Origin of the sequence: Pseudarthrobacter sp. WHRI 8279 (assembly GCF_040224115.2) — a bacterium.
Taxonomy (GTDB): Bacteria; Actinomycetota; Actinomycetes; order Actinomycetales; family Micrococcaceae; genus Arthrobacter.
Window position 1 is genome coordinate 4,154,411 of record NZ_CP168162.1, and the last position, 57,121, is coordinate 4,211,531.

The 57,121-nt window shown below is 66.6% G+C and carries 45 protein-coding genes, 3 tRNA genes, 1 pseudogene and 1 riboswitch (2 of these 50 cut by a window edge); of the genes and pseudogenes, 16 read left to right on the forward strand and 33 right to left on the reverse strand.

The window, feature by feature from the left end; translation table 11 throughout:
• A protein-coding gene (locus ABRP28_RS19125; RefSeq protein WP_350001566.1) for a DNA glycosylase AlkZ-like family protein crosses the window boundary here: on the reverse strand, positions 1-4,275 show its 5' portion. 747 nt of this gene lie to the left of the window's left edge; only the first 4,275 of its 5,022 coding nucleotides appear in the window; its start codon is at positions 4,273-4,275; the stop codon falls past the left edge of the window.
• A 136-nt stretch (positions 4,276-4,411) separates the two neighbouring features.
• Entirely contained in the window at positions 4,412-5,932 is a 1,521-nt protein-coding gene (locus ABRP28_RS19130; protein WP_350000715.1) for an FAD-dependent oxidoreductase, read from the reverse strand.
• Between the two features lie 178 nt (positions 5,933-6,110).
• Here ABRP28_RS19130 and ABRP28_RS19135 point away from each other — a divergent pair, with 178 nt between their 5' ends.
• Positions 6,111-6,584: a DUF4383 domain-containing protein gene (locus tag ABRP28_RS19135; protein WP_231457079.1), complete on the forward strand. Its 474-nt coding sequence runs from the start codon at positions 6,111-6,113 to the stop codon at positions 6,582-6,584.
• 97 nt (positions 6,585-6,681) lie between these two features.
• On the opposite strand, the gene ABRP28_RS19140 is transcribed toward ABRP28_RS19135, so the two are convergent.
• The 3 genes from ABRP28_RS19140 to ABRP28_RS19150 form a co-directional block, all read right to left on the reverse strand.
• A complete protein-coding gene (locus tag ABRP28_RS19140) occupies positions 6,682-7,341 on the reverse strand; it encodes a DUF4232 domain-containing protein (RefSeq protein ID WP_350000712.1) in 660 nt (219 codons plus the stop codon).
• A 151-nt stretch (positions 7,342-7,492) separates the two neighbouring features.
• Entirely contained in the window at positions 7,493-8,233 is a 741-nt protein-coding gene (locus ABRP28_RS19145) for a YcnI family protein (RefSeq protein WP_350000711.1), read from the reverse strand.
• A gap of 78 nt (positions 8,234-8,311) precedes the next feature.
• Positions 8,312-8,938 carry a hypothetical protein gene (locus ABRP28_RS19150; protein WP_350000709.1) on the reverse strand — a complete coding sequence of 209 codons (627 nt, stop codon included), beginning with the start codon at positions 8,936-8,938 and terminating at the stop codon, positions 8,312-8,314.
• Positions 8,939-9,139: 201 nt separating this feature from the next.
• On the opposite strand from ABRP28_RS19150, the gene ABRP28_RS19155 reads away from it, so the two are divergent.
• The 3 genes from ABRP28_RS19155 to ABRP28_RS19165 all read left to right on the forward strand — a co-directional run bounded on the left by ABRP28_RS19155 (position 9,140) and on the right by ABRP28_RS19165 (position 11,681).
• Positions 9,140-9,487 (forward strand): hypothetical protein, encoded by a 348-nt coding sequence (locus ABRP28_RS19155; RefSeq protein ID WP_231457083.1) that lies wholly within the window; start codon positions 9,140-9,142, stop codon positions 9,485-9,487.
• A 194-nt stretch (positions 9,488-9,681) separates the two neighbouring features.
• Entirely contained in the window at positions 9,682-10,899 is a 1,218-nt protein-coding gene (locus ABRP28_RS19160; protein WP_350000705.1) for an NRAMP family divalent metal transporter, read from the forward strand.
• On the forward strand, positions 10,896-11,681 hold the full coding sequence (locus ABRP28_RS19165) for a putative hydro-lyase (RefSeq protein WP_350000703.1): 786 nt from the start codon (positions 10,896-10,898) through the stop codon (positions 11,679-11,681). The genes ABRP28_RS19160 and ABRP28_RS19165 overlap by 4 nt, the downstream gene beginning before the upstream one ends.
• Before the next feature lie 164 nt (positions 11,682-11,845).
• Here ABRP28_RS19165 and ABRP28_RS19170 read toward each other — a convergent pair whose 3' ends face one another.
• From ABRP28_RS19170 to ABRP28_RS19215, 10 genes and pseudogenes are all read right to left on the reverse strand, one after another.
• Positions 11,846-12,544, reverse strand: coding sequence for a GntR family transcriptional regulator (locus tag ABRP28_RS19170; protein WP_350000701.1), 699 nt, complete (start codon positions 12,542-12,544; stop codon positions 11,846-11,848).
• 32 nt (positions 12,545-12,576) lie between these two features.
• Positions 12,577-14,313 (reverse strand): biotin carboxylase N-terminal domain-containing protein, encoded by a 1,737-nt coding sequence (locus ABRP28_RS19175; protein WP_350000699.1) that lies wholly within the window; start codon positions 14,311-14,313, stop codon positions 12,577-12,579.
• Between the two features lie 2 nt (positions 14,314-14,315).
• The gene (locus tag ABRP28_RS19180; RefSeq protein ID WP_350000697.1) at positions 14,316-16,040 is read right to left on the reverse strand and encodes a 5-oxoprolinase/urea amidolyase family protein; all 1,725 of its coding nucleotides are present in this window, start codon (positions 16,038-16,040) and stop codon (positions 14,316-14,318) included.
• Positions 16,037-16,795, reverse strand: a complete 759-nt coding sequence (locus ABRP28_RS19185) for a 5-oxoprolinase subunit PxpA (protein WP_350000695.1) — start codon at positions 16,793-16,795, stop codon at positions 16,037-16,039. The genes ABRP28_RS19180 and ABRP28_RS19185 overlap by 4 nt, the downstream gene beginning before the upstream one ends.
• A gap of 182 nt (positions 16,796-16,977) precedes the next feature.
• Positions 16,978-18,723, reverse strand: coding sequence for a thiamine pyrophosphate-dependent enzyme (locus ABRP28_RS19190; RefSeq protein ID WP_350000693.1), 1,746 nt, complete (start codon positions 18,721-18,723; stop codon positions 16,978-16,980).
• Positions 18,724-18,766: 43 nt separating this feature from the next.
• Positions 18,767-20,308: pseudogene (locus tag ABRP28_RS19195) on the reverse strand (amino acid permease).
• An 86-nt stretch (positions 20,309-20,394) separates the two neighbouring features.
• Positions 20,395-21,327 carry a glutaminase gene (locus ABRP28_RS19200; protein ID WP_350000691.1) on the reverse strand — a complete coding sequence of 311 codons (933 nt, stop codon included), beginning with the start codon at positions 21,325-21,327 and terminating at the stop codon, positions 20,395-20,397.
• Positions 21,324-22,928: a helix-turn-helix domain-containing protein gene (locus tag ABRP28_RS19205; RefSeq protein ID WP_350000690.1), complete on the reverse strand. Its 1,605-nt coding sequence runs from the start codon at positions 22,926-22,928 to the stop codon at positions 21,324-21,326. Before ABRP28_RS19205 ends, ABRP28_RS19200 begins: the two co-directional genes overlap by 4 nt.
• Positions 22,929-23,368: 440 nt before the next feature.
• Positions 23,369-23,740, reverse strand: a complete 372-nt coding sequence (locus tag ABRP28_RS19210) for a hypothetical protein (protein WP_350000688.1) — start codon at positions 23,738-23,740, stop codon at positions 23,369-23,371.
• A gap of 169 nt (positions 23,741-23,909) precedes the next feature.
• Positions 23,910-23,999, reverse strand: a tRNA-Ser gene (locus ABRP28_RS19215).
• Positions 24,000-24,162: 163 nt separating this feature from the next.
• Here ABRP28_RS19215 and ABRP28_RS19220 point away from each other — a divergent pair.
• From ABRP28_RS19220 to ABRP28_RS19235, 4 genes are all read left to right on the forward strand, one after another.
• The gene (locus ABRP28_RS19220) at positions 24,163-26,004 is read left to right on the forward strand and encodes a DUF222 domain-containing protein (protein ID WP_350000687.1); all 1,842 of its coding nucleotides are present in this window, start codon (positions 24,163-24,165) and stop codon (positions 26,002-26,004) included.
• A 215-nt stretch (positions 26,005-26,219) separates the two neighbouring features.
• Positions 26,220-27,251 carry a dehydrogenase gene (locus ABRP28_RS19225; RefSeq protein WP_350000685.1) on the forward strand — a complete coding sequence of 344 codons (1,032 nt, stop codon included), beginning with the start codon at positions 26,220-26,222 and terminating at the stop codon, positions 27,249-27,251.
• Between the two features lie 3 nt (positions 27,252-27,254).
• Complete coding sequence (locus tag ABRP28_RS19230) at positions 27,255-27,653, forward strand: 6-carboxytetrahydropterin synthase (protein WP_350000683.1); 399 nt, start codon at positions 27,255-27,257, stop codon at positions 27,651-27,653.
• A gap of 4 nt (positions 27,654-27,657) precedes the next feature.
• The gene (locus tag ABRP28_RS19235) at positions 27,658-28,737 is read left to right on the forward strand and encodes a glycosyltransferase family 4 protein (RefSeq protein WP_350000682.1); all 1,080 of its coding nucleotides are present in this window, start codon (positions 27,658-27,660) and stop codon (positions 28,735-28,737) included.
• 33 nt (positions 28,738-28,770) lie between these two features.
• On the opposite strand, the gene ABRP28_RS19240 is transcribed toward ABRP28_RS19235, so the two are convergent.
• Positions 28,771-29,277 (reverse strand): nucleoside deaminase, encoded by a 507-nt coding sequence (locus tag ABRP28_RS19240; protein WP_350000680.1) that lies wholly within the window; start codon positions 29,275-29,277, stop codon positions 28,771-28,773.
• A 61-nt stretch (positions 29,278-29,338) separates the two neighbouring features.
• Between ABRP28_RS19240 and ABRP28_RS19245 the strand changes: the two genes are divergently transcribed.
• Genes ABRP28_RS19245 through ABRP28_RS19255 form a run of 3 tightly spaced genes read left to right on the forward strand, consistent with a single transcriptional unit; the run spans position 29,339 to position 31,309 of the window.
• A complete protein-coding gene (locus tag ABRP28_RS19245) occupies positions 29,339-30,211 on the forward strand; it encodes a phosphatase PAP2 family protein (protein WP_350000678.1) in 873 nt (290 codons plus the stop codon).
• 12 nt (positions 30,212-30,223) lie between these two features.
• Positions 30,224-30,859, forward strand: coding sequence for a uracil phosphoribosyltransferase (gene upp / locus ABRP28_RS19250; RefSeq protein WP_013599856.1), 636 nt, complete (start codon positions 30,224-30,226; stop codon positions 30,857-30,859).
• 45 nt (positions 30,860-30,904) lie between these two features.
• Complete coding sequence (locus ABRP28_RS19255) at positions 30,905-31,309, forward strand: glyoxalase superfamily protein (protein WP_350000677.1); 405 nt, start codon at positions 30,905-30,907, stop codon at positions 31,307-31,309.
• Here the strand turns inward: ABRP28_RS19255 and ABRP28_RS19260 are convergent.
• The 3 genes from ABRP28_RS19260 to ABRP28_RS19270 form a co-directional block, all read right to left on the reverse strand.
• On the reverse strand, positions 31,306-32,025 hold the full coding sequence (locus ABRP28_RS19260; protein ID WP_350000675.1) for a hypothetical protein: 720 nt from the start codon (positions 32,023-32,025) through the stop codon (positions 31,306-31,308). The two genes, ABRP28_RS19255 and ABRP28_RS19260, sit on opposite strands and share 4 nt — an antisense overlap.
• 5 nt (positions 32,026-32,030) lie before the next feature.
• A riboswitch (cyclic di-AMP (ydaO/yuaA leader) is annotated at positions 32,031-32,193 on the reverse strand.
• A 93-nt stretch (positions 32,194-32,286) separates the two neighbouring features.
• Positions 32,287-33,819 (reverse strand): HAMP domain-containing sensor histidine kinase, encoded by a 1,533-nt coding sequence (locus ABRP28_RS19265; RefSeq protein WP_350000674.1) that lies wholly within the window; start codon positions 33,817-33,819, stop codon positions 32,287-32,289.
• 7 nt (positions 33,820-33,826) lie between these two features.
• A complete protein-coding gene (locus ABRP28_RS19270; RefSeq protein ID WP_350000672.1) occupies positions 33,827-34,567 on the reverse strand; it encodes a response regulator transcription factor in 741 nt (246 codons plus the stop codon).
• 704 nt (positions 34,568-35,271) lie between these two features.
• Here ABRP28_RS19270 and ABRP28_RS19275 point away from each other — a divergent pair.
• Together ABRP28_RS19275 and ABRP28_RS19280 are read left to right on the forward strand one after the other, a co-directional pair.
• Positions 35,272-36,138, forward strand: coding sequence for a winged helix-turn-helix domain-containing protein (locus tag ABRP28_RS19275; RefSeq protein WP_350000670.1), 867 nt, complete (start codon positions 35,272-35,274; stop codon positions 36,136-36,138).
• A gap of 249 nt (positions 36,139-36,387) precedes the next feature.
• On the forward strand, positions 36,388-36,915 hold the full coding sequence (locus tag ABRP28_RS19280) for a histidine phosphatase family protein (RefSeq protein ID WP_066273784.1): 528 nt from the start codon (positions 36,388-36,390) through the stop codon (positions 36,913-36,915).
• A gap of 93 nt (positions 36,916-37,008) precedes the next feature.
• Here ABRP28_RS19280 and ABRP28_RS19285 read toward each other — a convergent pair whose 3' ends face one another.
• From ABRP28_RS19285 to ABRP28_RS19310, 6 genes are all read right to left on the reverse strand, one after another.
• Positions 37,009-37,755, reverse strand: coding sequence for a hypothetical protein (locus tag ABRP28_RS19285; protein ID WP_350000668.1), 747 nt, complete (start codon positions 37,753-37,755; stop codon positions 37,009-37,011).
• Positions 37,756-37,763: 8 nt separating this feature from the next.
• On the reverse strand, positions 37,764-38,453 hold the full coding sequence (locus tag ABRP28_RS19290; protein ID WP_350000666.1) for a TetR/AcrR family transcriptional regulator: 690 nt from the start codon (positions 38,451-38,453) through the stop codon (positions 37,764-37,766).
• On the reverse strand, positions 38,450-40,486 hold the full coding sequence (locus ABRP28_RS19295; protein ID WP_350000665.1) for a YhgE/Pip domain-containing protein: 2,037 nt from the start codon (positions 40,484-40,486) through the stop codon (positions 38,450-38,452). The genes ABRP28_RS19290 and ABRP28_RS19295 overlap by 4 nt, the downstream gene beginning before the upstream one ends.
• Positions 40,483-41,187: an ABC transporter ATP-binding protein gene (locus tag ABRP28_RS19300; protein WP_350000663.1), complete on the reverse strand. Its 705-nt coding sequence runs from the start codon at positions 41,185-41,187 to the stop codon at positions 40,483-40,485. The genes ABRP28_RS19295 and ABRP28_RS19300 overlap by 4 nt, the downstream gene beginning before the upstream one ends.
• A gap of 104 nt (positions 41,188-41,291) precedes the next feature.
• A complete protein-coding gene (locus ABRP28_RS19305; RefSeq protein WP_350000662.1) occupies positions 41,292-42,746 on the reverse strand; it encodes an NAD(P)/FAD-dependent oxidoreductase in 1,455 nt (484 codons plus the stop codon).
• Between the two features lie 136 nt (positions 42,747-42,882).
• A tRNA-Arg gene (locus tag ABRP28_RS19310) sits at positions 42,883-42,959 on the reverse strand.
• 278 nt (positions 42,960-43,237) lie between these two features.
• Between ABRP28_RS19310 and ABRP28_RS19315 the strand changes: the two genes are divergently transcribed.
• The gene (locus ABRP28_RS19315) at positions 43,238-45,073 is read left to right on the forward strand and encodes a phosphoenolpyruvate carboxykinase (GTP) (RefSeq protein WP_350000660.1); all 1,836 of its coding nucleotides are present in this window, start codon (positions 43,238-43,240) and stop codon (positions 45,071-45,073) included.
• Between the two features lie 155 nt (positions 45,074-45,228).
• Here ABRP28_RS19315 and ABRP28_RS19320 read toward each other — a convergent pair whose 3' ends face one another.
• The 4 genes from ABRP28_RS19320 to ABRP28_RS19335 all read right to left on the reverse strand — a co-directional run bounded on the left by ABRP28_RS19320 (position 45,229) and on the right by ABRP28_RS19335 (position 48,962).
• Complete coding sequence (locus tag ABRP28_RS19320) at positions 45,229-46,389, reverse strand: globin domain-containing protein (protein ID WP_350000658.1); 1,161 nt, start codon at positions 46,387-46,389, stop codon at positions 45,229-45,231.
• Between the two features lie 180 nt (positions 46,390-46,569).
• Positions 46,570-47,019, reverse strand: a complete 450-nt coding sequence (locus tag ABRP28_RS19325; protein ID WP_350000656.1) for an Rrf2 family transcriptional regulator — start codon at positions 47,017-47,019, stop codon at positions 46,570-46,572.
• A 14-nt stretch (positions 47,020-47,033) separates the two neighbouring features.
• A complete protein-coding gene (locus ABRP28_RS19330; protein ID WP_350000654.1) occupies positions 47,034-47,537 on the reverse strand; it encodes a hypothetical protein in 504 nt (167 codons plus the stop codon).
• 6 nt (positions 47,538-47,543) lie between these two features.
• The gene (locus tag ABRP28_RS19335; protein ID WP_350000651.1) at positions 47,544-48,962 is read right to left on the reverse strand and encodes a phosphomannomutase/phosphoglucomutase; all 1,419 of its coding nucleotides are present in this window, start codon (positions 48,960-48,962) and stop codon (positions 47,544-47,546) included.
• 164 nt (positions 48,963-49,126) lie between these two features.
• On the opposite strand from ABRP28_RS19335, the gene ABRP28_RS19340 reads away from it, so the two are divergent.
• Complete coding sequence (locus ABRP28_RS19340; RefSeq protein WP_350000648.1) at positions 49,127-51,364, forward strand: RecQ family ATP-dependent DNA helicase; 2,238 nt, start codon at positions 49,127-49,129, stop codon at positions 51,362-51,364.
• 187 nt (positions 51,365-51,551) lie between these two features.
• On the opposite strand, the gene ABRP28_RS19345 is transcribed toward ABRP28_RS19340, so the two are convergent.
• The 4 genes from ABRP28_RS19345 to ABRP28_RS19360 form a co-directional block, all read right to left on the reverse strand.
• Positions 51,552-52,985 (reverse strand): MFS transporter, encoded by a 1,434-nt coding sequence (locus ABRP28_RS19345; protein WP_350000646.1) that lies wholly within the window; start codon positions 52,983-52,985, stop codon positions 51,552-51,554.
• Positions 52,986-53,149: 164 nt separating this feature from the next.
• Positions 53,150-53,237, reverse strand: a tRNA-Ser gene (locus tag ABRP28_RS19350).
• Positions 53,238-53,340: 103 nt separating this feature from the next.
• The gene (locus ABRP28_RS19355) at positions 53,341-53,865 is read right to left on the reverse strand and encodes a GNAT family N-acetyltransferase (protein WP_350000645.1); all 525 of its coding nucleotides are present in this window, start codon (positions 53,863-53,865) and stop codon (positions 53,341-53,343) included.
• 2 nt (positions 53,866-53,867) lie between these two features.
• Positions 53,868-56,105: a prolyl oligopeptidase family serine peptidase gene (locus tag ABRP28_RS19360; RefSeq protein ID WP_350000644.1), complete on the reverse strand. Its 2,238-nt coding sequence runs from the start codon at positions 56,103-56,105 to the stop codon at positions 53,868-53,870.
• Between the two features lie 65 nt (positions 56,106-56,170).
• Between ABRP28_RS19360 and ABRP28_RS19365 the strand changes: the two genes are divergently transcribed.
• A protein-coding gene (locus ABRP28_RS19365) for an FAD/NAD(P)-binding protein (protein ID WP_350000643.1) crosses the window boundary here: on the forward strand, positions 56,171-57,121 show its 5' end (the start). It continues 990 nt past the right edge of the window; the window shows 951 of its 1,941 coding nt (coding positions 1-951); the start codon lies at positions 56,171-56,173; its stop codon lies off the right edge, out of view.

Genomic DNA, 57,121 nt, shown 5'->3' on the forward strand with positions numbered 1-57,121 from the left:
GCTCCCGTGGGACCGGCCCAGCCTGCTGAGCCGGGGCGCCCGGGCCCGGGGTGCGCGGGCCACCTGCCGGTGCGCGGTGTGGCCGCCGGCGATCAGCGCCCGGACCGGGGCGAAGGTATCCCCGGTGATCCGGCCCGCCCAGGCGAGGTCCCAGAGCGCGGTCACCACTTCCTGGTCGCTGAGGACGGAGTCCATGCCGCCGGCAACGTCCGTCAGTTGCCGGAAGAAGTAGCCGCCGCCGTTGGTGCGCAGGTGCTCCAGGAGGCGCTGCTGCGCGTCCCCGGGTTCGTATTCGATGGCAGGGTTCAGCGTCAGTTCGGCGGAGTCGGCGAGGTGGAGGCTGATCCAGCCGTCATTTCCCGGCAGGGCTCCGGCGCCGGACCACAGGACCTCCCCGGCCGCCATCAGCTCATCGAGCATGGCGGGCTGGTAGTTGGAGACCCTGCCGGCGAGGACCAGCGGCTCCCAGGCCGACGCCGGAATGGGGATCCCGGACAGCTGGTCGATGGCGGTGATGATGCCGTCCAGCCCCCGCAGCGACGGCTGGCCGCGTCCTCCGCCGGGCGTCCGGACGTGCTGCCAGGCGGGCAGGAAGCGCCCGTAGGCTGCCGCGTCCACCGGCTCCACTTCCGCGCGGAGGGCTGCCAGCGAACGACGGCGAAGCTTCCGCAGGACCTCAGCGTCGCACCATTCGCTGGTTACCGGGTGCTGGGAAAGGCTGGACGTGGGTGGATCACTTGCCGGCTGGCCCTCTTCCGGTCCATTGTCACGACCGGTGGCGTCACCCGGGGTTTCGCCCGTGGCTTCCGGGGCGTTTTCCGGCGGCCCCGCATGCGGCCGGAATTCGCCCTCCACGACGCGCCCGTCTGCCGCCAGGCGTTTCAGGGCGGTGCCTACCACTGCCACGCCCAGGCCGAGCCGCGCTGCTGCCTCGGCCGCGGTAAAGGGTCCGTGCGTACGGGCGTACCGCGAAACAAGATCACTGAGGGGATCGGCGACAGGCTCGATGAACGCGAGCGGGACACCCATGGGCAGCGGAACGCCGATCGCATCCCGAAGCCGCGCGGCATCCTCAACAGCGGCAAACCGTTCCACCCCGCCGATGTTCACCTTGATGGCCCGGTTGGCGCGCTGGAGCGCCACCAGGTGGGTGGTTGCCTCCGCCGGCGGGGCGTGGCCGGCGTCCACCGGGGTTTCAATGTGACCGGTGTCCTCAGAGCCACTGGCGTGCGCAGCGCCAACGGCGGGGATGCCGGCTGGTTGATCGAGTGCGGCGGGTTCCAGCCTGGCCGCTACTTCCTCGGGCGCCAGGGGGCCAAGAAGCCGCAGCAGGTCCGCCACCCCTTCCATGCCCCGCACACGCCGGTCCGGTGCCAGCCGCTGCAGTTCGCGTTCGGTGGCGTCGATAACCTTGGCGTCCAGCAGTTCCCGCAGCTCAACGCGCCCCAGCAGTTCGTTGAGGAGCGTGGAGTCCAGGGCCAGGGCGGCGGCACGGCGCTCTGCGAGCGGGGAGTCGCCCTCGTAGAGGAACTGGGCCACGTACCCGAACAGCAGGGACTTGGCGAACGGGGACGGCTGGGACGTGGTGGTCTGGACAATCCTCAGTTCACGGCGCTCCACGGAGGCCGCGATGTCCTTCAACGCCGGGAGGTCGTAGACGTCCTGCAGGCATTCCCGGACAGTTTCCAGCACGATGGGAAAGGTTGGATACTTCCGGGCGACATCAAGCAGCTGGGCGGACCGCTGCCGCTGCTGCCACAGCGGCTGCCGCTTGCCGGGGGTCTGGCGGGGCAGCAGCAGAGCCCGGGCGGCACACTCCCGGAACCGCGAGGCGAAGAGCGCGCTGCCGCCCACCTCGGCGGTGACGATCTGTTCCAGCTCCTCGGGATCGAAGAGGAACAGCTCCGCTCCGGGCGGCTCGTCCTCCATCATGGGAACGCGCAACACAATGCCGTCGTCCGCAGCCATCGCCGATCCGTCCAGGCCGTACCTCTGGTGCAGGCGCTGCCCGACGGCGAGTGCCCAGGGCGCGTGCACCGGCATCCCGAAGGGGCTGTGCAGGATCACGCGCCAGTCGCCCAGTTCGTCATGGAACCGCTCCACTACCAGCGTGGTGTCGCTGGGTACCACCTCGGTGGCCAGCTTTTGCTCGGTGAGGTACTGGATCAGGTTGTTCGCGGCGAACTCGTCCAGGCCGCTGGCTTTGCAGCGCTCGGTGGCCGGGCCGGCGTCGGACGCTGACAGTTCGCGCACGAACGCGCCCAGGGCCCGGCCCAGGTCCACGGGCCGGCCGAGCGAATCGCCCTTCCAGAAAGGCAGCTTGCCAGGCTGGCCGAAGGCGGGCGAGACCAGCACGCGGTCATGGGTGATGTCCTCGATCTTCCAGCTGGTGGCGCCCAGCGCAAAGACGTCCCCCACCCGGGATTCGTAGACCATCTCCTCGTCCAGCTCGCCGACCCGCCGGCCACCCTTGGGGGCAGGTGCTGGTTTGCCGTCTGTGGAGGGGGAGGCTGATCCTTCCACCTCCGTGCCGATGATGTACACGCCAAAAAGGCCGCGGTCCGGGATGGTTCCGCCGGAGGTCACCGCCAGGCGCTGCGCACCGGGCCGGCCTTCGATGGTGCCCGCGTTGCGGTCCCAGATGATCCGGGGGCGGAGTTCGGCGAATTCGTCGGACGGGTAGCGTCCGGCCAGCAGGTCAAGGGTTGCTTCGAATGCTGAGCGGGGGAGGGACGCGAAGGGCGCCGAGCGGCGCACGGTGGCGAACCATTCCTCGACGTCGATGCTGCCCAGCGCGGTGGCGGCCACGGTCTGCTGCGCCAGGATGTCCAGGGGGTTGGCCGGGATGCTGAGGCGTTCGATCTTTCCGCCGAGCATCCGTTCCACGGTGATGGCGGTGTGGACGAGGTCTGCGCGGTGCTTTGGGAAGAGGACACCCTGGGAGACTTCGCCCACCTGGTGCCCTGCCCGGCCCACCCGCTGCAGGCCGCTGGCCACGGAGGGCGGCGATTCCACCTGTACCACCAGGTCCACGGCGCCCATGTCGATGCCGAGCTCCAGGGAGGACGTGGCCACCACGCACCGCAGCCTGCCGGATTTAAGGTCGTCCTCGATGAGTGCCCGCTGGTCCTTGGAAACGGAGCCGTGGTGCGCGCGGGCCAATACAGGGTCCGCTCCCGCAGAGCTTCCGGCCTGCGCCATCATGTGCGCCGGCGTGGCCGTGGAGGCGGGAACGCCGGGCACCGCCGCCAGCTGGTCCGGGTCATCCCAGCCGCCGCCTGCCGCGACCAGCTGCCGCTCCGCGTAGATCTCGTTGAGCCTGGCGGTCAGCCGTTCGGAGAGCCGCCGGGAGTTGGCGAACACGATGGTTGACTGGTTGGCCAGCACCAGGTCCACGATCTTCTCTTCCACATGCGGCCAGATCGATGCCTGCGGCTGCAGCCCGGAAGCGGGGCCGGAGTCGAAAGCCCCTGCGGCGCCCTGGAGATCGGACATGTCCTCCACCGGGACGGAGACGGTGAGGTCCCAGTTCTTCTTGGCAGGAGGGGCGACGATCTCCACAGGCGCCGAACCGGCGAGGAACTGCGCCACCAGCTCCTTGGGTTCCACAGTGGCGGACAGTCCGATCCGCTGGGCAGGTTTGTGGAGCAGCGCATCCAGCCGCTCGAGTGAGACTGCCAGATGGGCGCCGCGTTTGGTCCCGGCCACGGCGTGGACCTCATCAATGATGATGGTGTCCACTTCGGTCAGCGTTTCCCGCGCCTTGGACGTGAGCATCAGGAAGAGTGATTCCGGGGTGGTGATGAGGATATCCGGCGGGGTGCTCAGCAGTGAGCGGCGGTCCGCCGTGGTGGTGTCCCCGGAGCGCACTCCCACGGTGGTCAGCGGTGCCGGCAGCCCAAGGCGCTTGGCGGTCTGGGTGATGCCGATCAGCGGGGAGCGGAGGTTCCGTTCAACGTCCACGCCCAAAGCTTTCAGGGGTGAAATGTACAGGACCCGGGTTTTGCGCTTGGGCGCGCGGGAGCGTTTGCCTCTCGCGGCGACCTTTCCCGCAACTCCGGCCTCAACCGGTGCTTCCGCTGCTTCCGTGGAGGAGGCCAGCAGCCGGTCCAGCGCCCAGAGGAAGGCGGCCAGGGTCTTTCCGGAGCCGGTTGGCGCCACCACAAGGGCGTGTGAGCCCGAGGAAATGGCACGCCAGGCACCCTCCTGCGCGGGCGTTGGTTCTGAAAAGGCACCGAGGAACCAGTCGCGCGTGGGCCTGCTGAACTGGGCCATGGGTGCAGCCCCGGTGTCCTTTCCGCCGGTGCCGCTTTCAGTTGCGGTGCCACTTTCAGTTGTAGAGGGCCGTTCCTCGATCATGCCTCCATCATGCCCCAAGGCACCGACACTGATGCCGGACGCCTGCCAGGGCTCACGCCTTGCCCGCGGACGGAAGGTCCTTGGTGGCGGGCCCCTCCAGGAGTTTGCCGTCGCTGCTGAAACGGGAGCCGTGCAGCGGGCAGTCCCAGGTCAGTTCACTGTCGTTCCAGTGGAGGATGCCGCCCAGATGCGTGCAGACGGCGGAGAGCCTGCAGGTGGTGCCGTCGACGGTGGAGACGGCCACCGGTTTGGGTCCTTCGCTGTACACCTTGCCCTCGCCTTCGGCCGGAACCGCAGGGGAGGGCGCATGCTCCTTCTTGTCCTTGCGCAGGCCTTCTGCGGCCACCTGCCCCCAGCCGGAAGCGAGCTTGGCTGCCACGCCGGCGTTAAGGGCGACGGCGGACAGGGCGCCGGAGGGCGAGGTGACCCTGTGGTGGATGGTGTCCGCCCAAGGCACGTTTCCGCCGAGGATGTCGGCAGAGATTCCGACGGCGGCCGCCACCGCGTTGGTCATCCCCCACTTGCTGTAGCCGGTGCCGAAGTGGATGTGGCCCCTGCCCCGCGGGAACCTGCCGAAAAAGGGCATGAGGTTGGTGGGCATGTAGTCCTGGGCTGACCACGTGTGGGTGGCAACGGCGCCGGGGTAGTGCTGTACCGCCCAGTCCAGGAGGCTGCCAAGGTGGTGTTTTTCGGACCTGGCCCGGCCCACGTGGTGCCCGTGGCCACCCACCAGGAGCAGGCGCCGGCCGTCCTCTTCATAGTCCCTCAGGGAATGGGTGGGCTGCTCCACGGAAATGTACATGCCCCTGGGAGGAGCCTGGTCCTCCTGCAACTGCAGGGCTGCCGCGTAGGAGCGGCTGGGCTTGAGCTTGGCGAAGTACAGCCCCCGGTCCAGCACGGGAATGCCGGTGGCGAGCACCACCTCGTTGGCTGTGACGGTGCCGTGGTCGGTGTGCACGGTCGCCGGCCCGCTGCCGGTGACGTCCTGCAGCCGCACGCCGCCCACCACGGATCCTCCCCGGCCCCGGATATCGGACACCAGCGTCTCCAGCACCCTCACAGGGTGGATCTGTGCCTGGTCCGCCAGACGTACGGCACCGTGGACGGGAAACGGCAGGCCGGCGTCGCGCACGTATTCCAGGTCCAGCCCGGCGGTGGTGCCGGCACTGACTTCCTCGCGGAGCTTTTCCGTCCCCTGGGCGGAGGCTGCATAGGTATAGGCGTCCCTGCGCTGGTACGGCACGCCGTGTTCGTCGAGGTAGCGCAGGAGCCAGGCCTGGCCCTCCCGGTTGGCATCCACGTATGCCTGCACCTGGCTCTGGGAATACTGGCGGGCGAGCTGTGACAGGAATATCCCCTGGAGCAGGCTGACCTTGGCGGTGGTGTTTCCGGTGGTTACGGCACCGGGGTACCTGGCCTCCAGGACAAGCACGTTCTGCCCGGAGCGTGCCAGCAAAAGTGCGGTCACCAGGCCGGTGAGTCCCGCACCGGCCACCACGGTGTCGTAGGTGCCTCCCGGCTCGAACGGATCAGTTGTGAACGGTTCCCTGCGATCCAGCCAAATAGACGTCATCCCTGCTCAGCCTGCCTTCGCTCCAGGGCCAACGGCCCAGTTTGTGATGGGTCTGTTATGAACCCCAGCCCAGGTACAGCGCATTTGCTAAGTATACTTACGATGTCGGGGATTAAGTCTATGGTCAGGTGGCAGCCCGGCAGCCAGTGAACATAAACGACAAACATCAGGAGAAGTCATGACAAGCATGAGTTCCGACGGCCGCACACTAGGCCGGACCACCATCCAAACAGCAGCCCTTGCAGTGGGAGCTGTCTTCCTTCTTGTGGGCGTCCTCGGGTTCATTCCCGGTATCACCACCAACTACGAGACCCTGGGTTTCGCCGGCCATGAGTCCGAGGCGCTCCTGCTGGGCATTTTCCAGGTGTCGATCCTCCACAACATCGTCCACCTGCTGTTCGGTGTCGCCGGTATCGCCATGGCGCGCAGCGCAGCCCAGTCCCGGAACTACCTCATTGGAGGCGGCGCCGTCTACCTTGTCCTGTGGATCTACGGCCTGCTGATCGGCAAGGACACCGCGGCAAACTTCGTGCCGGTAAACACGGCGGATGACTGGCTGCACTTTGTCCTTGGTGTCGCCATGATCGGGCTGGGCGTTGCCCTGTCCCGCGGCACTGCCCGTACCGGCCGGACCACCACGGCCACCAGGTAACCCAGGCCCCAAACGGGTCCCACAAAAGAAAACTGCAGGCGGTCCGGCATTTGCCGGGCCGCCTGCAGTGTCTATGGTCGAGTCCTCCGCGAGGGAACTAGGCCGGCTGGAACGGACTGATTGTCAGCAGCGTAATCGCGCCGTTGCTGCAGGCCCTGGTGGGCTGGGGCAGGAACAGGGAATCCGTGTCCTCCGGCGGATAGATGCGGTAGCCGGCCGCATCCACCATGGCGCAGTCGGAGTAGTTGCCGGCCTGGGTGTAGCGCAGCACGGCCGTGCCGGTTTGCCCGGGGGCAAGGAGGACGTCCGACACCGCCGTAGATTCGTCACGGACCGCGGGCGCGCCAATGGGAGCCCCGGCAGCATCAGCAGTCAGGGACACCCCGGCATACCCGCGGAGGATGCACGGCCCGGAGCCGGTGTTGGTGAGGTTGAGCTTCATGTAGACGCTGCCGGCTGCTCCGCCTCCTGAAGCGTCGGTGGCCGCCGTGAGCCCTGACGCCTTGCAGAGGGCCGGATCTCCCGGTACGGGAGCTGCGGAAGACGGGGACGTACCGGTGGACGACGGCGTGGCAGACGGTGTTGGCGCCGCGGACGGGGTGCCCGTGCCGGCTGGGCTGCTGGCCGAACCGGTGCCTGTGTTTGCCGCGGTGGGCTGCGCTTCTGGCTGGCCCGGCCCGCAAGCACTGAGCATCAGTGCCGCCGCCGCGGCCGCCGTGGACATGACCAACCCCTGGAAAATTCGCTGAGACCTCATGGCACCACCTTCGCGGCAGCGGGTGTCCGCGTCAACGCCGCAACGGGCCGCCACGGCATTTTGATGCCCGGATCGTGATGATCCGGGCATCAAAAGCGGCGGCGTCGGGTGTGCCGGGCCTCCTTTTGTGCGGCGTTGCGGGGCTGTGGCCCTACTTCGCCGCGGGTTCTGCCGTGCTGCGCCGTGCTTTGCTGCGGACCAGTGCCGTACCGCCCAGCACCAGCCCGCCGACGCCCGCTGCCAGGCCGGCCCAGCTGCGCGCTTCCGCCCCGCCATCGGTGACAGCCGAGGTCTGTTCGGTGGAGTGGGACGCGGCCGCAACTGCCCCGTGGCCGCCAGTGCTTGCCGCTTCCGTCACCGTGACTGACGGCGCGGGCGTCTTCAGGGAATGGGGGTCCTGGCCGTCCGCCGGAATTTCGGACCAGTCCGTCTGGCCTGTTTCGCAGGTCTGCAGGGTGGGGAAGTAGAGCGTCGTCCCGGCCGCGTCGGGCAGCTTCGCGGAGAGGACCAGGGTGTCCCGGAGCTGGTGTTCCAGGGGCGCCTTGGCGGTGTAGACGATCTGGCTGGTCCGCTTGGTGATCGAGGTGCCGTCCGCGAGCTTCTTCGGTTCAGCGAGCTGCTCGGTCACCTTCTCCACGGTCCAGTTCGGGTTGACCGTGGGCTGGGCATCGTTCAGCTCTGCGGGCAGCGTGATGGCCACCTTGGTGGTGCCGGATTCTTCGCAGCCGTGGGGAACCGCGAACGTGAGCAGGGCTGAGGAGTTGGCCGAGGTTTTGTCCGGCGTGATGCCGACGTGGGCGGCGGCGCCGCCCGCGGCTGCCAGCAGAAGCGCCGCGGCGCCTCCGGTTGCTGCTGCCGCTGCCAGGGAACGTCGAAGGAGGGAGGTATGCATGGGTTGCCTTTCTGGCGCACGCCCGGGTACGGGGGTGCTAAAAGTTTGTGGGCCCGGTGCCGCAGGACGCGGAGCGGGTTAGGAGGAAAGCACGACGGCGGAAGGCGGGCCGCGCCGGCTGTCCTGCCGCAGGTTGCGCCAGGGACGCAAAGGGACGGCGGCAGGTGGAAAAGCGACGAGAGGCGGGGTGCCGTCGTCGCACGTTACCGGCTGGGGGAGCGCAACCAGGGGCCGAAGCCACGCGGCAAGGGCCCACAGTGCAGCCTCGCCTTTGGCGAGCAGCAGTGCGGACGCCAGTGTCGCCAGGATATGCGCAGCGAGCATCAGGGGGCCGGCTGTTTCCGCGGCCCCGGCGAGATGATCCGCGGCCGGGGCGAGGATTCCGGCTCCGGCAAAGTGGCTTTCATGGGGCGCCGCGGTGGCGGAACCTTGATGCGTGCCGGGGGAACTGAAGGCCGAGAAGACCTCATGCAGGGCCAGTTGCCCGCCGCCCAGGAGCGCCGCCAGCGCGGGAAATCCCAGGCGCAGCCGCGTTGCGGTGGTGCTGCCTAGAGCGGTCAGGGACAGCACGGCCAGCATGATGGCGGGCGCCGGGAGCTCCCCGCCGGCAGCCAGGTGTGCCCCGGCGGCAAGCGTCAGGATGACGGTGGCCACGGCCGTGGCGCGGAGGAGGTGGAAGGGCGTACGGGGACGATGCGCCGGCACGGACGGTCCCCCTCCCCATGACGGAACGGGCAGCCGACAGCGGCGCCGTTGTGAATGATGGCCGTTCAGATTCTACCGGTGGGATTGGCTGGTGCGCGCTCTTGGGCAGGCCGGTGCGGCCCCGCCCGAGGGCTATGTACCGCCCATTCGGGTCCGCGTAGACTGCGAGCGTAACTGCCAGGCGATCTTGAGGAGAAGTTCATGGACTACACCGGAAGCCAGTCAGAAAAGTCCGTTCCCGCCGGTGAACTTGACCGCGGCCACGTGGGCCACACGGTCAGCTTCCAGCCGAACGAGTTCACCGTTGTGTTTGGCAAAATCGCGGGGATAGCCCGCACCGAGGCCATGGTTTACCTGTCCCTGGATGGCGTCTCCGGCGGCACGCATCTTAAGGATGAGTACGATCTCCCGGTGGGCCACCCCGTATACCTGCAGGTGGATGTCATCTCCAACGCGGAGTCCACCATCAAGGACCTGTTCGGCAAGGTGCAGGAGAACCTCCGGGGCTCGGGGCACAAGGGCGGCGAGGAACGGACCGACCGCCTGTAGCTGCCCGGCCTCCGGGCGCAGTTGGGAGGGAAAGGCTGGGATCTGAGGGTCCCGGCCTTCTTTCGTCCGGTGAGGAAGGTTGACGGCCAGGCCAACAATTGTTCAACAATACCTTGCGCTGATTGTTCAACAACCTGTATCGTCAATCGGGACGACCACTGTGACTCCAGTCACCCTTAATATTGGACGGACCCATGGCAGAAACCAGCACAAAACTGAACCTGAGCTCCTCGGCTCGGCGCACGGCCCTCCTGGGAGCCATGTTCCTGATGGCCACCAGCGCCATCGGGCCCGGCTTCATCACGCAGACCACGGTCTTCACCGCCCAGATCGGTGCGGCCTTCGCGTTCGCAATCCTGGCATCGATCCTCATCGACATCGCGGTCCAGATGAACGTCTGGCGCGTCATCGGTGTTTCGGGGCTGCGGGCGCAGGAACTCGGCAACAAGGTGATCCCCGGCGTCGGGTGGTTCCTGGCCGGCCTGGTCTTCCTTGGCGGCGTCGTCTTCAACATCGGCAACATTGCCGGAACCGGGCTGGGTGCCAATGCCATGCTCGGCGTTGATCCCAAGATCGGCGGTGCCGTGTCCGCGCTCGTTGCGATCCTGATCTTCCTGAGCAAGAAGGCCGGGATGGCCCTGGACCGGATTGTGGTGCTCCTGGGTGCCGTGATGATCCTGCTGATGATCTATGTGGCCATCGTTGCCGCTCCGCCGGTAGGCGAGGCCCTTAAGAACACCTTCCTGCCGGAGATGGTGGATTTCCTGATCATCACCACGCTCGTTGGTGGCACCGTGGGCGGCTACATCACCTACGCCGGCGCTCACCGCATGCTGGATTCCGGCGCCACCGGAATTGAGCATGTCAAGGAGATCACCCGCAGCTCGGTACTCGGCATCATCGTCACGGGCATCATGCGCGTTCTGTTGTTCCTGGCCATCCTCGGCGTCGTGGCCGGCGGCACGGTGCTCAGCAGCAACAACATGGCTGCGGAAGCCTTCGGTGCGGCTGCAGGCGAGATCGGTACCCGCATGTTCGGCATCGTGCTCTGGGCCGCCGCCGTCACATCGGTCATCGGCGCCGCCTTCACCTCCGTTTCCTTCATCACCTCGTCCCGGACTCCCGAGCGCAAGCGCAACCTCATCACCGTCGTTTTCATCGCAGGCTGCGCCACGGCCTACCTGTTCCTTGGCCAGGCACCTCAGCAGCTGCTGATCTTCGCCGGTGCCTTCAATGGCCTGATCCTCCCGGTGGGCTTCGGGATCCTCCTCTGGGTTGCCTGGCGGCGCCGCGACCTGATGCACGGCTACGCCTACCCCAAGTGGCTGCTGATTGTCGGCGTCCTGACCTGGCTGCTCACGCTGTTCCTTGGCTGGAACTCCGTGCTGGGCCTGGCGAAGCTGTGGTCATGACCAGCCGCGCGTCCCTCCTTCCCGCAGAAGCCCGCGAGGCATTCCGCGGCGGACTCGTCGAGCCGACGTCGGGCTGGTCCCGCGGCTACGCGCAGGCGAACGTCCTGTCGATTCCGCGTGAGCACGCCTTCGACCTGCTGCTGTTCGCCCAGCGCAACCCCAAGCCGTGCCCCATCCTGGGCATCCTCGAACCGGGCCAAACCACCGGGCCGCTGCTGGCCGGCGGGGACATCCGCACGGACGTCCCCAAGTACACGGTGTATAGGGACGGCGAAAAAGTGGACGAGCCCACGGACATCAGCGGCTACTGGCAGGACGACCTGGTGACGTTCCTGATCGGCTGCTCCTTCACCTTCGAGTCGGCCCTGCAGGACGGAGGGGTCCGGATAGCGCACATCGACCAGGGAGTGAACGTGCCCATGTACCGGACCAACCGGCCCTGTGCCCCGGCCGGATCAATGTCCGGACCGATGGTGGTGTCCATGCGGCCCGTGCCGGCGTCACAGGTTGCGGACGCGGTCCGCATCACCTCGCGCTACCCTGCCGTCCACGGCGCCCCGGTCCACGTGGGCAACCCGGAAGAGCTGGGGATCGCCGACCTGGGGCGGCCCGACTTCGGCGACGCCGTGGAGATCCCGGCTGGCCAGATCCCGGTGTTTTGGGCCTGCGGGGTGACGCCGCAGGCGGCAGTGATGCAGTCGCGGCCTCCGCTGGCGATCGGCCATGCTCCCGGCCATATGCTGATCACGGACGCCCGGGACAGCGATTACGTCGTGCCGTAGGCGCCGCTCTGAAAGGCCCGTGCCGTAGGCGCCGCTGTGAAAAGCCCGTGCCGTAGGCCCCCTGGGAAAAGTCCGTGCCGTGGGCGCTTTATGGACAACTTAAAGAACAAGTGTGGGGCAGGAGGTTTCCTCCTGCCCCACACTTGTACGTTTCGGCCGTGTGCTTATCCGGCGCGCTGGCGCATTTCGGACCGGCGGTCCTGCTCCGCGCCCAGGTGCACCAGAAGCTCCGCCTCGGCCTCGTCCAGGTAGGCGCGCAGACCCTCTGCAGCCTCCTGGCGTTCGCCGGCGCGCAGTTGCTTCACAAGCGTCACATTGCGGTCCACGTAATGGCTGTGGAAGTCCGGGGCTGACGCCATGGAGTGGAAGACCAGCCGCATTTCGGCCAGCACCCGGTCCATGAGTTCCTGCAGTGAAGCGCTCCCGGTGAGGGCAACCACGGCCCCGTGCAGTGCCTGGTTGGCGTCGGCCATGGCAGGCACGGATCCGCTGTCCCGGGCCTGCTGCGCCCGCTCCACGATGGTTTCCAGCCCGTCCAGCACCTGGGGCGTCAGCTCGCCCCACAGGACGGCGGCAGGCTCGATCATCCGCCGGACACGGTAGATTTCGCGTACTTCCTCCACGCCGGGCGAGGCCACAAAGACGCCCCGGTTTGGAATGCGCGTCACGATGGATTCGCCCACGAGCGTGGTGAACGCCTGGCGCAGGGTGTTGCGGGAAACTCCCAGCGCTGCGCACAGCGGCTCCTCGGACAGCTTGGAGCCCGGGGTCAGTTCACCCGCGGCGATGCGGGTGCGCAGCACCGACGCGATCCAGGCTGTGGTGTGTGCGTGTTCGGCTGTACCGTCTGCCGGAGTGTTCATTGGTTTCCCCCATTCCCGTTCGACTAACGATGCTAGCCGACAGTACCCAGCACTTCGCCGCGGGCCACAGCGGCGCCCGGTTCCTGGCCGCCGCGCCGGAAGGTGCCGGTGGCAGAGGCAACCACCACGGTTTCCATCTTCATGGCCTCCAGAACGGCAACAGGTTCTCCGGCGCCAACCCCGGCGCCGTCACCGGCCACCCACTTGACCAGGTTCCCGCCCATGGGAGCGGTGACCTCGCCGTCCGCGTCGGCGGCCTCCGGGCCGGAGGAAGGTTCGACGGCGGCGCCTCCGCCATGGAGCAGGGCGTGGAAGACCTTGGCGGGCAGCCCGAGCTGGACGGCCTTCCCGTCGATTTCGACGGTCAGGGTTTCCCTCCGGGCCACGGGGCCCTGGGCGCCGCTCTGCAGGGAGGCAGCCAGGCGGCCGGCGAACTCGGTCTCAATCCAGGTGGTGAACACACCAAGCCGGTCCGCAGCGGTGAAGTCGGGATCCCGCACCACTGCGCGGTGGAATGGAAGGACGGTGGGGACGCCCTCGATCCGCAGTTCGTCCAGGGCGGCACGGGCACGGCGCAGGGCCTGCTGGCGGTCCTCGCCGTGGACAATCAGCTTGGCCATCAGGGAGTCGTACTCCGCAGGAATGACGGAGCCGGACCGGACTCCGGAATCGACACGGATCCCGGCTCCGGTGGGCGCCTCGAAAATGTCCACCGGACCGGGGGCCGGGAGGAAGCCCCTGCCGGCGTCCTCGGCGTTGAGCCGGAACTCGAACGCGTGGCCCGTGGGCGTGGGGTCCTCGGTGACGGACACCGGCAAGCCGTCGGCAATGCGGAACTGCTCCCGTACCAGGTCCAGCCCGGACGTCACTTCGGTGACGGGGTGCTCCACCTGCAGGCGGGTGTTCACTTCAAGGAAGGAGATCACGCCGTCGGGGGCCACCAGGTACTCCACCGTGCCGGCGCCGGTGTAGCCGGCCTCGCGGCAGATGGCGCGCGCGGACTCGTGGATCCGGCTACGCTGTTCCTGCGTCAGGAAGGGCGCCGGGGCCTCTTCCACGAGCTTCTGGTTGCGGCGCTGCAGGGAACAGTCGCGGGTTCCCACCACCACCACGTTGCCGTGGGTGTCGGCCAGGACCTGGGCCTCGACGTGCCGGGGCCGGTCCAGGAAACGCTCCACAAAGCACTCGCCGCGGCCGAACGCCACAGTTGCCTCACGGACCGCTGAGTCGAAGGCGTCGTCGATGTCCTCCATCCGGTGCGCGATCTTCAGGCCCCTGCCACCGCCGCCGAAGGCCGCCTTGATGGCTACTGGAACACCGTATTCCGTGGCAAAGGCGCGCACGGCGTCGGCGTCCGGCACCGGGCCGTCGGAACCGGGGACCAGGGGAGCGCCTGCACGGACCGCGATTTCCCGGGCGGTGACCTTGTTGCCCAGGCTGCGGATCGCGTCCGGCGAGGGGCCCACCCACGTCAGTCCGGCGTCGAGCACTGCCTGCGCAAAGTCCGCGTTCTCCGAAAGGAATCCGTATCCGGGGTGGACGGCGTCGGCGCCGGACCGGGCAGCGACGGCGAGGATTTTCGGGATATCCAGGTAGGTTTCCGAGCTGGCAGAACCGCCCAGCGCGTACGCCTCGTCGCTGAGGCGCACATGCAGGGCGTCCGCATCCGGGTCCGAGTACACGGCCACGGATGCCAGGCCTGCGTCGGTGCAGGCGCGGGCAATCCGGACGGCAATTTCACCGCGGTTGGCGATCAGGACTTTTTTCATCGTTACTTCTTTCGCGTGCTCGGGAGGGGGGCCAGGGGCTGCAGCGTTTCGGGGTCCACTTCCACGAAGCGGAGGGTGGCCCCCGGGGGAAGCTGCGCTGCGGCGGGAAGGTCTTCGGGAATAACGGCACCGATCACGGGATAGCCCCCGGTTACCGGATGGTCGGCCAGGAACAGGACGGGAAGGCCCGACGGCGGGACCTGCAGTGAGCCGGCCACCACGCCTTCGCTGGGGAGTTCTCCGTCCCGTGCCCGTTCCAGCGGTGTGCCGGCTTCCGCTCCGGGTGTGGCCGGCCCGGTGCCGAGCCGGACGCCGATGCGGTTCGATTCGGCGGTCACCGTCCAGACCTGGCCGGTGAGGGCCTCGAGGGAGCGGGGCGTGAACCAGTCGTGGCGGGGGCCCGTGGTGATGCGCAGGACCACGGGCTCGCCGCCGGCAGCTGAGAGCAAATCCTCGGGCAGGGCTGGCGGTTCGGCCTGGCCCACCGCCCGGGCGCTGTCCACGGCGCCGACGGGCAGCAATGTCCCGGCAGCCAGCGGGGCCGGGCCGATGCCCGACATCAGGTCCGTGGAGCGGCTCCCCAGCACGGGTGGAACATCGATTCCGCCGCGGACTGCGAGGTAGGTGCGCAGGCCTTTTTCCGGCACGCCGAGGTGGAGGGTCTCACCGTCGTGCAGCGGGAAGGGGGCGTACATCGGCGCCTGCCTGCTGGTGCCATCGCTTTTGGTGTCATTGCTGTTGGGGCCATCGCTGCTGCTGCCCTGGCCGCGGATGTCCGCCGTCGTGGCCGCACCGCTGAGGGCAACCGTCAGTTCGCCCACTGCCTGCACGGAGAGGCCGCCCATGACGTTTTCGATCACGGCGTCGGTGGGGAGGTTCCCCACCAGCCGGTTCGCCTGGCGCGCGCTCGCAGTATCTGCAGCGCCGGCGGGGGAGACCCCCAGGTCGCCCAGGCCAGGGCGCCCGAGGTCCTGGATGAGAGCCTGCGGCCCCGGTGAAATTACCTCCAGGGCAGGGCCTGCGGGAACAGGCTGCTGCGCAGTTGCAGCGTCAGCCTGGCTGCCCTCGGCCGGGTTCGTCTCCGCCCAGGCCAGTTCAATGAGTTCGCGCACCGCGACGTACCGCACGGTGGTGCCGGGGCGCACCAGGGCAGGCTGCTCGCGCTGGAGGTCCCACATCCGCGTGGCGGTATGCCCGATCAGCTGCCAGCCCCCGGGTGACCGCCGCGGATACACGGCGGAGAAGTTGCCGGCCAGGGCCACCGATCCGGCAGGTACGGCCGTGCGGGGGGTGCCGCGCCGGGGAACGTTCAGGGCGTCCGTTTCCCCCACAAGATAGGCGAACCCGGGCGCGAACCCGCCGAACGCAGCGGTCCACAGCTGGCCGGTATGGGCGGCGACGACGCCCTCGGCCCCCATGCCGGTAAGTTCGCCCACCTCGGCGAGGTCTTCGCCGTCGTACACAACCTCAATGTGCACCGGCTTGTCCGCCAGGGCCGCGGCGCCTGCCGGCATGCTCCCGAGCCGTGCCAGGGGCCCGCGGGCCCTGCGGGCGCTGGCGCGGGAGTCGAAGACAACCAGAACCGTTTGTGCCGCGGCAAGCACATCAACCTGGCCCGCCACCGGATCCTCCCTGAGGCGGGAGTGCAGGGACAGCACTGCGTCAAGGGACTCCAGTTCCAGGAGCAGCGCCCGCGGCCCGGCCCAGCGGATCTCCGGGGAACTCACACGAAACTCCTGATGTCCACGCCGGATGCTTCCAGTTCGCGTCGGACCGCGGCTGCCATGGAAACGGCGCCGGCGGTATCGCCGTGCAGGCAAATGCTTTCGGCGGAGGTCTTGATGGTGGATCCGTCCCTGGCAACGATGGTGCCCTCGGTGGCAAGCCGCACCATGTTGGCCGCAACAGCGTCCTCGTCATGGAGGACGGCGCCAGGTTCGCGGCGGGACACCAGTGTTCCGTCCGGGTTGTAGGCGCGGTCCGCGAAGGCCTCGGCCACTCCGCGCAAACCGGCGGCCTCGGCAGCGGCCAGCGCCACCGAACCCGGCAGCAGCAGCATCGGCAGGTCCCCGCCGAAGGCCTTGACCGCATCCACCACTGCCTGCGCCTGCTCCTGGTGGGTCACGATGGTGTTGTACAGCGCGCCGTGGGGTTTGACGTAGCTGATCCGGCCGCCGGCTGCCCGGGCAATCCCTTCCAGGGCGCCCAGCTGGTACAGCACGTCATCTGCGAGTTCTGTGGGGGAACAGTCCAGGAAGCGGCGGCCGAAGCCTGCCAGGTCGCGGTATCCCACGTGCGCGCCGATGCTGATGCCGGCGGCGACGGCGTCGCGGCAGGTCCGGGCGATCGTGGACGGATCACCGGCATGGAAGCCGCACGCAATGTTCGCGCTGGAGACGGAGCGGAAGATGGCGGCGTCGTCGCCCATGGTCCAGTTGCCGAAGGATTCCCCGACGTCGCTGTTGAGGTCAATGAAGGCCATAGTGATTCTCGTCTCGTTGAAGTGGTCTCTTTAGGATGCACGAGAATCACAGATTGTTCAACAATATTGGCCAAATTGGTGCGCAGCACCTTCGCGGCCGGGCATTCCCGGCCGCGCACCCAACAGGAGGAGCGGACGACGGCGGAACCTCCCGCCGTCGTCCGCCCCTCCTTCGCTAGAGCTCAGTAAGCCTTCACGCGTTGCTCCACCACGAGGTGGACCAGCGCAAAGACGCCGTCCCGGTCAATCGCGGCAAAGGCGGCGTCCAGCGCCGCAGGAACGTCCCTGTCCTCGGTAACGGTGATGCCGAAACCGCCGAAGGCCCTGGCCATCAGGCCAAAGTCGGGATTCCTCAGTTGGGTCCCGGAGACGCGTTCGGGGTAGTGGCGCTCCTGATGGGTGCGGATGGTGCCGTATTCCTGGTTGTCCATCACCACCACCAGCGGGGTGGCCCCGTACTGGGCGGCGGTGGCCAGTTCCTGTCCGTTCATCAGGAACTCGCCGTCCCCGGCAATGGTGACCACCCGTCGTCGTGGTTCAGCCAGGGATGCCGCGATGGCTGACGGGACGGAGTAGCCCATGGAGCCGTTGCGGGCGCTGATCATGGAGGCGTAGCGGCGGGTGGGGAAATACCGGTGTGCCCAGTTGGTGTGCTCGCCTGCGCCGAAGGTCACCATGGCATCCTCCGGCAGCCGGGGCACCAGATTTGCCATCAGGGTGTCCATCCGCGCCTGGCCCGCTGCAGGGGCAGCCGGAGGCAGTGCAGCGAACCGTTCCTGCTCGGTCCGCATCCTAGCCGTCCAGGCCTTCCATTCTTCCTTCACCGGCAGGCTGATGCCGGCGAGGTCGCGGACGAAGGCTTCCGGCTTGGCCAGGATCTGCCGGGACACCGGGCCGGACCGGCCGCGCAGTGACGGGTCAACCGTGACCAGGAAGTTCTCCTTGTTCCAGTCCTGCCGGCAGAGAAACCCGTCCGTGATGACGTCCCCGGGAACCGTCCCGACAAAGACCAGGAGATCGGTTTCCTCCAGGAGGTCGTAGGTGGGGCGCGGACGGCCGTAGCCAATGGGGCCAACGTAGGAGGGCGAGTCGAAGGACACGGTTCCCTGCGTGCGCCATTCAGCCGCCGCCGGGATGTGGTGCCGCTCCAGCCATCCGGTCAGCTGGTCCGCCGCCTCCTGCGTCCAGTCGTTGCCGCCGGTGACAAAGAGCGGTTTTTTCGATTCCGTCAGCGCAGCCTCCAGCGCGGCGGCGTCGGTGCTGCCCATGCCACCTGCGGCAACCGGGATGGCAGGGTGCAGGTCCGAGCTGACCTGCTGCCGGATGATGTCCTCCGGCAGGCCCACCACCACCGGGCCCGGCCGGCCGCTCATGGCGGCGAACATCGCCTCGGCCACGATCTCGGACGCCCGCTCCGGGTGGTCCAGGACCATCACGCGCTTCGCCCCGGTATCGAACCAGGCCTTGATGTCGAACTCCTGGAATGCCTCACGGTCGCGGTGCGCGAACGGGATCAGGCCGACGAACAGCAGCATGGCAGTGGAGTCCTGCCAGGCGGTGTGCAGCCCAACGTGGGCGTTCGCGGCGCCGGGCCCGCGGGTCACCATGGCGATGCCCGGGCGTTGGTTCATCTTCCCGTCCGCCTCGGCCATGTAGGCGGCGCCGCCCTCGTGCCGGCAGACGATGGTGTCGATGCTGGAGCCGTGCAGGCCGTCCAGCACGTCCAGGAAGCTTTCTCCCGGAACCACGTAGGTGCGTTCCACGCCGTGGGCCACCAGTGAATCGACAATGACGTGCCCGGCGGATTTGAGCACCGGCGGGGCTTCTGCCGTGGGCAGGGGAGGCCGGCCTGGCTGTACGCCGGCTTCTGCGGGGCGTACGACGGCGGCTGGCGGGGTGGGGGACGTTGCTTCGGTTTCCGTTGTCATGGGCTTTCTTTGGCGGTTCGGACGGTTTTGGTCAGGGTGGTTTTTATCTGAAGGTGTTGGCGGGTGGGTTGGCGATGACGGGGGAGAGGCCGGTGTGGCCTTGGCGGGTTTGGGCGATTTCGCGGATGCGGGTGCGGCAGGCGTACCAGCCGAGGACCATCAGGATGGAGGCGATGGCGGTGACGAGCATGGTGAGGGGGGATTCGATGAAGACCATGATGAGGACGCCGGCGAGGAAGAGGAGGGAGAGGTAGCCGGTGTAGGGGGCGCCGATCATGCGGAAGGAGGGGCGTTCGAGCCAGCCTTTGTTGGCCCAGCGGTGGAGTTGGATCTGGCACAGGACGATCGTGGCCCAGGTCATGATGATGCCGACGGAGGCGACGTTGAGGACGATTTCGAAGGCCTGGGCGGGGACAAGGTAGTTCAGGGGGACGCCGAGGAGGGAGACGCCGGCGGTGATCGCGATCCCGCCGTACGGGACGCCGGCTTTGTTCATGCGGGAGGCGAAGCGGGGGGCGGAGCCGTTGACGGACATGGAGCGCAGGATCCGGCCGGTGGAGTAGAGGCCGGCGTTGAGGGAGGACAGGGCTGCGGTGAGGACGACGAGGTTCATGATGACGTCCACGCCCTGGATGCCGATGGAGCCGAAGAAGGTCACGAAGGGGCTGACGCCCTTTTCGTAGGAGGTGTAGGGCAGCAGGAGTGCCAGGAGGATGACGGAGCCGACGTAGAACACCGCGATGCGGAAGACCACGGAGTTGATGGCCTTGGGCATGATCTTCTCGGGGTTTTCGGTTTCGCCGGCCGCGGTGCCGACGAGTTCGATGGAGGCGTAGGCGAACAGGACGCCCTGCATCAGGATGATCATGGGCAGCAGGCCGTTGGGGAAGATCCCGCCGTTGTCCGCGAGCAGGCTCAGGCCGACCTGCTGGCCGTCGACGGGGGTGCCGAAGATGACGAAGTAGGTGCCCACGACGAGGAAGATGACCAGGGCTGCGACCTTGATCAGGGCGAACCAGAATTACATTTCGCCGAAGACCTTGACCGAGACGAGGTTCAGGGCCAGGACCACGACGAGTGCGGTCAGGGCCCAGGCCCATTGCGGGACCGCTGCCATCCAGGGGATGTAGTTGCCGAAGAAGTTCATGTAGAGGGCGGCGGCGGTGATGTCCACGATGGTGGTGGTGGCCCAGTTGATCCAGTAGAACCAGCCGGAAACGAACGCGGCCTTCTCGCCGAAGAATTCCCGGGCGTAGGAGACGAACGAGCCCGAGGAGGGGCGGTGCAGGACCAGTTCGCCCAGGGCGCGGAGGATCAGGAAGGCGAAGAACCCGCACACGGCGTAGGCGATGACCAGGGACGGGCCTGCTGCGTTCAGCCGGCCGCCGGCGCCCAGGAACAGGCCGGTGCCGATCGCGCCGCCGATCGCGATCATCTGGATCTGCCGGGGCTTCAAATTCTTGTGGTAGCCCTGGTCCTCGGCATGCAGCGCCGACTCAGAAGCATGGGCATGACCACCATCAATCACGTGGTCCGGTGCAACATTGGGGTCCTGTACAACCTCGTCATTGGGGTTGATGGGCATGGGTGATCCTTTCGATACGGAGAAGATCCTGCTGGTTGGGGAAGGGTGGGAGTTTCAGTTGCGCGTGTGGGCTGGAAACTCGTGGGTCAGAAAACGGACCAGCCGGTGCGGTCCGAAAGATCTGCGAGGGCGGCGGTACCGGCCAGTGAGTTGCCTTTGGCGTCCAGCCGCGGACTCCAGACGCAGATGGCGCACTCGCCTGGAACGATGACAAGGATTCCCCCGCCCACCCCGCTCTTCCCGGGGAGGCCCACACGGTAGGCGAACTCGCCTGCGGCGTCGTACATGCCGCACGTCAGCATGATGGAACCGACGCGTTTCGCATTGCTGGGGGAGAGCACGGGACCCAGCGTTCCCCGTCCGGCCCGTGCCAGGAACAGGCCGGCCTTGGCCAGGTCGGAGCAGGTCATCATGATGGAACACTGGCGGACGTAGTTCTCCACCACTGCTTCGGCCGGCTGGTGGAGGTTGCCGAAGTTTTTCAGGAAGTGGGCCAGCGCCAGGTTCCGGCTGCTGTTGGCCAGTTCGCCGGCCGCCGCTTCCTCGTCGATGTAGGGTCCGCTGCTGGCTGCCTGTGCGGTGAGGAACTGCAGGAGCCGGGTGGCGGCGTCGGGTGTGTTGTCCATCAGGTGGTCCGTCACCACCAGGGCGCCGGCATTGATGAAGGGGTTCCGGGGGATGCCATGCTCCACTTCCAGCTGGACCAGGGAGTTGAAGGGCGTGCCGGAGGGTTCCCGCAGGACCCGGTGCCACAGCGATCCTGAGCTGTCACCGCCAAGTGCCATGGCAAGGGTGAAAACCTTGGAGATGCTTTGGATGGAGAAGGGCACGGCGGCATCGCCGGCGGCGAAGACTTCTCCGGATGTGGTGGCGACGGCGATGCCGAACCTGTTGAAGGGGACCGCTGCCAGGAGGGGGATGTTCCCCGGGACGCTGCCTGCTTCCCGCTCCGGCCGGTGGTGGAGGACGATGTCTTCGAGGAGCGCTCCCAGCGGCGGTGCCTGGAGTGTTGTTGTCATTTCCTGCCTGAAAGTTTGTTGGAAGGGGTTCCGGTCCACGCCTGGACATGGAGCAGGGCCACCAGTGCGTCGCGGGGGTTGCTGAAGTCCAGCCCGGTGACGCGCGAAGCCTTGCTGATCCGGTAGTAAACGGTGTTTTTGTGCAGTTGCATCCGGCGGGCGCAAACGGCCACGTCAAGCGAGGCGTCAAAGTACGCGCGCAGGGTTTCGGCCAACTCCCCGTCTTCCCTCAGCAGCCGCGAAAGGCTGCGGTGGCGGAACGTGGAGGTCGAGAAATTCCGGACTGCCTCCCGGAACAGGATCTCGCCCTCGAAGTCGTCCACCGTGCCTACGGTCGTATCCCCGGACTGGCCCACGCAACCCAGGAGGGCCTCGGTGATGCCGGTGACCGAGTGGATGGACAGCAGGTCCGGAACCACCGGACCCACGGCAGCAAAGGGGCTGATGCCCAGGTGCTTCCGTGCGTCCTTGATGATTGATTCCGCGAGGCTTCGCAGTCCGGGTTCGGCCGCGGCAGACTGCAGGCCGGGAATTATGACGGCGGTGTCGCCCTTGAACTGGCCCACCACGGCGGACGCTTTGTAGGCGGCGGCGTGGATGGACGCCAGGTTGGCGAGTTCGCCGTGCTTCAGTGCGGCGTCATCGGCCTGCGCTTCGGACTCCGACATGCCAACCAGGATCAGGGCAGCCGGGCGCTCCGCCGGGAGCTTTTCACTGTGTGCGCTGGCTGCGGCCTCCTCGGGGCCGGAAAGGATCCGCGCCACGCGGTCTTCCCGCATGTGCACGGACTGCTGGTTGCGGTACCGGATCAGCTCGGCGGACGTACGTGCCGCAGAACCCTTCAACACATGGTCGACGTCCGGCCCGAACCCCGCACCCGTCTCCTGGAGCCAGATGTAGCCCATGATGCGGTCGCCGGCAAAAAGCGTGATGGCCACGCGTTCGCGCAGCCCGTCCTGCGGCCGGGCCGGAACCCGGACGGGCAGGCGGGTGCCATGAAGTTCGCGGTAAGCGCCAAGGTCCTTGAGCAGCAGCTCGTATTTGCGGGGGCCGCGGCGCGCCAGGATGGAGGCCTTGCGGAGTTCGTCAATGTCGTTGGAGACGGTGGAATAGGCCAGCACCTTGTTGGCCGCGTCCTCGATGACGACGTGGCTGGAGGTGAGCCGCGCCGTCGTTTGGGCGATGGCGAAAAGGTCCTCTTCCAGCAGCGTGAGCACTTCACGCTGGTAGCTCGGCGGCTGGATCCTGTCCTTTGCAATGGAGAGCAGCCGGTCCCAGTCCGCGCCGGGGTCCACCAGCAGCAGGCCCGTACCGGCATCGCGCAGGAGTTCCTCGGCCTCGGACAGCTCCCCGCGGCTTCCCTTCACGGCCACCACCGGGGGCGGGCTCTTCTTCAGGAGCCGGCGCAGCGCCGGCAATGCGGACCGGCCGCGGAGGCCGATCAGCAGGACGAAGGCGGCTGCGGCGTCGGGCGCTTCATCGTCGGCGTCCACGATCAGGAACCGTTCAATGGCGGGGCTGGCCGATGCCGGCCGCAGGACCAGGGTGGCGAAACCCAGGGGGAGATCCGCAAGGATATCGTCCACCGTCACCGCAGCCATGAGTGTCCTTTTGCATCGATCGCACCGGACGGCTCTGTCCGGTCAACTCATGGTATCCAGCAGGAATTGGCGGAAATATGGAAGCCGACCCAAAACTTACGCGGCTTTTTCAGCCCGCCGCCCAAGTCACCGGATGCGCACCGCAGCCGTGGAACGCCAACACACCTGGGTTGGGTCCAGCCCTGCAGTCCCCGGGCACTTTGGCGCGGACACGCCGGGAAAATAGCGGCCGTCGTCGTGCGCCGTGCCCAAAGTGCCCCCGGACGGCGGGCACTAAGACAGCAGAAAGCCGGGCCCGCAGCCATTCGACGACGGCGGGCAGCGGCCCGGTGATGACCGTCGGGTCCGCAGCACCCCAGTCGCCCAACGCCAGGGAAGTGCCCGTGACTTTTATGAGGGGTCCGGCGTCGGTGCCGCGGGTGTTGGATGGGGTGAACTGGTCAGTCGGCCGATGTGCCCGTTTGGCTGTAGAAGCGACCGAACCGCTGGAGGTACAGGAACATTCCCAGGAAAGCGATGACCCCCAAGAGTGGCCCGGCCCAAATGGCAACCGGCGTGCCCCGGACAAGCAGTGCCCCGGCTCCGAGAATGCTTCCTGCCACACCAACACCGGGGCTGGCCGTGGCAAGCGTGCCTTGGATCTTCCGGCCGACTTGGCGGTACCGGTAACTGTGGAGGACGACGAAGAGGATGAAGGCTCCGCCCATGAGGAGGGGCCAGGGCCAATCTGCCATTGCTGCAACGCTCAGTGTCAGCCCATACGTGCCGGCCAAGGCCAGCCAGTAGTTCCTTGCGGTCGTGTTGGTACTCATCGGCATCCCCCTGCGACGTCTATGCGGTAAAACATACCTGCCCCCGCTGCGGAGTCCACCGGCGCTGGTGGGCACGTGAACGGCAGCGCCCGTGGCCAGTGCATCCCGTTGAGCGCAAAGCAAAAGGCCCTGCCTTCCTCAGTTCTCAGGAAAGCAGGGCCTCGCTACGTGGCGGTGACGGTGGGATTTGAACCCACGTTGGCTTTTACACCAAACAACATTTCGAGTGTTGCACCTTCGGCCGCTCGGACACGTCACCAACCTCAATAGGGTACCGGAGCAAGGCGCGCATCCCCAAAACGGGATTGGTGGAAGGGGCTCCCGCTGGCCACCCGTGAGGGCCTGAAAAGATTTTCAAAATTCTTTTTAGCAGGGGTCCACTGAGCCCCTTAAATGTCAGACCCTGCCATGAGGATGGATTCATGGAAGGTAATTCGGCGGTGGTGGAGGCTGAGGCGGCGGTTGACGCTTCGGTGGCTGCTTTTGCGGCGGTGCTCGCGGGCGGCGGTACTGCTGTTTCCGGCACGGCTGTTTCCGGCACGGCTGTTTCCGGTCGTGGCGCCGCAGAGCCTGATGCCGGCGCTGGCGGGGCTGGTGATGGCGCCGCTGATGATCCGTTGCAGCGGGTTGCTGATGGGGCGTTGGATGTTCTTGCCGGGGTGGCCCGGTCCGAGGCGAAGCTGGCGGCGTTGAAGGCGCAGGCGGTTCAGGTGCTCGCTGCCGCCACGGGCCTGTTGAACGGTCTGCCGTCCTCGCCGCATGAGGCCGCGGCACAGGAGCGGAGCCTGGTGGCCGAGGCCGGGTGTGCGCTGGTGATCGGTGACCGGGCCGCGGGTGCCTTGTTGGCCGAGTCCCACGCCCTGACCACGTCCCTGCCCCGGACACTCGTAGCGTTGCAGGGCGGCTCGATTTCCTGGGCGCATGCCCGGGGGATGGCAGAGGAGGCTGCCACCCTTGACCCGGCCGGCGCCGCGGCCCTGGAGGCCCACTTCCTGGACCCGGACACACCCAGACCGCCCGGAGCGGCAACGATCGGGGAGATGCCGGCGTACCGGTTCAGGGCCAAGGCCAGGACCTGGCGCGAACGCCACCACCCGGAATCGATCGAGAAGCGCCACGCCAAGGGTGTGGCGGACCGGCGGGTGGAGTGCAGGCCGGACCAGGACGGCATGGCCTGGCTTTCGGCCTACCTCCCCGCCCACCAGGCGATGGCGGGCTGGAACCGGCTCAACGCCCTCGCCCGGGCCGCACAAGGACCCGACGAGCCCCGCACCCTCACCCAGATCCGGGCAGACGACTTCGCCGAAGCCATCCTCACCAGCGGCACCAGCCGCGGTAATGGAGACAGCTCCCGCCTTCATACAGGCAACAGCGAATGGGTGAGTACAGGCAACGGCGACGGGTTGGGTACCAACGACGGGGCGGGTGCCGGGATGGATCCCGCCGGGCTGTCGTCGGCGGTCCGGGCGCAGGTGCTCGTCATGGTCCCGGTAGTCGCCCTGATGGGCCTGACCGACGAGCCGGCCGTGCTGGACGGCTTCGGGCCGATCCCGCCGTCGATGGCGAGGGACCTGGTTGCGAACGGTGCTGATTCGTTCCACCGGGTCCTTGTCGACCCTAGGGATGGTGCGCCGCTGGAGATCGGGCGGACCAGCTACCGGGTTACCAAGGCGATGCGGAACTGGCTGCGGCTGCGGGACGGCAAATGCCCCTTCCCCGGCTGCAGCAACAACTCCCTGGATAACGAGGCAGACCACCTTCTGGCCTGGCAGCACGGCGGGACCACCGGGATCAGCAACCTCGGACAGCCCTGCCCGAAACACCACAAACTCCGCCACACCACCGGCTGGACACCAACACCAGCCACCAAAACCGAACCACCCGGCTGGACCTCACCCACCGGCCGGAACTACAAAAGCGAACACCAGGACTGGGAACCACCCCAATGGCCCGAATCTGCCATGCCGCCCATGCCGGCGCGGCTGGAACCGGGGGAGCATCACAACGGGCAAGTCCCCGGCATGCTGCCCTACCCGCCCATGCCCGGCGCGTGTGCCTGCCCTGCCGGAGACCTCCCATACCCGGAACCTCCACCGGAGGAACCTGAAGATGACGGCCTCATAGACCTGGACGACATACCCGTGGACGACCCCCTCTGGGACGACTTCTACGCCCTGCCGCCCGTCCTGCCCCAATACCCTCTGAACTGGGACCCCATGAATGACTGGGACCCGATAACGGACCGCAATCCGGCACTTACCTGAATTCCTTGCTGACAAAGCGCCGCACAAGGCAGCTTGTGATCCAGCGATGCCACGGTGGGGGCAGCCAGGCGGGTCAATAGCCCAGTGTCGGGGAGACGGCCCAAGACACACCGGTTGGGGAGGCGGTCCAAGCACAGCCCCAAAGCCCAGGAACCCGAACAAGGCAACGGCCAACTTTTGCGGTCCACGCCGGGCGGGCTAGATTCATCAGCAAGATGACTAATCAAACCAGTCCCACGCACGCAACCGCCTACTGGACGACGGCCAAGGAACACGGCGAACTCCGTACCGAGGACCTTTCCGCCCCCGGCCCAGGCGAAGCCCTGGTGCGCACCCTCTATTCCGGCATCAGCAAAGGCACCGAGATGGTGGTCCATGCCGGCGCCGTCCCGCCCCGGGTAGCCGACGAGATGCGGGCACCCCACCAGGAAGGCGAATTCCCGGGGCCGGTGAAGTTCGGCTACCTGTCCGTGGGCGTAGTCGAGGACGGTCCGGAGGGATGGCCGGGGCAGCGCGTGTTCTGCCTCAACCCCCACCAGGACCGCTACGTCGCGTCCATCAGTTCACTCACGAAAATTCCCGACGACGTCCCGTCCCGCCGGGCAGTGCTGACCGGAACCGTGGAAACCGCGGTCAATGCGCTGTGGGAGGCTGGCCCGAGGCTCGGTGACCGGGTTGCGGTTGTGGGCGCAGGCCTCGTGGGCGGCATGGTGGCCACCCTGCTCCGGACCTTTCCGCTGGAACGCCTGCAGCTTGTGGACCTGGACCCGGGCCGGAAGCAACTGGCGGACACCCTTGGAATAGACTTCGCCCACCCGGATGAAGCCCTCGCCGACTGCGACATCGTGTTCCACTGCTCCGCCTCCCAGGAAGGCTTGGAGCGCAGCCTGCAGCTTGCGGGCGACGAAGGGGACGTCATCGAAATGTCCTGGTACGCGAACCGCCAGGTAACCGTGCCGCTGGGTGAGGACTTCCACGCCCGGCGCCTGTCCATCAGGGCAAGCCAGGTGGGAGTGGTGGCACGAGCGCGCCGGCACCGCAGGACCAACGCGGACCGCCTGAACCTCGCAGTATCGCTGCTCAAGGATCCGGTATTCGATGCCTTCCTGACGGGTACTTCCCCGTTCGCTGAGCTGCCTGGCGTTGTGCAGGACCTGGCCCACGGCAACCTCGAAGCTCTATGCCACGTCATTGAGTACCCGGGCAACGAAGATTCCCAGCACCCTAACCGAGAAAACCAGAGGTAGTCCATGTTCAGCCTGACCGTACGGCGCCACTTCATGATCGCCCACAGCCTCCCGCGCGAGGCCTTCGGGCCCGCCCAGGCCCTGCATGGGGCAACCTTCGTCGCCGAGGTGTCCTTCCGCCGTCGGACGCTCAACGAGGACGCGATCGTCCTGGACATCGGTGCTGGGGGCACCATGATCGAGGAGGTGCTGGCAGGCCTGAACTACCGGAACCTGGACGAGCACCCGGATTTCGCCGGGAAGCTCAGCACCACGGAGGCGCTTGCGGAATACATCGCGCAGTCTGTTGCTGAAAAGCTGAAGGATGATCCCGACGGCGGCCAGCTCACCGGGATCGACGTCACCTTACGCGAAAACCCGGACGCCTGGGCCACCTACACGCTGGACCTTTCAGCCGCCTGATCCCATGGACAGCATCCGGCTGCTGGTTCCCGGCAACATCCACCATCATTCCGGTGGGAACATCTACAACGCCCGGCTGGTGCAGGGGCTGAAAACGCTGGGAGCCGCCGTCGACGTGCTCCCCGTCGACGGCTCCTGGCCCTATGCCGGTGCCCACGCCCGACGCAGGCTGGGCAGCCTCCTGGGGGCGTGGGACCAGGCAGGTGAAGCGGAACCAGAAGACGCAGTAACCCTTGTGGACGGGCTCATCGCCATGGGCGCGCCGGATGAAATGGAATTCGCGGCCAAGGCCGGACGCAAAACATGGGTGTTGGTACATATGCCCGCCCCGGCACATCACGAGCGTGAAGCACGGTCCCTCCGGGCTGCAACCGGGGTCGTGTGCACCAGCACTTGGGCCCGCAAAGTTCTGGAAGAACGTCACGGACTTCATGGACTGGAGGTCGCCCTTCCCGGGACGGACCCGGCGCCGTTGGCCCTCGGATCCACTCCGCCCCACCTGCTTACGGTGGCCGCGCTGCTGCCCAACAAGGACCAGCTGCTGACGGTGTCCGCCCTGGCAATGCTTCAGGACCTTGACTGGACCGCATCATTTGTCGGATCAGACAAGGCAGACGGGGATTACGCGCAAGGAGTTCGGGCGGCAGTGAACATGCACGGGCTGCACGGACGGATTCTGTTCACCGGCGAGCTGACTGGCGAGGCACTGGAGAACGAATGGCGTCGGGCGGACCTCAGCCTCCTGGTGTCCCGTGCCGAGGCTTTCGGCATGGTGGTCACCGAATCACTGGCGCACGGGATTCCCGTGGTGGTGCGCGACGGGACCGGTGCCGTTGAGGCCTTGCGCCTGGGAACAGCGGGGGAGGACGACGACGGCGGCACGCATCCGGGAGCGAAGGTTGCCTTTCCGTCGGATGATGATCCTGCGAACCCCGCCCAGCTCGCCCAGGCCCTGCGGCGCTGGCTGGAAGACCCCGGAACCAGGGATGCCTGGCGGGCCCGGGCGCTGGATGCGCGGAGCAGGCTGCCGGGCTGGGACCAGCCAGCGGCCTGCGTGCTGGCCGCCATTAGGAAGGCTCACTAACTGCCCACCCCGCTGACTGCCCAGCCCGCTGAATCAGAGCCGCGAGCGGTGCCCTGCGAAGAACTCACGCAGCAGGGCGGCGGACTCGGCTTCGCGCACGCCCGGATACACCTCAACCCAGTGGTTCAGGCGCCTCTCGCGGAGCACATCGAAAACAGACCCCGCAGCCCCTGCTTTCTCGTCCCAGGCACCAAAGACCACCCGGGGGATTCGTGCCAATACAATCGCTCCGGCGCACATGGCGCAGGGTTCAAGGGTGACCACCAGCGTGCAGTCGGCGAGCCGCCAGCCGTCTCCGCTGCCGCCGTCGAGCATGGAAAGCTTGCGCAGCCGTTCCGCCGCCTCACGGATGGCCACTACCTCGGCGTGGGCGGTCGGGTCTCCAAGCTCTTCCCGCTGGTTCCGCCCGGAACCCAGCACGGCGCCGTCGGGCCCGATGACCACGGCCCCGATGGGTACGTCCTCCGTGTCGAGGGCGCGACGGGCCTCGGCGAGGGCAAGGCCCATCCACGCGTGGTGTTTCTTATCTGCGGAGACCATGGCTCAATGATAGTTTCGAAGGATACCCAGAGCCCGTGACGCACATCCGCCGGGAGGCACAGTGAGCACAGTCCGAGACCGCGTGGACAAGTGGATCAAGCCGTACGCCGCCTTGTGGCTGACCATGATCATCGGCGGAACGCTGGTGATCGCCCTGGCACTCCTGGGAGCCGAGGTCTACTCGGACGTCGTAGACGAGGAAGGCCTGGCGAGCCTTGATATTCCTGCACTGGAATATTCGCAGTCGTTGCGGAACCCGGAGGTGGACGCCTTCGCCACAGGTTTCACCAATGTGGGCGGCGGGATCGGCATGCCCATCCTGGCGAGCATCCTCACCGCCTGGCTGACCTTCCTGAACAGGACATGGCGGCCCATTGTCCTGGTGGGCGGAGCGGCCCTTGTTTCCACCCTGGCCACTACCTGGGGCAAGCGGCTGGTAGGCAGGACACGTCCGGACCACTCCGAGGCCGTCCCGCCGTTCGAGACGTCGCCGTCCTTCCCCAGCGGGCACACCCTGAACACCACGGTGGTGATAGGGGTCCTGATCTACCTCATGTGCCTGCAGTTCCAAGTACTCTGGGCGCGGATCGCAGCCATCACGGTGGGCACACTCTTCATCATTGCCATGGGCCTGAGCCGGGTCTTCCTGGGACACCACTGGATGACCGACGTCATGGCGGGCTGGTTCCTGGGGCTGGCGTGGGTAGGAATCGTGATCCTGGCCCACAGGCTGTTCCACCTGATGCGGCGGCGTGAGCACGCAGGCCCTGCACCCACCTTCGAGCATCCCGTCCTGCGCGAGGACCACACCGGGGACGCAGAACGTACCGCCCCGGAGGAGGACGCCGGCGCTGCCCCACAAAGGGCCGACGACGACGCTTCGCAGTCCGGCACGGGCGGCGGACGGCAGGGGAGCGGCCCGGCAGCCGGGTGATAGTTTTGACCCATGCGCACTCTCGTTGTGGACCACCCGCTGGTCGCCCATAAGCTCACCGTCCTGCGGGACAAGAACACTCCGTCCCCGGTCTTCCGGCAGCTGACGGAGGAACTGGTGACCCTCCTGGCCTACGAGGCCACGCGGGAAGTCCGCACCGAGCCCGTGACCATCGAAACCCCCGTCAGCACAACCGTGGGCACGGCGTTCACCAAACCCACTCCGCTGGTGGTACCCATCCTCCGTGCTGGCCTGGGAATGCTCGAGGGCATGACCAAACTGGTCCCCACGGCTGAAGTGGGCTTCCTGGGCATGGCCCGCGACGAGGAAACGCTGGACATCATCACCTACGCCGAGCGCCTGCCCGAGGATCTCACCGACCGGCAGATCTTCGTGCTGGATCCCATGCTTGCCACCGGCGGAACACTGCGCGAGGCCATCAAGTTCCTGTTCAAGCGCGGCGCTTCTGATGTCACCTGCATCTGCCTGCTCGCCGCGCCGGAGGGCCTGGCCAAGCTGGAGGAAGAACTCTCCGGCGCAAACGTCACCATCGTCCTGGCTTCCATCGATGAGAAGCTCAACGAGAAGTCCTACATTGTCCCGGGCCTGGGCGACGCAGGCGACCGCCTGTACGGCATCGCCGGCTAGGACTCAAGCCTTTCCCGCTTCCTGCGCAAGGCCTAGCCTGAGCGCATGGACTGGAAACTGGAACTCGTTTTTGTCCCCGTATCCGATGTGGACCGGGCCAAAGACTTTTACGTCAACAAGGTGGGCTTCAACGCCGATTTCGACGAACGGCCCAGCGACTCCATCAGGTTCGTGCAACTGACGCCGCCGGGCTCAGCCTGCTCCATCTGCATCGGGGAAGGCCTCACGGATGCTCCCCCCGGTACCGGCTCCAACCTGCAGCTTGTGGTCTCTGACATCCAGGCCGCCCACCGTCAGCTCAAGGCCAACGGGGTGGACGTCAGCGATGTGGACGTGCAGGACTGGGGCCACTTTGTGTACTTCGCCGACCCTGACGGTAACCGCTGGGCGGTCCAGTACATCCCCGGCAGGGACGTACCGGACCGCCAAGGCGAAGCCGCTTCTGTTTAGTACCAGTTGTTGGCGTAGTGGAAGTTCAGTGCTCCACACGGGGACTGGTAGCGCTCCTGGATGTAGTTCAGGCCCCAGTTGATTTGCGTACGGTAATTGGTGAGGTAGTCGGCGCCGGCGCTGGCCATCTTCTCGGCCGGCAGGGACTGCACAATGCCGTAGGCGCCGCTGCTCGGGTTGGTGGCCGTGGTGGTCCAGTCTGATTCCTTGGTCCACAGGGTCTGCAAGCACTGCATCTGGTCCGGTGCCCAGCCGTAGGAGGCCAACTGGCCGGCAGCGTAGGCCTGTGCGCCCGCGGGGTCGTTGACTGCGACGACCGGGGCCGGCTCGGGAGCGGGGGCAGGTGCCGGCGCGGGCTCAGGCTCCGGTGCAGGTGCAGGTGCCGGTGCGGGCTCAGCGGCGGGAGCCGGCGCCGGCTCGGCGGCCTGCGGGACAACGTTAATGGGCTCTGCTGCAGGCGCCGGAGCAGGGTTTTCCTGGATCTCGCTCTTCTCGATGCTCAGCTTCGACTGGGCCTCAGCGGCCTGCGTCTCCGTAGCTGCCACCTGCACTGCGGTGTCGGTGGCCTGGCCTGCTGCTCCAACGCCTACAAGGAGCGCGCAGGACGTCGCGAGGATGGCGGCGCGCTGGCCAAAGGACGGAATTTTGCCTGACGTGCGCGGGGCACCGGCGTCGTGGCCTGGTTTCGGGCGTGCTTTAGTAAGGAACTTAGACATGATGGATCGCCTCTCACACCTGCGGAGTTAGCTGTCGGGTTCGGATGAGGGCATCCGGCCGTACGGAAAAATCACGTAGTGGCTTAACCCCAAGGGCAATTGTGTGCCCGGGACTTCTGGGTCCCCCGCCTCTGCCTATGCTCAAGCGGAATCCGGGAAGCGGCAGAGCTTGGCGTCATCCGGATATGCGGCCCGAACGGGAACCGCACCCAATCGACGGTACAGGAGTTCAGGTCTTAAGTCACATTTTGGTAACAGGGATCACGAGGACGGCGCGCCGCCTTGCGCCGCTATCGCAGGCAGGGGGAGTTGCAAGGCAAACTGCGTGCGTCCCGGTTGTGATGTCACCGTGACCTTACCCCCGTGGGCCTCGACGATGGATTCGACGATTGAGAGGCCCAGACCGCTGGTTCCTTCAGCGGCGGGTGCGCCCGGTCCGCTGGCATTGCCTGCCCGGGCCGCGTCTGCGCGGGCGAACCGCGCGAAAACCTGGTCCAGGAACTCGGGCGGAATGCCGCCGCCGTCGTCCGTTACCGTCACCACCGCAGCGCCCTCTGCCGTCTTCCCAACCCCGGTGACCACCGTGGTTCCCGGCGGTGTGTGCTTGCGGGCGTTGGACAGCAGGTTCATCAGCACCTGCCGCAGCTGGGACGGGTCGCCGTTCACCACAACGGGTTCGTCTGGAAGATCCAGCCGCCAGGTATGGCCGGGCGCCATGACCTTTTCGTCACTGACGCCTTCCACCACCAGCTGGTTCAGGTCCACCTCGCTAAGCTTCAAGGGCTGGCCCTCATCAAGGCGCGCCAGCAGCAGCAGGTCCTCCACCAGCGCGGTCATCCGCTGGGACTGGCTTTGAACCCTCGCCAGCGACTTCTCCCCGTCCGGAGTGAAGTTTTCCGTCATCCGCATCAGTTCGGTGTACCCGCGGATGGCGGTCAGGGGCGTGCGGAGCTCATGGGAAGCGTCGGCCACAAACTGCCGGACCTTGGTTTCACTCTTCTGCCGCGCCTGCAGCGCGTGGGCCACGTTGTCCAGCATGAGGTTCAGGGCGTGGCCCACGCTGCCAACCTCCGTACCGGGATTGGAGTTCGACGGCGGCACGCGCACCGCAAGTGCCACCTCGCCGGCATCCAGGGGCAGCCTGGAAACACGGGTGGCAACCTCGGAAAGCTGCTCGAGGGGCTTCATGGTGCGGCGGATCAGGACACTTCCCACCAGCCCTATCAGGAGCAGGCCACCCAGGGAGACGAAGACGAACGTCCACACCAGGGACGCCAGCGTGCTCTCCTTTCCGGCCAGGGGAAGTCCTGTTACCAGGACGTCGCCGAAGTTGGTCTGCACAGCCACCAGCCGGTAGCCGCCGTTGGAGAGTGCCCTGTCCACGGGTTGCGCGTCTGGGGTGAGGGCAAGCAGGACCTGTTTGTCGTCCGAGGACAACGGCGACCGCGTTGTGTCCGAGGTGAGAAAGCCTCCGATGCTGACCTGCCCATTGAGGAGGCGCGCATTGAGGGTTCCCACGCTTTGGCCGCGGGAGTCCAGGGGGTCCCTGCCATTGAAGCCGCCGGAGGGAGGGCGTCCTGGATCGTTGGAACGGTCTGCGGCCTGGCCCAGCTGTTCGTCCAGTTGCCGGGTAAGGAACGCGTCCATCGAGGCGTAACTCGCCACGCCCACGGCACCGCAGATGGCAATCAGCAGTGTCATGGCCAGGAGGATCAGCCGGGTCCGCAGGTGCCACGTGCCGGGCTTCAGCCAGTTCCGCGGCTGCGGTGCCGCCGTGGGGTGCGGGGACGCCATGGCGCTCCTACTCCGCCGGCTTGATGACGTACCCGGCGCCCCGCACGGTATGGATCATGGGCGGGTGGATGGCATCCACTTTCTTGCGGAGGTAGGAGATGTAGAGCTCCACGATGTTGGCCTGGCCGCCGAAGTCGTAGTTCCAGACCCGGTCCAGGATCTGCGCTTTGCTGATGACGCGCTTGGGGTTTTCCATGAGGTATCGGAGCAGCTCGAACTGGGTTGCCGTCAACTGGAGCTCCTCACCCGCACGGGTCACCTCACGGGTGTCCACGTTGAGGACCAGGTCTCCAACAACCAGCTCAGCGGTGTCCATGGCGGCCACACCGGACCGCTGGACCAGGCGGTGTAGGCGGAGCAGGACCTCTTCCATGCTGAATGGCTTGGTGACATAGTCGTCACCGCCGGCTGCGAGGCCAACGATCCTGTCCTGAACCGCATCCTTGGCGGTGAGGAACAGTGCGGGAACCTCAGGAGCGTAAGCGCGGATCCGCGTCAGTACCTCGACGCCGTCGAAACCGGGGATCATGACATCCAGGACCAGCACGTCAGGGCGGAAGTCCCTGGCCACCTTCACGGCTTCCGGACCGTCGGCGGCGATCGCCACGGACCAGCCGGCCATGCGCAGGCCCATGCTCATAAGCTCGGAAAGGCTGGGCTCGTCATCCACCACCAGCGCCCTGATGGGGGAGCCGTCCGGGTGGGTGAGCTTGGGGAGGTTGTTGGTCATGGAGTGCGAGGTGGCCATGGGACAACTCTCCGATCGTTGGCTAAAGCCCCGCTTTGGCGTTCCTGTGCGCAAGCTGTGAATCCCAGCCTAGCGAGCTGGATCCGCAGAAATGCCCCTAACGTGCTACCGGTTTAGTCCCCTTCAGCCCGTCCGCCGGCTTACAAGCATCGGAGCGAACCGGATTCCGAATGCCACTTAGCCGCTGAGCCTGCAGATTTTTCTGTCCAAAAGCAGGACCGGCTGGACACGCCGTGGACGCGAAGACCGAGATTCCACTATCGCGCGCTCCAATGAACGAAGACACATAAAATGGCGCTGTTACCGAACGATATTTCGCAGACCATCGAAAAATGACCCATAGACAAGATAACAACCGTTATTTTTTACACTGCCCAGAATTGTGATTTGGAGCACTTTGGCTAAATTCGTCTCATTATGCGGACGATCATGTCCATTGTTACTTGCAAGTTGCCATTGTTACGCTGCACACTTCCAATGTGAACAAGAACTCAACAGCACCTGCAGCCGCAGAATATTGGCCCAGCACATCAGCTGCTGCCGACATGCGCTGTTGTCGAATGCACGCCTGACCTTCCCACCCCCCGAAGTTCTTAGGCATTCGCCCACCAGCCCAGCGTCGGGCGCCCCTCCCCAGTTCGCATTGCGGGGATTCCCAGCATTCGGGCCGCGATGACGGCCATTCACATTGAGGTAAGCATTCCATGTCAGTTGCATCCGGATACGTCCACATTTCTGTCCGTAACGCCGCCAAAGCCGGCCAGCCCTCGGGCCTCCGCCCCGGGTTTGGTCCCCGCCCTGCCCTGGCCCCATCATCATCCGGAAGCACCTTCCCCTCCCAGGGCTACGCGCCGCAGGGGTTCAACCCCAACTCCTACGGGCAGCTCCGCGCCGTCCAGCCCGCGGAGGCGGCACCCCTGACAGCCCCCACTCCGGTAGTGGCCGGCCCCAACACCGTCCGGCCCGTAGCCAACGACACCGTTGCCCGCGGATTCGTCCTCTACATGGGCATCGATGAGGAAACAGCGGCCGCGGCCGGAACCTCCATCGCCAAACTGGCCCAGGAGATCCGCGCCTACGCACAGTCCCTGGTGTCCGGCGCCGAAAGCTATGCAGCCGTTGCCGTTGCCCCCGCCGGCACACCAGGTTCCGCGCTCGACGTCGTCCGTTCCACCTTCGGTGACCCCACCGTCAACGCCCGCCAGCGCACCGAGGCCCCGCGTCCGTCGCAGGCACAGGAGCCGCGCCCTTCCGGCGTCCTGATCGACCTGGCCCGCCGTGAAGTCCACCTGGACGGCGAGTCGCTCAACTTGACCTTCAAGGAGTTTGAGCTCCTGAACTACCTTGTTGAGAACGGCACCCGCACCGTGGGGCGCGACGAACTCCTCGAGGGGCTGTGGCGCAACGCCGAAGAGGTGCCCAACGAACGCACCATCGACGTCCACATCCGCCGGCTCCGCTCCAAACTGGGCCGCCTCGCCAACACTGTGCGCACAGTCCGCGGCCAGGGGTACCGGTTCTACGAGCACCCCGAAGTTGTTGTCTGGGCCGCTCCGGAATACTCGATCTAGCACTCACTCGAAAGCGCCTGTCCCGCTGGGACGGGCGCTTTCGCTTCGCGGCACAATCCCTCTGCGCCTGCGCTCGTCCCTCTGCGCCTGCGCTCGTCCCTCGCGCGACAACGGCGCTTTCGGGATGTGCCGCTTCGCTACAGCGCCCTACGCGAAATGCCGCTGTCGCGCGTTCGGGCTCTCCTGGCATGTGCCTCCGCGACTGTCGGAGGTGGCGCACCTCGTTTGGTCCCCGACTAGGCTTGGGGCATGAGTGAGCACCATCTTCGACGGCTTGTGATCATGCGGCATGCCAAGGCCGACTGGCCTGGCGGGGTTGCTGACCACGAGCGTCCCCTGGAGGAAAGGGGCCACCGCGAGGCGCCCCTTGCCGGCCGGTGGCTCCTCAAACACAACATCGTCCCGGACTTCATCCTGTGCTCCAGTGCCTTGCGGACCAGGCAGACCTGCACCTGGGTGTGTTCGGAGCTGGGGGATAAGGCCCCTACGCCCAAGCTTGAGGACGGGCTGTACGCTGCGTCCGCACTCCGGATGCTGACGGTGATCAACCATGTTCCGGATACAGTGACCACGCTGATGCTGATCTCGCACTTGCCCGGCGTGCAGGACCTTGCCATGCACCTTGCCTCACGCGACTCCGACCACGACGCCTACATGGACGCCGCCACCAGGTACCCCACCAACGCCCTCACCGTCCTTGAGACCGAAAAGTCCTGGGCGGAGCTGGACGGACAGGACGCGCGCATCACCAGGTTCAAGGTCCCCCGGGCGCACTAACCACGGAACCAGGACTGCGCCTGTGACCACGCCGCCAGGGTGGCCGGGGGGACTTGGCGCTTGGGTTGGCGTCGGGGGCCAAAGCGCTTGGGGTCACCGCCGGGGCGCGGCCTTGGCGCCGGTGGCCGACGACGGCTTCCCGGCTGGAGAGGCCGACGACGGCCGCCTCGCAGGGAGGGAAGGCACTTTCGCGGGTGCGCGGAGGCCACCTGTGCCCTGCTTGCCGGCGCCTGCACTGCCTGTGCCCTGACTGCCGGCGCCTGCACTGCCTGTGCCCTGCCTGCCTGTTCCTGCGCCGCCTATGCGCGCTGCCGGCCTGCGCTGGGCCGTGCCTTTGGCAGCCGGCCTGCCCGCCGTCGTCGTGCGTCTGTTGCCCCCAGCGCCGTGGCCCGCCGCGGCCCTGCCTTTGCCTGCTTTGCCCTTGCCTGCCCTGCCCCTGCCGGCCGCTGTGCGCAGACGGCGCCCCCGGGGCCAGGCCGCACCCAGGAACAGGACAAACAGGGTGGCCAGGGCGGCCGCGGCAGCGCCGAAGAAGTAGTTGTCCGGATCGCCGGTGGGGAGCGGGGTGCCAAAGAATGAGGGCTCGCCGGCAAAGGCCAGCTCCCACGTGCTCACAAACGCCAGGGAAAAGGCAACGGTGAGGCTGGTCCCGGCACCCGCCGCCAACAGGGCAACGCGGCGTCCCCTCTTCAGGATTTCGACGATGCACGCCAGGCACGCCAGCGCCAGGACACCGAGGAAGGCCACGAACACCGGTTCGGCGAGCGTCATCCCGGTCAGCACCAGCAGTCCGGCCGCCACAATGCCGGCAATGACCGCCAACTTTCCGCTTTTCCCCATACGCTCCATCATCCCCGAGGATCGGGCTGCTGCAGCACGTAGCCGCGCATGCTGGCCATGATTGCCGCAACGCTTTGGTCACGGGTGCGCTCAGGGTTGTACGTCTGCCGGTCGAGCCCCACAACGAAGCAGGCGCCGAAGATGGCGGTCTCCAGGCTGCCCCGCGAAACGGTGCTGTCCACGGGGTAGGCCAGGGCCACCTTTTCCACTGCCGCCCCGATCACTGCCAGCAGCTCGCCCCTCAGGACGGCGAACGTGCCCTGCCACTCACTGGGCGTACGCCAGTTCTCGCTGACCCAGAGCCGGGCGAAGGACGGGTATTCGGCCATGAAGTCCAATGCCTGCCCGATCATTGCCTCCATGGCGAGCAGGGGATCCCCTGACGTAGCAGCCGTCATGTCCCGTACTTCGCCCGCATCCTGGCCGGGAGAGCCTGGCTCTGTAGACGCCTGCAGGCGCGCCTTCAGGATGTCCACACCGTGCCGCAGCAGCTGTGCAATAAGCTCCGATTTGCTGCCGAAGTTGTAGTACACGGTCCCCTTGGAGACGCCGGCTGCAGCTGCAATCTCGTCAACAGTGACTCCCGCTGCCCCGCGCTCGCCAATGAGCTCCATGGAGGCATCAAAGAGTTTTTGGCGGGTGGCGGTGGTCCGGGCGGGGCGAAGGGTCTTCACGGCTCCGGCTGGTTCGGCGGTCATACCGCGATCTCGGGCTTCAGCGTCTTCAATGTCCAGTACTTGTTCCTGTGCACGGCCAGCGTGGACATGGCCACGCCCAGTGCGGTGTAGCCCGCCAGGCCCAGGGCGGTGGGGGCAATCAGGGACAGGTCAGCGCCATAGATGAGGTGCCTCATGCCGGACACCACGTAACCCATGGGAAGGATTTCGTGTGCTGCGTGGAGCGGCTGCGGAGTGGTCTGCCACGGAAAGGTCCCGCCCGAGGACACCAGTTGCAGGACCAGCAGGATGAGTACCACGAGTTTGCCTGGCGACCCAAGCAGCGCAACAACGCCCTGGATGATCGCACTGAACGCCATGGCCGCGGCAAGCATGAACAGCCACATCAGCACCGGATGCGCGGGATCGAGGCCCAGTGCAAGGTTTACCACCAGGGTGAGGAGGCTCGCCTGCACCACCGAAACCGCAAGGAACGGCAGCCAGCCGCCCACCGCGATCTTCCAGGACGGGGCGTTGGAGGCCAGGGCCCGCTGGGTAATGGGCCGCATGGCCTGGACCAGCATGAAGATGCCGATCCACAGGGCGAGGGTGAGGAAGAACGGCGCCAGCCCGGCACCGTAGGACTCCGCCTTGGCCTGCGAAACATTGCTGACCGCAACGGGGTCGGCCATGACGCGTGACAGGTTGCTCTTCTGGGCGCCATCCGGGTTGGGCACCTGCCCGGCGCCCTTGCCGATCTCATCCGCCAGGGTCCGCGAACCGTCCGCCGCGGTGCCGGCACCTTCCGCCAGCTGGGCTGCCCCCTCGTCAACTTTACGGGCTCCTTCTGCCAGCCGGCCTGTGCCTTCGAGGGCCGCCTGCCCGCCGGTGGCCAGCGCGGCAGCCCCGGTGTGGAGCTGGTCGGCGCCGGAAGAAGCCTGGGAGACGGCGTCCCTCAGCGCCGGCGTGCCCGCAGCGAGCTGGGCAGCGCCGGTGCTGACGGCTTCGGCTCCGGAGGCCAGTTGCTGGATCTGCGCTGCATCTTCCTGGATCTTGGCCCTGGCGGCCGCTACCTGGCTCGTGCCCGCCGCGGCGTCAAGATCGGCCAGGATTCTGTCCGCCTGCTCCTGCGTCAGGATGCCTTCCGTGACGAGCCTGGTGTTCGATTCAACCACCCGTGCCCGGAGCCCCTGGTCAGCGGTATCGAGCTGGGCTGCTACGTCCTGCACCTTGGCGTTCAGCTGCGCGTTTCCGGCAGCAACCTGGGCTGCCCCCGCAGCGAGCGTCTGGGAGTCGGTGGGCAGCGTGGCGGTCTTGTCCTTGAGCGTGGACAGGCCGCTGCTGAGCTGGCCCGCGCCGTCGGTCAGCTGGCTGGCTCCATCCCGCAGCTTGACTTGGCCCGCGTACAGCTCACCGGCTCCGCTGCTCAGGGCTGAGGTGCCCTCGTGCAGGGTGGCAGCCCCGTCGCGAAGGCCCGCAACGCCGTCGGCCAGCTGGCCGGCGCCCTCCGCTGCCTTGACCATCTGCGCATGGATGGTCCCAAAACCCGTCAGCAGCTGGTTTGCCGTTTCCTCGCCCACCTCCGTGGCCACCGTGTTGTGCACTGCGGTGGTGAGCTTGTCCACGATGGTGCTCAACAGGTAATTGTTGGCATCGTTGGTGGTGACGTTGAGCATGGCCTGGCTGGCGGAATCGAAGCTGCCTGGGGATACCAGGTTGGCCGAAAAGTCCTGCGGGATTTTCAGGGCGAACGCGTAGTCGCCGCTGCTGACGCCCTGGTCCGCCTCCTGGGTTGTGGCCACCGGAATCCAGTGGAAAACGTTGCCGTCCACCAGGCTCTCTGCCACCTTTGCCCCGGCTTCGAGGCGTGCGCCGTCGCTGGTGGTGGCACCGGCGTCTTCCACCACCAGGGCTGCGTCGAGGTTGTCCAGGTTGCCGTAGGGGTCCCAGTTTGCGTAGAGGTACACCGCACCGTACAGCAGCGGGACCATGGTCAGCGCAAGGATTGTGAGTTTGGGCATCAGCCCTGCGGTCATGCGCTTGAGTTCAGAGCGGGCCAGCCGCAGTACCGTCACGTGGCAACCTCGGTTTCGAATTCAGTAATCTCTGCGGTATCCGGTTCCCCGCCATCCGCCTGCCCGGGGGATTCGTGCGGCATCGCATTGCCGATTGCAGCGGCAGGGCCGTCCCACGACGGCGGGAGGAAACCAACAGTGGCGACGACGGCGAGCGGCCGTCCGGCGTCGGACGCCAGGCGCTGCAGTCCCGGCAGCCAGTCAGCGGGGTCGGGGCTGTGCCGGTCAGGGGAGTCGGCCACCAGCAGGTCCGTGTGCGGGTTCGCCAAGGCCAGTGCTGTCAGGAGTTCCAGCCGCCGTGAAGGGTTCAGTTGTTCCGTCCACAGGTCAGCGATGTCCTCGAAGCTGTTCACCTTGAGCCACGGGCCGCCCACCAGGGCACCCCGGTAGCGGCGGGGGATCAGCGCCAGGTCCTCGGTGACCAGGTCACGCACGCTGAGGTGCTGCTCCGGTTCGTTGACGCCGGGGGAGTCCACCAGGGCGCTCGCCAGCCGGAGCGCCTTGGGCCGCTCGCTGCCGTCCCAGCTGACATGGCCGTCGGACGGCTTCATTCTGCCGCTGAGGAGCAGGGCCAGGGCGGTCCGGTGGTCCTGCCGCCTCCCGGTCACCAGCAGGAGCTCGCCGCGCTGGATATGGAGTGATGTTGCCGGCAGGAGGGGATCCCTGCGGCCATGGGCAGAGAGCCGTTGTGCTGAAAGCAAGATGGGCCTTTCGCGGGATGCATCTGCTCCCAGCCTAACTAAACTGACCAGTCAGTTCAAATAGGGCCGACGTTGTGCTGCGGGTAAATGCCCGCGGCTGTGCCTCAGAGGCCGTACTTCTCGAGGAGCCGGAGCCAGACCTCGCTGATGGTCGGATAGGAGGGCACCGCATGCCACAGCCGGCTCAATTGCACTTCGCCCACCACGGCGATGGTCGCGGCATGCAGGAGTTCGGCCACATCCGGCCCGGCGAACGTGGCTCCTAGAAGCACCTTCCGGTCCTCATCGATAACCAGTTGGGCCCAGCCCTGGTAGTTTTCCGAATGCAGCGAAGACCCGGCCACCTGGATGGGGAGCTCCACCGAAGAGGCATTGAAGCCGTCCTGGCGGGCGGTGTCCAGCGTGCGGCCCACGGTGGCAAGTTCCGGATCGGTGAACACTACGTTCGGCACTGCGTGCTGGTTGGCCGTCTGGGAGAACCGGCTCCAATCCTCCGGTGAGCCGTTGAGTTCACCCTTGGCGCGGGCGGCAATGGCGTCTCCGGTGGCCCGCGCCTCGTACTTTCCCTGGTGCGTCAGCAGGTTCTTGCCCGCGGCGTCGCCAGCCGCATACAGCCAGGGCTCGTCGCCCGCCACACCCTGAACCATGCCGGAGGCGTCCGTAGTGATGGCAATCCGGCCGTCATCATCGGGCTCGATGCCGATACTTTCCAGTCCCAGGCCTTCCAGTGCTGGATGCCGGCCGGTGGACACCAGTACCTTGTCGGCCGTGACCGCGGTACCGTCGCCCAGGAGCAGGCTGAACGTGTCGTCGTCGTTATGGCTGATACTTTGTGTCGCGGTGTTAAGGCGGAGCTCCACGCCGTCCGCACGCAGTCCTGCGGCCACAAGGCTGGCGGCCTCCTCCGGGAACTTGCCCAGCAGCTTGCCGCGGGCAATGAGTGTTACCGCGGAACCCAGGCGGGCGAACGCCTGCGCCAGCTCTGTGCCGGCAACGCCGCCACCCAGGACTGCCAGCCGCCCGGGTACTTCCCTGGCGGACGTAGCCTCCCGAGTACCCCATAACTGCAGGTCCTCCAGCCCTTGAATCGGCGGAGTGTTAGGCACTGATCCGGTGGACAGCACCACTGCGTGGCGGGCGCGGAGCCGGTGCGAGGTTCCGTCAAGGCCCGCAACCTCGACGCTTTTGGGGGCCGTGAGCCAGGCGTGGCCCCGGATGAGGTCGATTCCGGAGTCCTTGACCCAGGCGACCTGGCTGTCATCCTGCCAGTTGGACGTGAAGTAGTCCCTGCGCTTAAGGACGGCTGCAGCGTCGAGCGTCCGCGTGACAGCTTCCTTGGCGCCCGGGGTTGTTTGGGCCGCGTGCAGTGCAGTCCCGGGCCGAAGCAGCGCCTTGGACGGCATGCACGCCCAGTATGAGCACTCTCCGCCCACCAGTTCCGCCTCCACCAACACCACCGAGAGGCCGCCTTGCGCAGCGCGGTCCGCGACGTTTTCTCCCACGGCGCCGGCACCAATAACAACAACGTCAAATTCCTGCTCAACAGGCTCGGGCATCATGTGGAAAGCCTACGCCCGGGGGCGGGTGCCTTCGGGCGTGCATCGGGGGCGGCTGGCCGCATCCGCATCAGGCCCGCCCGGCCGCAGTGCTGCTTAACGCAAAAGGTCCGCTCCGGCGAACCGGAGCGGACCTGATTGGTGCGCCCAAAGGGATTCGAACCCCTGACCTTCTGTTCCGTAGACAGACGCTCTATCCAGCTGAGCTATGGGCGCATCTCGTGTTCCTGGAGGAGAACCGCTCTCCCTGAACCTCGAATTACTTTACGCGAGGGGTGGCTGCGATGACAAATCGGGAAGCATGTAATCTCCGCAACTAGACCGGTATAGGTGACCTTCGTCACTTAAATTCCCATTTAGTCGGCTGAATTCCTTGATTTCGCGCGGAATTCCATTTTCGTGGCCTCGAAAGGTCAGCCTACGTCCAAAAAACGGCAGTGGTCCGGACCATAGCATTTAGCACACACCGATGTACCCCAAGGAAGGGAACCGAAATGGGCGATCTGGCGCAGAAGCCGTTGCTTGAGAAAGCACCCACCACACATGCCGGCCTGCTGGCGTGGGTCGAAGAGGTTGCAGAGCTAACGCAGCCGGACCGCATCTATTGGGTGGACGGGTCCGAAGAGGAAAACACCCGGCTGACCGACGAGCTCGTGGCGGCGGGGACGCTGACCCGGCTGAACCCGGAACTGTTCCCCAATTCCTTTGCGGCCTTCTCCGATCCTGCCGACGTAGCCCGCGTCGAAGAGCAGACCTTCATCTGCTCCGAGAACAAGCGCGACGCCGGGTTCACCAACAACTGGATGGCACCCGCCGAAATGAAGGAGAAGCTGCGCGGCCTGTTCGCCGGGTCCATGCGCGGCCGCACCATGTACGTCATCCCGTTCGTTATGGGCCACCTCGACGCGGAGGATCCCAAGTTCGGCGTCGAGATCACGGACAGCGCCTACGTTGTCGCTTCCATGCGGATCATGGCCAACATCGGCACAGCCGTGCTGGACAGGATGACCGAGACGAATGCGTTCTTCGTCCCCGCCCTGCACTCCCTGGGTGCGCCGCTCGAAGCCGGCCAGGCGGATGTTGCCTGGCCGTGCAACCCGGACAAGTGGATTGTCCACTTCCCCGAGGAGCGCTCCATCTGGTCCTTCGGCTCCGGCTACGGCGGCAACGCCCTGCTGGGCAAGAAGTGCTACGCCCTCCGCATTGCCTCTGTCATGGCGCGCGACGAAGGCTGGCTGGCCGAGCACATGCTCATCCTCAAGCTGACCTCGCCGGAGAAGAAGAACTACTACATCTCCGCGGCCTTCCCGTCCGCCTGCGGCAAGACCAACCTTGCCCTGCTGGACCCCACCATTGAGGGCTGGGAGGTGGAGACCCTTGGCGACGACATCACCTGGATGCGGATCGGCAAGGAAGGCGAACTGCGTGCCACCAACCCGGAAGCCGGCCTGTTCGGCGTCGCCCCCGGTACCGGCTGGGGCACCAACCCGAACGCCATGCGTGCCATCGCCAAGGGCCACAGCATCTTCACCAATGTGGCATTGACCGACGACGGCGGTGTCTGGTGGGAGGGCATGACGGACGAGGTGCCCGCGCACCTGACCGACTGGCAGGGCAACTCCTGGACGCCCGACTCCGACAAGCCCGCAGCCCACCCCAACTCCCGGTTCTGCACGCCGATCTCGCAGATCGACATGCTGGCCGAGGAGTACTACAGCCCCGAGGGTGTGGAGCTCTCCGCCATCCTCTTCGGCGGCCGCCGCAAGACCACTGTTCCCCTGGTGACCCAGGCCCGCAGCTGGACCAACGGCATCTTCATGGGCTCCACGCTCTCCTCGGAGACCACGGCAGCCGCTGCCGGACAGGTCGGCGTGCTGCGCCGCGACCCCATGGCCATGCTTCCCTTCATCGGGTACGACGCAGGCGACTACCTGAAGCACTGGATCAGTGTCTCGGGCAAGGCCAACCCGGAGCGGCTGCCGCACATCTTCCTGGTGAACTGGTTCCGCCGCACCGCAGACGGCGGCTTCGCGTGGCCCGGCTTCGGCGACAACGCACGTGTCCTCAAGTGGGCCATCGAACGCCTCGAGGGCAAGGCAGACGCCGTCGAGACTCCCATCGGCTTTGTGCCGACAGGCGGCTCGCTGGACCTTGCCGGCCTGGATCTCACCCACGCCCACGTGGAAGAGGCCGTCCGCGTGGACCGCGAGGAATGGGACGCCGAGCTGGCCTCCATCGAGGAATGGTACGCAAAGTTCGGCGACTCACTGCCGGACGCCCTCCGCGCCGAGCTTGAGGCTTTGAAGGAACGGATGGCTGAGCACAGCTAGCCACCCGGCAACAAGCAGGCATAACGACGGCGGCGCCGCACCTTTTACTGAAGGTGCGGCGCCGCCGTCGTCCGCCATGAGTTTTTGTCCAGATATGCAGACTTCAGGGGCCTCCAAGCCTGCACATCTGGACAAAAACTCCAAGGGGGTGGGGGTTAGCTGGCCAGCCAGATGTCCGGGCCGAAGACTTCGTAGTGGATCCGTGTGGCGGGGATGCCCGCGTTGATGGCCTCGTTGCGGATGTTCTTCATAAACGGCAGCGGCCCGCAGAGGTACAGCGATGCGTCGGCGGGAAGGTCCACCTCGCGCAGGGACATGAAGCCTTCCTTGGCTCCGGCCACCGGCTGTTCGAGCCACAGCTGCAGCTCGGCGCCATCAAGGCGTTCGACGTCGTCCGTCATCTGGCTGCGCAGCGCCCAGCTGTCCAGGGTACTTTCCGCATGGAGCACCAGTACCTGCCGGTCTGATCCGGCCTCGGCCAGGGAACGGAGGATGGACGCGGTGGGGGTGCAGCCAATGCCGGCGGACGCCAGGACCACCGGGCCCTCGCCGTCCTTGAGCGTGATTTCGCCGTAGGGGTTGGAGATCTCCAGGACGTCGCCCACCTGGACGCTGTTGTGGAGCACGGGGGAGACCTCGCCGCCGTCGTCGAGCTTGGTGGTGAAGCTGCGGCTGGTGCCTGCTTCGCCGGACAGGGAGTACTGGCGGACCTGGCGGAGGCCTTCCGGCAGGGTCACCTTGACGCTGATGTACTGGCCGGGCAGGGCCTCGGTGACGGGGGTGTCGTCCGCCGGTTCCAGGGTGAAGGTCATGGAGCCCGCGCCGGCAGGGGTTTTGGCCGCCACCCGCCACGGCATCCACATCTTGTCATTTGCCTGCGAAGCGTAGAGGCCCTTCTCGAGCTTGATCAGGGCGTCGGCCATCAGCCAGTACACCTCGGTCCAGGCTTCGGCGATTTCCGGGGTGATGACCTCGGCCAGGTCCTCGGCGATGGCAGCGAACAGGTGCTCGTAGACCACCTGGTACTGCGGCTCGGTGATGCCCAGGGAAGCGTGCCGGTGGGCGATCCGGGACAGGACGGTCTCGGGGAGCGTGCCCGGGTTGTTCACAAGGTGGGTGGCGAAGGCGGCGATGCTGCCCGCCAGCGCCTGCTGCTGGTTGCCGGAGCGCTGGTTGGAGCGGCTGAAGAGGCCGTCCAGGAGTTCGGGGTGGGCGGCGAAGAGGCGGGCATAAAAATTGGGCGTGATGGCGCCGATCCGTGAACCAACAAGGGGCAGCGTTGCTTCAATGACGGGACGGGATTTTTCCGAGAGCATGGGAACTCCTGAGGTCGTGACCGGGGCCTTCGTCCGGCCTTCGCGAATACCTGCATTTCAAATGCCGGTTTTCATACCTCAAGTTCTACAGCGTGTAGAAAATTGATGCAAATCGTGTTGTAACAGGAGTTCCTGAAGGTGTCGCGCCGCGGGAGCAGGTCCCGCAAAATGTCCCCCGAGTCAGAGGCCCGGGCGCAGCCCGATCATGTCGAAGACCGGGGCCATTTGGCGGGAACCCGGCAGGTCCGCGATGACGACTGAATCGAGTTCCCGGTAGAAGGCTTCGCGGGCGCGGGCCAGTGCAGCGCGGAGCCTGCATTCGTTGATCAGCGGGCAGTTGCCGCCAGGAGCCACGCAGTCCGCCGGATCAGTCCGGGTATCGAGCTGGCGCAGGACCTGCCCCACGGTGGCAACGCGGCCCGCATGGCTGAGCCGGGAGCCGCCTGTCCGGCCGCGGACCACCTCGATCAGTCCCAGGCTGCGCAGTTTGGTCATTGCTTTGCTGACGTGGTTGTAGGGAGTCCCTACCGAGTCGGCAATGCTCTGTGTTGTCAGCAACGCACCGCCGGGTGCCGCCGCAAGCACCATCAGCGCCCGGAGGCTCACATCGGCAAAAGCGTTGATCTTCATGGGGAGCCGCCGGTCTAGTCCACCCAGATGGCGGGTTCGCTGGCATCGGCGGCCAGGTCACCAAATTCCCACGTCTGCGTCCCGGCATTGGCCGAGTAGGGCAAAACGGCTGCGAAGACGGAGCCGTCGCGGTGCTCAGCCGCCACGTGGATGGCGTCCGAGTCCTCCTCAACCAGCAGGATGTCGCACACAACCGCGGCGGCCCGGAAGTCCTCCCGGTTCTGCCGCAGCAGGGCGGTGAGATCACTGATCATGGTTTCGGCGTCGAAGTCCCCGTCCGAACCTTCATCGGCATCCGCCGGGGAGACCGCTACCAGCCGCACCTCGCCGTCGTTTTGTACGGTCAGGGCGAACGGCAGGAAACCGCCGTTGCGCTGGAGCTGCTCCTGGGCGGCGCTGACACCCGTACCCAGGAGATTCTCCAGGTCGGTTGCGGTGGCGTCCGGCACCGAGTCACGCCAGGATTGCTGCTGGCCGGAACCCTGTTCTTCGGTGGCGGGCCCCATGCTTTCCGTCATGCTGCCCTACGCCCGGACAAGTGCCAGGACCCGGTCCCGGATGCGTTCCATGGTGGCCTGGTCGGTGGCTTCCGCGTTGAGCCGGAGGAAGGGCTCGGTGTTGGACGGCCGCAGGTTGAACCAGTAGCTGCCGTCGTTGGCCGTGAACGTGCTGCCGTCCAGGGTGTCGATGGCGACGTCTTCACCGGCAAAATCTGCACGGACTCGCTCCACGGCAGCGGGCTTGTCATCCACTTCGGAGTTGATTTCACCGGAGCTGACGTAGGGCTCGTATTCCCGGCCCAGCTCGGACAGGGGGCCGTCCTGTTCACCCAGGGCGGCCAGGACGTGCATGGCCGCCAGCATGCCTGTGTCTGCGTTCCAGAAGTCGCGGAAGTAGAAGTGTGCCGAATGTTCCCCGCCGAAGACCGCGCCCTCCTCGGCCATGACGGCCTTGATGAAGGAATGGCCCACGCGGGTACGGACAGCCCGGCCGCCGTCGTGTTCTACGAGCTCTGACACGGCCCGGGACGTGAGGAGGTTGTGGATGATCGTGGGGGTCTCTTCGCCCTGTGCCTTTGCGCGGGCGATCTCGCGGCGGGCCACCATGCCGGTGATAGCGGACGGCGATACGGCGTTGCCCTTCTCGTCCACCACGAAGCAGCGGTCGGCGTCGCCGTCGAAGGCAAGGCCGATGTCGGCGCCGTGCTCCACTACTGCCGCCTGCAGGTCGCGGAGGTTCTCCGGCTCAAGCGGGTTGGCCGGGTGGTTGGGGAAGGATCCGTCCAGCTCGAAGTACAGGGGAATAATGTCGAGGGGAAGCTTGGGGAGCAGGGTGTCGCCCAGCACTGCGGGCGTGGTGAGGCCGGCCATGCCGTTGCCCGCGTCCACCACTACCTTCAGCGGACGGGAGCCGGAAAGGTCAACCAGTTTGCGGAGGTATTCCGAGTAGTCCTTGAGCACGTCCCTGACGCCGATCTGCCCGCGCTTTTCTGCAGCGGGCATGGAGCCCGCATTCAGGTACTGCTCGGCCAGCGCCTGGATGTCCTTGAGTCCCGACTCGGAGGAGATGGGCACGGCACCGGCCTTGGACATCTTGATGCCGTTGTATCCGGCGGGGTTGTGGCTGGCGGTAAACGTGGCGCCGGCGCGGTCCAGGTAACCGCATGCAAAGTAGAGCTCGTCGGTGGAGATCAGGTCCAGCAGCTCAACGTTGGCGCCGCGGGTGGCTGCGCCGTTGGCGAAAGCCTTGCTGAAGTCGGGGGAGGAGGGGCGCATGTCGCCGCCTACCAGGATGGTCTGGCCTTGGAGTTTAAGGACGTCCACGAAAGCGGCCCCCACGGCTTCGACGATTTCGGCGGTGATGGACTCGCCTACGATGCCCCGGACGTCGTACGCCTTGAAGGATGCCGAAAGGTCAAAAGCCGTTTTCTGTTCGCTAGTCACGGGCTTTATCTTACGGTGAAGCCGGGGGTCGGCAATTGAGGGAGGGCTATGTTTGTGGATAAACACATTCGGGGAGCCAGGGGCCATGGCCGGTCCACGTCCGAAATCCACATAGCGGCGGCAGCTCGTTCCCGGGTGTCGGACGTGGCTGGGATACTGAATCAATGGTCGATAACCAGCACGCCACCGCTCTTTCTGAACCCGCACTTTCTGAGCCAGCACTTTCTGAAACCGCCGTCTCTGACCCTGCAACCATTGAGGTGCCCCCCTCCTCGGCCACGCACGCGCAGGCCCTCGAGGTCCTTCGCGAACTGGTCGGCAACCCGGCGGCCGGCTTCCACGAGGGCCAGTTTGAAGCAATCGAGGCATTGGTCGACGGCGGCCGGCGGGCCTTGGTTGTCCAGCGCACCGGCTGGGGAAAATCGGCCGTATATTTCGTGGCTTCCCTGCTGTTACGCCGCAGGGGCGCCGGACCAACCCTGATCGTTTCGCCGCTCCTGGCCCTGATGCGGGACCAGGTGGCTGCCGCCGCCCGTGCCGGGGTGCGCGCAGTGGCCATCAACTCCGCCAACCAGCTGGAGTGGGACAGCGTCCGCGAACAGCTCGCCGCTGACCAAGTGGACGTCCTGCTGGTGTCCCCGGAACGGTTGACCAACCCTTCCTTCCGTGAAAACCAGCTGCCGGAACTCATCCGCCGGACGGGACTGCTGGTGATTGACGAGGCTCACTGCATTTCCGACTGGGGCCACGATTTCCGCCCGGACTACCGCCGGATTGCGGACCTGATCACCCAATTGCCGGACACGGTCCCGGTGCTCGCCACCACCGCCACGGCCAACTCACGGGTTGTGCACGACATCGAAGAGCAGCTGGGGGCCAACGTCCTGACCATTCGCGGTGCACTTGGCCGGGAGTCATTGAGGCTGGGCGTGCTGTCCCTTCCCGACGCCAAGCAACGTTTGGGCTGGCTGCTGACCCACCTCGCGGACCTTCCAGGCAGCGGAATCATCTATACGCTGACGGTGTCCGCAGCGGAGGACACGGCGCGGCTGCTGGCCGAGGCCGGCCACGAAGTGCTCGCCTATACGGGCCGCACCGACCCCGCCGACAGGGAGCGGGCAGAACAGCTCCTCAAAGACAACCAGGTAAAGGCCCTGGTAGCCACCTCGGCATTGGGCATGGGGTTCGATAAGCCTGACTTGGGTTTTGTGGTCCACCTCGGGGCTCCCTCTTCCCCTGTTGCGTACTACCAGCAGGTAGGGCGGGCAGGCCGTGGCGCAGCCAACGCCGATGTCCTGCTGCTTCCCGGCCCGGAGGACCGCGACATCTGGCAGTACTTCGCCACAGCCTCCATGCCCTCTGAAGAGAAGGCCGCGGCTGTCCTTACTGCCCTGGCAGAAGCCGGCACTGCACTTTCCACAGTTGCCCTGGAAGCGCGGGTTGATCTTCGCCGCACTCCGCTGGAACTCCTGCTGAAAGTCCTTTCGGTGGACGGTGCGGTGGAACGCGTGGGCGGTGGCTGGCGGTCCACCGGCCAGCCATGGGTTTATGATGCCGAGCGGTACCAGCGCATTTCCGAGGCCCGCGTGGACGAGCAGGACTCCATGGTGATCTACCAGGACACGGTCGGGTGCCGGATGGAATACATAACCTCCGTCCTGGATGACGAGACGGCGCACGCCTGTGGCCGGTGCGACAACTGCGCCGGGCAGTGGTTCAGGGCAGATGTTGCTGAACAGGCCACGGCCGCGGCCAGCCAGACGCTCAGCAGGGCAGGCGGGGTGCTGGAGGCGAGGCTGCAGTGGCCCAGCGGGATGGACCGTCTGGGAGTTCCTGTGAAGGGAAAGCTCAAACCGGGCGAAGGGCTGGTCGAGGGACGTGTCCTGGCGAGGCTGACCGATCTTGGCTGGGGCGGTGCACTGCGCGAGCTGTTCGCTGCCGGCGCGGCGGACCGGGCGGTTGATCCTGGCATGCTGCAGGCGTGCGTCCAGGTCCTGCGCGAGTGGGGCGCCGGAGACTCACGCAATCCCGGCTGGAGCGGTGTGGGGCGGCCCGCCGCCATCGTCAGCGTCCCTTCGCGCGGCAAGCCGGAGCTGGTGGGCTCCCTTGCCAGAGGCATTTCCGAGATCGGGCGCATCCCGTACCTGGGCGAGCTGCAGCTGGCCCATGGGGGGCCCACCGGAAGCCGGGGCGGCAACAGCGCATACCGCCTGGCTGGTGTGTGGGACCGCCTGGTCGTGGGGCCCGAACTTGGGGAGGCGCTGGGTTCCTTGCAGGGCGGCAGCGTCATGCTGATAGACGACATCGTGGACAGCAGGTGGACGCTCACAGTTGCCGGCCGGGCCCTTCGCCAGGCCGGTGCGGGAGCTGTGATTCCCCTGGTCCTGGCGCAGGCCGGCTAAGGCATGGTTGACGGGGGCTTAGCTGACGGGGCTGGATGGGGACAGGCTGGATAACGTCAGGCCGCCTAACGTCAGGGCACGACGTCATGCCGGGCCCTCAAGCCCGATACTAAGCCGCCCGGCCTCAAGCCCCGGCTTCAAGCATGCGGACGCCAAAACCCAATAATCACTCCAGCCCTGGGCTGGTTCAGGCCCGCTGGGTCTTGCGCTGGCTTACCTCTGCCCCGGCATGCCGGGGCAGGAAAAGGCTGTCCGCGGTGCTCGCCAGCATGAGCACCGCCATGGCGAGGAATGCCCCGCGGAAGGGGCCGGCGGCGTCATCGGAAAAGCTGCCGAGGCCATCGAACAGCCGGATAAGCAGGGCACCCACGGCGATGCCGGCAGCAGCGGCGAGCTGGACCAGGGTTGCTGAGACCACGTTCGCCGAGGTGAGCTGCGCAGGGGCGATGTCCGCGTACTGGACCGAAGCGTAGGCGGAGAAACCGATGGAGCGGAACGCGCCGCTGCAGACCAGCAGTGCGAAGGTCAACGGCTCGGGGGTGTCCGCTGTCAGCAGGGCACAGAGGGCGAAAGTCGCTGCGGAAGCCAATGAGGCAAACACGAGCATCGCCCTGAAGCCAAAGCGCCGGATCAGGGGCGTGGTGGCCGGTTTGATGCCGATGTTGCCGATAAAGACTGCAGCCACCATGGCGCCGGCATGCAGCGGGGACCAGCCGAACCCCGCCTGGAACATCAGCGGCAGCAGGAACGGGACGGAGCTGATGGTCAGCCGGTAGGCGAACCCGCCGGTGGCCATCGCCCTGAACGTGCGGGCGCTGAACACTCCAAGGTCAAATAGCGGCGTGCGGGCCCGGCGCATCCAAAGCACGGCGCAGGCCAGGGCAACCGCACCGGATCCGGCACTCAGGGCAGCCCAGGGAGTGTCCGGGTGGGTGCTGGCCAGTTCCAGGCCCACCACCAGTGCCCCCACGCCGAGAGTGGTGAGGGCCAGCCCCGGCCAATCCAGCCGCCGCCCGCCGTCGCCCGCTTCTGCAGGCACCAGCCGGAGTGCAGCCAGGAAGGCGGCCGCACCCAGAGGAAGGTTAATCAGGAAGATCCAGTGCCAGGACAGGTACGTAGTCAGCGCACCGCCAACCAGTGGAGCCAGGACGGGAGCCAGCAGCCCGGGCCAAACCAGGAAGGCGGTGGCGCGCAGGAGTTCGGCCTTGGGTGTCCCGCGAAGGACTACGAGGGTTCCGACAGGAACCATCATGGCGCCGCCGAACCCCTGGGCGATCCTGCTGAGGGTGAGCGCGGCGAGGTCCTGGCTCAGCGAGCAGGCGAGTGAAGCGACCGTGAAGATGGCGATGGCGAGGCAAAAGACCCGGCGGGCACCGAAACGTTCTGCAAGCCAGCCACTGAGCGGAATGCCCATGGCAACGGTGAGCAGGTAGGCCGTCATGGTGATGTTGACGTCCGGGGCCGGCACCCGGAAGTCGGCAGCGATATTGGGGATGGCCGTGGTCAGGATCGTGCCGTCGAGGAACTCCATGAAGAAGGTGGCGGCCACCAGGAGGGCCAGGCGCGGACTCCATGCCTGCGCGGTCCCGGGCGTCCCAGCCGCCGTGTTGCTTGCTGCCATTCGTTCATCCTGCCACCGGCAGAACATCCGGTGCGCCCGGTGTCCGTACCCCGGACGAACCGGGAGGGAACACCACGGAAGGCACATGCCCGGAACGTAAGAGTCCGGGAACCCAAAAAGTGCGGGAACGCAAAAGGCCCCGGTCCAGGACCGGGGCCAAAACGCGGAGACGGGGGGATTTGAACCCCCGGTGGAGTTGTGCCCCACACTTCATTAGCAGTGAAGCCCATTCGGCCGCTCTGGCACGTCTCCAATTGCTATTCCTAGCCCACCAAGGATACGCAGAACGGGCCATGCAGTGCAAAACGGACCACCGGCACTGCCCACAGCGCTTAGCGGTTGCCCGCTGCCGGCTTCACTGCGGGGGCAGCCCGCCCCTGACCATCCTGATTTCGCGGAGGTTTTCCCAGTCCGGGATCGTGTCCGCCGCCCCGTCGGGTTCGAAGCCGAAGTGCCGGTAGAAGCCAATGGCGCGCCCGTTGTCCGCTGCCACCCATAGGCTCGCCGCGCTGGTGCCCAGGGCGGCGTCCAGGAGGCGGCGTCCCAGCCCCAGCCCCTGGTGCGACGCCAACAGGTACAGACCCCAAAGTTCCAGGTCTCCGGCCGACGGCGGAGGGGCAGCATGCGTTGCATCACCGGCAGGCACGTGGCGGACGCCCGCAAAACCAACCAGGGTGCCGCCGTCGCACGCCACCCACACATCCGCCGGTTCGGCTGCCTCCAGCAGGTGCCGCCAGAGAGGCAGGCGGTCGGCGGGGACCCGGGAGGCGAGGAACCCGTCAGACAGCATCCCGCGGTAAGTCTCCTGCCAGCAGCGGGCATGGATCTCCGCCAGGCGTTCAACGTCAGCAGGCTCCGCCCGCCGCAGGTCCAGGCCCACCGCTACCCCAGGCCGCCAGCCAGGGCTTTCCACAGGAAGTGCTGGCTCCGTGCCTGGAGGGCGGCTGCCTGCCGGTTGTCGGACGCTCCGGCGTGCCCGCCCTCCAAAGCTTCATGGAACCAGACATTCGGAATGCCCATGGCCAGCATCCGAGCGGCCATCTTGCGCGCCTGGACGGGACCAACCCGGTCATCGGAGGTTGCGGTCCAGATGAACGTTTCCGGGTATTCCACCCCGTCCTTGAGCAGGTGGTAGGGGGAGAAGGTCCTGATGTATTCCCACTGCTCCGGGACGTCCGGATCACCATATTCGGCAATCCAGGAGTGGCCGGCGGAAAGCCTCGTGTAGCGGCGCATGTCCAGCAGCGGCACACCGCAGGACACGGCACCGAACAGCTCCGGGTACCGGGTGAGCATGTTGCCCACCAGCAGCCCGCCGTTGGATCCGCCCACGCAGCCCAGCCGTTCGCGGGAGGTAACGCCGCGGGACATGAGGTCCCGGGCAACGGCGGCGAAGTCCTGGTAGGCCTTGTGCCGGTTCTCCTGCAGCGCCGCCCGGTGCCAGGCCGGCCCGTACTCGCCGCCGCCGCGGATGTTCGCCACCACGTAGACCCCGCCGCGGGAGTGGGGAGCGTCTCCGTCAGCGCCGGCAGGCATGGAGGTCCGGCGCTCCAGCCATGCCCTGCCCACCGTGCCGCTGTAGGCCGGCGTGCGGGACACCTCGAACCCGCCGTAACCGGAAAGCTGCGTGGGATTCTGCCCGTCCAGCGGCAGGTTCCGTGGGGCCACCTGGAAGTAGGGGACACGGGTTCCGTCATCGGAAACGGCGAAATGCTGCTGCACTTCATAGTCGCCGTCAGCAAAGAACGACGGCGATGCCTTCACCTGGGCGTGCCGGCTCACCACGCCGGACGTCGCGTCAGTGGTCCGTTCCAGGGTGCCCCGCATCAGCGTGGTGGGAGTGGTGAACCCGGTGGCAACGAGCCAGAAGTCGTCGCCCGCGCCGCCGTCGGACGCTGACTCGTCCTCATCGTCCACCGCATAGGCGTTCACGTCATGCAGCGGCGGGCAGGCGTCGAGAAGGGTGGATCCCCAGGCGCCGCCCGGACCATCCGCGGGGCCGGAAGGATCCAAAACCCGGATTTCGGACGAAACATCCTTGAGGAGGTTGAGCAGCAGGAAGTTCCGGGTCCAGCTCCAGGACTGCAGCGACGTGCGGGCGTCCGGGGTAAACAGCACCGCCAGGCCCCGTGCGCCGGCCAGATAGTCCTCGAACCCGCAGGCAAGCAGTGAGCCGGCCGGATAGGTGTTTCCGTCAACCACCCAGTCCTGCTGCGGCCGGAACAGGAGCCATTCCCGGTGCGCGCTGACGTTTACGTCGGTGGGCACGTCGATCTGCACCCACTCGCCGTCCCGCAGCACCAGGTTCTTCCGGTTGAAGAAGTCGATGTAGTCAACGGCGAAGGTCCGCTCGTATCCGGGAGTGGAGTCGTGCGCCACCACTGCCATCATGTGCTGCTCGGGAACCTCGAACAGCAGGGGTGCACCCGCCAGCCGGGCGCCGCGCTTCAGCGTGACCGCCGTCCGGGCGTAAGAAGAAGCGGTCTTCGGCAGCCCCTCCGCGGTGGAGGATACCAGCAGCGTGTCCGCGTCCAGCCACGAAACGTTGCCCTTCGCCGTCGGCAGGTCAAAACCGCCCTGGACAGGGTCCACGAACGTCCTGCTCTCCACGTCGAACTCCCGGTACCGGTTCGCATCGCCGCCGTCGGGGGAGAGCGCCAGCAGGGCCAGCCGGTAGGGCTCGCCGGCCCCGGGCCGAAGGAAGGTTGCGCCGTGGAACACCCACTCCTGGCCCTCCGCTGCGGCCAGCTCGTCGACGTCGAGCAGAACGTCCCACTCGGGGGAATCCGTGCAGTAGCTCTCCCAGGTAGTGCGCCGCCACAAGCCCTTTGGGTTGTGGCGGTCCTTCCAGAAGTTGTAGTACCAGTCCCCGCGCTTGCCCACCATGGCAATGCGGTCCGTGGAGTCCAGCACCTCCAGGATGCTTCCTTCCAGGGAGGCGTAGTCCGCATCCTCCAGCAAATCTTCGCTGCGGGAGTTTTGCTCCTTGACCCAGGCAAGCTGCTCTTCGCCGTAAATCTCCTCCAGCCAGACATTTTCGTCGACGGGCTCGGGTGCAGCGCTGGAGGTGGCCTGGCCGGAGCCGGGGACGGACGCTGAATCAGCTGCAGTGGTGGTCATTGGGCCATCCAAACAACTTAGCTGCCGGCGGGCAAGTCACGCGTTCAGCCCGTACGCTGGATGCCGTGGAAATAACGCAGAGCATCCGGACCGCCATCATCGGTGCAGGTCCCCGGGGCACCAGCGTTCTGGAACGCCTGCTCGCGCACGCAGCCGCCCTGGCCACGGACGGCACGGGTTCAGTGCGGCTCCACATCGACGTCGTCGATCCTTACCCGGCAGGGCCCGGGCATGTGTGGCAGCCACAGCAGTCACGGCTGTACCTGATGAACACGCAGTCCTTCTATCCCACGCTGGTTCCGCAGGACCCTGCCCTGGCCGCGCCCATCGCCGGGACCACCTTTGACCAGTGGCGGGCGCTGCAGCAGGCACACCCGTCGCCGTTCCTCACCGATGACGAGCGGGCTGAACTGGCCGTCCTGGAATCCAGCGACTTCCCCAGCCGGGCCCTCTACGGCCGCTACCTCCGCTGCACACTGGACGAGCTGACGGAGAAAGCACCTGACGGCGTCACCATCGAATTCCACGAAACGTCCGCGGAGTCGGTGCGTCCGGCAGCGGACGGAATGTACGACGTCGGCCTGGCAAGTGGCGCCACGCTCCACACCAACGCCGTGGTGCTTGCCCTGGGGCACGTCCCGTCGCGGCTCAACCCGGAGCAGCGGGAGCTGCAGGGCGCGGCTGTGCAGCTCGGCCTGCGGTACCTGCCGCCGGCTGTGCCGGCCGACGTCGACTGGACCGCCATTCCCGCCGGTGAGCCCGTGCTGGTCCGCGGCATGGGCCTGAACTTTTTCGATGCCATGGGACAGCTCACCGAGGGCCGCGGGGGGAAGTTCGTCAGCAACGGCGGGAAGCTGACATACGAACCATCCGGCCAGGAGCCGCTGATCATTGCCGCCTCACGGCGCGGGACCCCCTACCGGGCCAAAGCGGCGCTCGCCGGCTACTACCCGTCGTCGGTCACCCTTAGGTATCTCACCGAAGCTGCCCTGGAGCGCTTCCGCGCCGCCGGGATC

Excerpts from the sequence above, each read along its gene's own strand:
- ABRP28_RS19160 (WP_350000705.1), top strand. The coding sequence starts at position 9,682 with ATGGCAGAAACCAGCACAAAACTGAACCTGAGCTCCTCGGCTCGGCGC.
- ABRP28_RS19140 (WP_350000712.1), bottom strand. The coding sequence starts at position 7,341 with ATGAGGTCTCAGCGAATTTTCCAGGGGTTGGTCATGTCCACGGCGGCC.
- ABRP28_RS19270 (WP_350000672.1), bottom strand. The coding sequence starts at position 34,567 with ATGGCCACCTCGCACTCCATGACCAACAACCTCCCCAAGCTCACCCAC.
- ABRP28_RS19220 (WP_350000687.1), top strand. The coding sequence starts at position 24,163 with ATGGAAGGTAATTCGGCGGTGGTGGAGGCTGAGGCGGCGGTTGACGCT.
- upp (WP_013599856.1), top strand. The coding sequence starts at position 30,224 with ATGCGCACTCTCGTTGTGGACCACCCGCTGGTCGCCCATAAGCTCACC.
- ABRP28_RS19135 (WP_231457079.1), top strand. The coding sequence starts at position 6,111 with ATGACAAGCATGAGTTCCGACGGCCGCACACTAGGCCGGACCACCATC.
- ABRP28_RS19170 (WP_350000701.1), bottom strand. The coding sequence starts at position 12,544 with ATGAACACTCCGGCAGACGGTACAGCCGAACACGCACACACCACAGCC.
- ABRP28_RS19260 (WP_350000675.1), bottom strand. The coding sequence starts at position 32,025 with ATGTCTAAGTTCCTTACTAAAGCACGCCCGAAACCAGGCCACGACGCC.
- ABRP28_RS19190 (WP_350000693.1), bottom strand. The coding sequence starts at position 18,723 with ATGACAACGGAAACCGAAGCAACGTCCCCCACCCCGCCAGCCGCCGTC.
- ABRP28_RS19325 (WP_350000656.1), bottom strand. The coding sequence starts at position 47,019 with ATGAAGATCAACGCTTTTGCCGATGTGAGCCTCCGGGCGCTGATGGTG.
- ABRP28_RS19235 (WP_350000682.1), top strand. The coding sequence starts at position 27,658 with ATGGACAGCATCCGGCTGCTGGTTCCCGGCAACATCCACCATCATTCC.
- ABRP28_RS19330 (WP_350000654.1), bottom strand. The coding sequence starts at position 47,537 with ATGACGGAAAGCATGGGGCCCGCCACCGAAGAACAGGGTTCCGGCCAG.
- ABRP28_RS19315 (WP_350000660.1), top strand. The coding sequence starts at position 43,238 with ATGGGCGATCTGGCGCAGAAGCCGTTGCTTGAGAAAGCACCCACCACA.
- ABRP28_RS19175 (WP_350000699.1), bottom strand. The coding sequence starts at position 14,313 with ATGAAAAAAGTCCTGATCGCCAACCGCGGTGAAATTGCCGTCCGGATT.
- ABRP28_RS19290 (WP_350000666.1), bottom strand. The coding sequence starts at position 38,453 with ATGACCGCCGAACCAGCCGGAGCCGTGAAGACCCTTCGCCCCGCCCGG.
- ABRP28_RS19165 (WP_350000703.1), top strand. The coding sequence starts at position 10,896 with ATGACCAGCCGCGCGTCCCTCCTTCCCGCAGAAGCCCGCGAGGCATTC.
- ABRP28_RS19285 (WP_350000668.1), bottom strand. The coding sequence starts at position 37,755 with ATGGGGAAAAGCGGAAAGTTGGCGGTCATTGCCGGCATTGTGGCGGCC.
- ABRP28_RS19275 (WP_350000670.1), top strand. The coding sequence starts at position 35,272 with ATGTCAGTTGCATCCGGATACGTCCACATTTCTGTCCGTAACGCCGCC.
- ABRP28_RS19130 (WP_350000715.1), bottom strand. The coding sequence starts at position 5,932 with ATGACGTCTATTTGGCTGGATCGCAGGGAACCGTTCACAACTGATCCG.
- ABRP28_RS19230 (WP_350000683.1), top strand. The coding sequence starts at position 27,255 with ATGTTCAGCCTGACCGTACGGCGCCACTTCATGATCGCCCACAGCCTC.
- ABRP28_RS19305 (WP_350000662.1), bottom strand. The coding sequence starts at position 42,746 with ATGATGCCCGAGCCTGTTGAGCAGGAATTTGACGTTGTTGTTATTGGT.
- ABRP28_RS19320 (WP_350000658.1), bottom strand. The coding sequence starts at position 46,389 with ATGCTCTCGGAAAAATCCCGTCCCGTCATTGAAGCAACGCTGCCCCTT.
- ABRP28_RS19345 (WP_350000646.1), bottom strand. The coding sequence starts at position 52,985 with ATGGCAGCAAGCAACACGGCGGCTGGGACGCCCGGGACCGCGCAGGCA.
- ABRP28_RS19225 (WP_350000685.1), top strand. The coding sequence starts at position 26,220 with ATGACTAATCAAACCAGTCCCACGCACGCAACCGCCTACTGGACGACG.
- ABRP28_RS19280 (WP_066273784.1), top strand. The coding sequence starts at position 36,388 with ATGAGTGAGCACCATCTTCGACGGCTTGTGATCATGCGGCATGCCAAG.
- ABRP28_RS19210 (WP_350000688.1), bottom strand. The coding sequence starts at position 23,740 with ATGAGTACCAACACGACCGCAAGGAACTACTGGCTGGCCTTGGCCGGC.
- ABRP28_RS19145 (WP_350000711.1), bottom strand. The coding sequence starts at position 8,233 with ATGCATACCTCCCTCCTTCGACGTTCCCTGGCAGCGGCAGCAGCAACC.
- ABRP28_RS19265 (WP_350000674.1), bottom strand. The coding sequence starts at position 33,819 with ATGGCGTCCCCGCACCCCACGGCGGCACCGCAGCCGCGGAACTGGCTG.
- ABRP28_RS19360 (WP_350000644.1), bottom strand. The coding sequence starts at position 56,105 with ATGACCACCACTGCAGCTGATTCAGCGTCCGTCCCCGGCTCCGGCCAG.
- ABRP28_RS19255 (WP_350000677.1), top strand. The coding sequence starts at position 30,905 with ATGGACTGGAAACTGGAACTCGTTTTTGTCCCCGTATCCGATGTGGAC.
- ABRP28_RS19155 (WP_231457083.1), top strand. The coding sequence starts at position 9,140 with ATGGACTACACCGGAAGCCAGTCAGAAAAGTCCGTTCCCGCCGGTGAA.
- ABRP28_RS19340 (WP_350000648.1), top strand. The coding sequence starts at position 49,127 with ATGGTCGATAACCAGCACGCCACCGCTCTTTCTGAACCCGCACTTTCT.
- ABRP28_RS19200 (WP_350000691.1), bottom strand. The coding sequence starts at position 21,327 with ATGACAACAACACTCCAGGCACCGCCGCTGGGAGCGCTCCTCGAAGAC.
- ABRP28_RS19205 (WP_350000690.1), bottom strand. The coding sequence starts at position 22,928 with ATGGCTGCGGTGACGGTGGACGATATCCTTGCGGATCTCCCCCTGGGT.
- ABRP28_RS19185 (WP_350000695.1), bottom strand. The coding sequence starts at position 16,795 with ATGGCCTTCATTGACCTCAACAGCGACGTCGGGGAATCCTTCGGCAAC.
- ABRP28_RS19240 (WP_350000680.1), bottom strand. The coding sequence starts at position 29,277 with ATGGTCTCCGCAGATAAGAAACACCACGCGTGGATGGGCCTTGCCCTC.